Annotated in this window: 57 protein-coding genes, 1 tRNA gene, 1 pseudogene and 1 riboswitch; of the genes and pseudogenes, 16 read left to right on the top strand and 43 right to left on the bottom strand. The window is 72.8% G+C overall.

All coding sequences use genetic code 11. The features are described 5' to 3' along the window. Positions 1 to 134: 134 nt before the first annotated feature. The 10 genes from AC2YHB_RS00295 to dacB all read right to left on the bottom strand — a co-directional run bounded on the left by AC2YHB_RS00295 (position 135) and on the right by dacB (position 9698). A complete protein-coding gene (locus tag AC2YHB_RS00295; protein WP_308645560.1) occupies positions 135 to 644 on the bottom strand; it encodes a DUF3180 family protein in 510 nt (169 codons plus the stop codon). 18 nt (positions 645 to 662) lie between these two features. Next, on the bottom strand, positions 663 to 1232 hold the full coding sequence (gene folK / locus AC2YHB_RS00290) for a 2-amino-4-hydroxy-6-hydroxymethyldihydropteridine diphosphokinase (protein ID WP_036550036.1): 570 nt from the start codon (positions 1230 to 1232) through the stop codon (positions 663 to 665). Continuing rightward, on the bottom strand, positions 1229 to 1636 hold the full coding sequence (folB, locus tag AC2YHB_RS00285; protein WP_179649077.1) for a dihydroneopterin aldolase: 408 nt from the start codon (positions 1634 to 1636) through the stop codon (positions 1229 to 1231). Before folB ends, folK begins: the two co-directional genes overlap by 4 nt. Beyond that, the gene (gene folP / locus AC2YHB_RS00280; RefSeq protein ID WP_179652245.1) at positions 1633 to 2478 is read right to left on the bottom strand and encodes a dihydropteroate synthase; all 846 of its coding nucleotides are present in this window, start codon (positions 2476 to 2478) and stop codon (positions 1633 to 1635) included. The genes folB and folP overlap by 4 nt, the downstream gene beginning before the upstream one ends. 213 nt (positions 2479 to 2691) lie before the next feature. After that, entirely contained in the window at positions 2692 to 3270 is a 579-nt protein-coding gene (gene folE, locus AC2YHB_RS00275; RefSeq protein ID WP_308645707.1) for a GTP cyclohydrolase I FolE, read from the bottom strand. A 50-nt stretch (positions 3271 to 3320) separates the two neighbouring features. Next, positions 3321 to 5378: an ATP-dependent zinc metalloprotease FtsH gene (gene ftsH / locus AC2YHB_RS00270; RefSeq protein WP_179649076.1), complete on the bottom strand. Its 2058-nt coding sequence runs from the start codon at positions 5376 to 5378 to the stop codon at positions 3321 to 3323. Between the two features lie 176 nt (positions 5379 to 5554). Beyond that, positions 5555 to 6106 (bottom strand): hypoxanthine phosphoribosyltransferase, encoded by a 552-nt coding sequence (gene hpt / locus AC2YHB_RS00265; RefSeq protein ID WP_036550028.1) that lies wholly within the window; start codon positions 6104 to 6106, stop codon positions 5555 to 5557. A gap of 5 nt (positions 6107 to 6111) precedes the next feature. Next, positions 6112 to 7092, bottom strand: coding sequence for a tRNA lysidine(34) synthetase TilS (gene tilS / locus AC2YHB_RS00260; RefSeq protein ID WP_487353275.1), 981 nt, complete (start codon positions 7090 to 7092; stop codon positions 6112 to 6114). Between the two features lie 11 nt (positions 7093 to 7103). Then, entirely contained in the window at positions 7104 to 8171 is a 1068-nt protein-coding gene (locus tag AC2YHB_RS00255; protein ID WP_487353274.1) for a zinc-dependent metalloprotease, read from the bottom strand. A gap of 36 nt (positions 8172 to 8207) precedes the next feature. Beyond that, positions 8208 to 9698: a D-alanyl-D-alanine carboxypeptidase/D-alanyl-D-alanine endopeptidase gene (dacB, locus tag AC2YHB_RS00250; protein ID WP_487353273.1), complete on the bottom strand. Its 1491-nt coding sequence runs from the start codon at positions 9696 to 9698 to the stop codon at positions 8208 to 8210. 179 nt (positions 9699 to 9877) lie between these two features. Here dacB and AC2YHB_RS00245 point away from each other — a divergent pair, with 179 nt between their 5' ends. The 3 genes from AC2YHB_RS00245 to AC2YHB_RS00235 all read left to right on the top strand — a co-directional run bounded on the left by AC2YHB_RS00245 (position 9878) and on the right by AC2YHB_RS00235 (position 11680). After that, positions 9878 to 10369 carry an inorganic diphosphatase gene (locus AC2YHB_RS00245; protein WP_036550602.1) on the top strand — a complete coding sequence of 164 codons (492 nt, stop codon included), beginning with the start codon at positions 9878 to 9880 and terminating at the stop codon, positions 10367 to 10369. A gap of 112 nt (positions 10370 to 10481) precedes the next feature. After that, positions 10482 to 11273, top strand: coding sequence for a helix-turn-helix transcriptional regulator (locus AC2YHB_RS00240; RefSeq protein WP_487353272.1), 792 nt, complete (start codon positions 10482 to 10484; stop codon positions 11271 to 11273). 17 nt (positions 11274 to 11290) lie between these two features. Further along, a complete protein-coding gene (locus tag AC2YHB_RS00235; protein WP_487353271.1) occupies positions 11291 to 11680 on the top strand; it encodes a VOC family protein in 390 nt (129 codons plus the stop codon). Between the two features lie 14 nt (positions 11681 to 11694). On the opposite strand, the gene AC2YHB_RS00230 is transcribed toward AC2YHB_RS00235, so the two are convergent. The 12 genes from AC2YHB_RS00230 to AC2YHB_RS00175 form a co-directional block, all read right to left on the bottom strand. Further along, complete coding sequence (locus tag AC2YHB_RS00230) at positions 11695 to 12285, bottom strand: TetR/AcrR family transcriptional regulator (protein ID WP_487353270.1); 591 nt, start codon at positions 12283 to 12285, stop codon at positions 11695 to 11697. Continuing rightward, complete coding sequence (locus AC2YHB_RS00225; protein WP_179649070.1) at positions 12285 to 12974, bottom strand: class I SAM-dependent methyltransferase; 690 nt, start codon at positions 12972 to 12974, stop codon at positions 12285 to 12287. Before AC2YHB_RS00225 ends, AC2YHB_RS00230 begins: the two co-directional genes overlap by 1 nt. A 1-nt stretch (position 12975) precedes the next feature. Then, complete coding sequence (locus AC2YHB_RS00220) at positions 12976 to 14961, bottom strand: acyl-CoA dehydrogenase family protein (RefSeq protein WP_036550021.1); 1986 nt, start codon at positions 14959 to 14961, stop codon at positions 12976 to 12978. Between the two features lie 29 nt (positions 14962 to 14990). Then, the gene (locus AC2YHB_RS00215) at positions 14991 to 16259 is read right to left on the bottom strand and encodes a C40 family peptidase (RefSeq protein ID WP_487353269.1); all 1269 of its coding nucleotides are present in this window, start codon (positions 16257 to 16259) and stop codon (positions 14991 to 14993) included. A gap of 250 nt (positions 16260 to 16509) precedes the next feature. Then, on the bottom strand, positions 16510 to 17595 hold the full coding sequence (locus AC2YHB_RS00210) for a phosphatase PAP2 family protein (RefSeq protein WP_308645559.1): 1086 nt from the start codon (positions 17593 to 17595) through the stop codon (positions 16510 to 16512). Between the two features lie 10 nt (positions 17596 to 17605). Next, entirely contained in the window at positions 17606 to 18436 is an 831-nt protein-coding gene (locus tag AC2YHB_RS00205) for an ABC transporter ATP-binding protein (protein ID WP_179649067.1), read from the bottom strand. Continuing rightward, positions 18436 to 20100: an ABC transporter permease gene (locus AC2YHB_RS00200; RefSeq protein ID WP_179649066.1), complete on the bottom strand. Its 1665-nt coding sequence runs from the start codon at positions 20098 to 20100 to the stop codon at positions 18436 to 18438. The genes AC2YHB_RS00205 and AC2YHB_RS00200 overlap by 1 nt, the downstream gene beginning before the upstream one ends. 7 nt (positions 20101 to 20107) lie before the next feature. Continuing rightward, positions 20108 to 21169: a thiamine ABC transporter substrate-binding protein gene (locus tag AC2YHB_RS00195; protein ID WP_179649065.1), complete on the bottom strand. Its 1062-nt coding sequence runs from the start codon at positions 21167 to 21169 to the stop codon at positions 20108 to 20110. Further along, a riboswitch (TPP riboswitch) is annotated at positions 21161 to 21267 on the bottom strand. (Overlaps the previous gene by 9 nt.) 1 nt (position 21268) lies before the next feature. Then, positions 21269 to 22342: an MBL fold metallo-hydrolase gene (locus AC2YHB_RS00190; protein WP_179649064.1), complete on the bottom strand. Its 1074-nt coding sequence runs from the start codon at positions 22340 to 22342 to the stop codon at positions 21269 to 21271. A 10-nt stretch (positions 22343 to 22352) separates the two neighbouring features. Continuing rightward, on the bottom strand, positions 22353 to 23177 hold the full coding sequence (locus AC2YHB_RS00185) for an SDR family oxidoreductase (RefSeq protein WP_179649063.1): 825 nt from the start codon (positions 23175 to 23177) through the stop codon (positions 22353 to 22355). Continuing rightward, positions 23174 to 24286: an NAD(P)H-dependent amine dehydrogenase family protein gene (locus AC2YHB_RS00180; protein WP_179649062.1), complete on the bottom strand. Its 1113-nt coding sequence runs from the start codon at positions 24284 to 24286 to the stop codon at positions 23174 to 23176. The genes AC2YHB_RS00185 and AC2YHB_RS00180 overlap by 4 nt, the downstream gene beginning before the upstream one ends. A 160-nt stretch (positions 24287 to 24446) precedes the next feature. Then, positions 24447 to 25652 carry an oxidoreductase gene (locus AC2YHB_RS00175; RefSeq protein ID WP_308645558.1) on the bottom strand — a complete coding sequence of 402 codons (1206 nt, stop codon included), beginning with the start codon at positions 25650 to 25652 and terminating at the stop codon, positions 24447 to 24449. Between the two features lie 60 nt (positions 25653 to 25712). Between AC2YHB_RS00175 and AC2YHB_RS00170 the strand changes: the two genes are divergently transcribed. Next, positions 25713 to 26636, top strand: a complete 924-nt coding sequence (locus AC2YHB_RS00170) for an oxygenase MpaB family protein (RefSeq protein WP_487353268.1) — start codon at positions 25713 to 25715, stop codon at positions 26634 to 26636. On the opposite strand, the gene AC2YHB_RS00165 is transcribed toward AC2YHB_RS00170, so the two are convergent. The 7 genes from AC2YHB_RS00165 to nth all read right to left on the bottom strand — a co-directional run bounded on the left by AC2YHB_RS00165 (position 26617) and on the right by nth (position 32665). After that, positions 26617 to 27189 (bottom strand): hypothetical protein, encoded by a 573-nt coding sequence (locus AC2YHB_RS00165; protein WP_487353267.1) that lies wholly within the window; start codon positions 27187 to 27189, stop codon positions 26617 to 26619. The two genes, AC2YHB_RS00170 and AC2YHB_RS00165, sit on opposite strands and share 20 nt — an antisense overlap. Before the next feature lie 121 nt (positions 27190 to 27310). Then, the gene (locus AC2YHB_RS00160) at positions 27311 to 28081 is read right to left on the bottom strand and encodes an enoyl-CoA hydratase/isomerase family protein (protein ID WP_487353266.1); all 771 of its coding nucleotides are present in this window, start codon (positions 28079 to 28081) and stop codon (positions 27311 to 27313) included. Positions 28082 to 28105: 24 nt separating this feature from the next. Then, positions 28106 to 29368 carry an acyl-CoA dehydrogenase family protein gene (locus AC2YHB_RS00155; RefSeq protein WP_242530467.1) on the bottom strand — a complete coding sequence of 421 codons (1263 nt, stop codon included), beginning with the start codon at positions 29366 to 29368 and terminating at the stop codon, positions 28106 to 28108. A gap of 21 nt (positions 29369 to 29389) precedes the next feature. Further along, positions 29390 to 30574: a MarP family serine protease gene (locus AC2YHB_RS00150; RefSeq protein WP_179649057.1), complete on the bottom strand. Its 1185-nt coding sequence runs from the start codon at positions 30572 to 30574 to the stop codon at positions 29390 to 29392. Then, the gene (locus AC2YHB_RS00145; RefSeq protein WP_308645557.1) at positions 30574 to 31317 is read right to left on the bottom strand and encodes an NUDIX hydrolase; all 744 of its coding nucleotides are present in this window, start codon (positions 31315 to 31317) and stop codon (positions 30574 to 30576) included. The genes AC2YHB_RS00150 and AC2YHB_RS00145 overlap by 1 nt, the downstream gene beginning before the upstream one ends. Further along, on the bottom strand, positions 31314 to 31949 hold the full coding sequence (locus tag AC2YHB_RS00140; protein ID WP_179649056.1) for a TlpA family protein disulfide reductase: 636 nt from the start codon (positions 31947 to 31949) through the stop codon (positions 31314 to 31316). Before AC2YHB_RS00140 ends, AC2YHB_RS00145 begins: the two co-directional genes overlap by 4 nt. Continuing rightward, the gene (nth, locus tag AC2YHB_RS00135) at positions 31949 to 32665 is read right to left on the bottom strand and encodes an endonuclease III (protein ID WP_179649055.1); all 717 of its coding nucleotides are present in this window, start codon (positions 32663 to 32665) and stop codon (positions 31949 to 31951) included. The genes AC2YHB_RS00140 and nth overlap by 1 nt, the downstream gene beginning before the upstream one ends. A gap of 138 nt (positions 32666 to 32803) precedes the next feature. Here nth and AC2YHB_RS00130 point away from each other — a divergent pair, with 138 nt between their 5' ends. After that, entirely contained in the window at positions 32804 to 33481 is a 678-nt protein-coding gene (locus AC2YHB_RS00130) for a Crp/Fnr family transcriptional regulator (RefSeq protein ID WP_036549995.1), read from the top strand. A gap of 56 nt (positions 33482 to 33537) precedes the next feature. Here AC2YHB_RS00130 and AC2YHB_RS00125 read toward each other — a convergent pair whose 3' ends face one another. The 5 genes from AC2YHB_RS00125 to sp36 form a co-directional block, all read right to left on the bottom strand. Continuing rightward, a complete protein-coding gene (locus AC2YHB_RS00125) occupies positions 33538 to 34305 on the bottom strand; it encodes a helix-turn-helix domain-containing protein (RefSeq protein ID WP_242530465.1) in 768 nt (255 codons plus the stop codon). 61 nt (positions 34306 to 34366) lie between these two features. Continuing rightward, entirely contained in the window at positions 34367 to 35185 is an 819-nt protein-coding gene (locus tag AC2YHB_RS00120; RefSeq protein ID WP_487353265.1) for an MBL fold metallo-hydrolase, read from the bottom strand. Between the two features lies 1 nt (position 35186). Then, on the bottom strand, positions 35187 to 36044 hold the full coding sequence (locus AC2YHB_RS00115; protein ID WP_487353264.1) for an NUDIX hydrolase: 858 nt from the start codon (positions 36042 to 36044) through the stop codon (positions 35187 to 35189). Between the two features lie 65 nt (positions 36045 to 36109). Further along, positions 36110 to 36571: a RidA family protein gene (locus tag AC2YHB_RS00110; RefSeq protein WP_036549990.1), complete on the bottom strand. Its 462-nt coding sequence runs from the start codon at positions 36569 to 36571 to the stop codon at positions 36110 to 36112. A gap of 3 nt (positions 36572 to 36574) precedes the next feature. Beyond that, a complete protein-coding gene (sp36, locus tag AC2YHB_RS00105; protein WP_162851546.1) occupies positions 36575 to 36730 on the bottom strand; it encodes a Sp36 family protein in 156 nt (51 codons plus the stop codon). A 64-nt stretch (positions 36731 to 36794) separates the two neighbouring features. Between sp36 and AC2YHB_RS00100 the strand changes: the two genes are divergently transcribed. Then, positions 36795 to 37205 carry a hypothetical protein gene (locus AC2YHB_RS00100; protein WP_036550587.1) on the top strand — a complete coding sequence of 137 codons (411 nt, stop codon included), beginning with the start codon at positions 36795 to 36797 and terminating at the stop codon, positions 37203 to 37205. Between the two features lie 9 nt (positions 37206 to 37214). Here AC2YHB_RS00100 and AC2YHB_RS00095 read toward each other — a convergent pair whose 3' ends face one another. Beyond that, positions 37215 to 37367 (bottom strand): hypothetical protein, encoded by a 153-nt coding sequence (locus tag AC2YHB_RS00095; RefSeq protein ID WP_487353263.1) that lies wholly within the window; start codon positions 37365 to 37367, stop codon positions 37215 to 37217. A 113-nt stretch (positions 37368 to 37480) separates the two neighbouring features. Between AC2YHB_RS00095 and AC2YHB_RS00090 the strand changes: the two genes are divergently transcribed. From AC2YHB_RS00090 to bagB, 6 genes are all read left to right on the top strand, one after another. Beyond that, positions 37481 to 38641, top strand: coding sequence for a sensor histidine kinase (locus AC2YHB_RS00090; protein ID WP_179649052.1), 1161 nt, complete (start codon positions 37481 to 37483; stop codon positions 38639 to 38641). Then, on the top strand, positions 38638 to 39309 hold the full coding sequence (locus AC2YHB_RS00085; RefSeq protein ID WP_036549989.1) for a response regulator transcription factor: 672 nt from the start codon (positions 38638 to 38640) through the stop codon (positions 39307 to 39309). The genes AC2YHB_RS00090 and AC2YHB_RS00085 overlap by 4 nt, the downstream gene beginning before the upstream one ends. A 136-nt stretch (positions 39310 to 39445) precedes the next feature. After that, on the top strand, positions 39446 to 40228 hold the full coding sequence (locus AC2YHB_RS00080; RefSeq protein ID WP_179649051.1) for an ABC transporter ATP-binding protein: 783 nt from the start codon (positions 39446 to 39448) through the stop codon (positions 40226 to 40228). After that, on the top strand, positions 40228 to 42651 hold the full coding sequence (locus tag AC2YHB_RS00075) for an FtsX-like permease family protein (protein WP_179649050.1): 2424 nt from the start codon (positions 40228 to 40230) through the stop codon (positions 42649 to 42651). Before AC2YHB_RS00080 ends, AC2YHB_RS00075 begins: the two co-directional genes overlap by 1 nt. A 36-nt stretch (positions 42652 to 42687) precedes the next feature. Beyond that, a complete protein-coding gene (gene bagA, locus AC2YHB_RS00070; RefSeq protein ID WP_036549985.1) occupies positions 42688 to 43686 on the top strand; it encodes an ATPase BagA in 999 nt (332 codons plus the stop codon). Continuing rightward, on the top strand, positions 43686 to 44864 hold the full coding sequence (bagB, locus tag AC2YHB_RS00065) for an ArsA family ATPase (RefSeq protein WP_179649048.1): 1179 nt from the start codon (positions 43686 to 43688) through the stop codon (positions 44862 to 44864). Before bagA ends, bagB begins: the two co-directional genes overlap by 1 nt. Before the next feature lies 1 nt (position 44865). On the opposite strand, the gene AC2YHB_RS00060 is transcribed toward bagB, so the two are convergent. Then, positions 44866 to 45147: a WhiB family transcriptional regulator gene (locus tag AC2YHB_RS00060; protein ID WP_036549983.1), complete on the bottom strand. Its 282-nt coding sequence runs from the start codon at positions 45145 to 45147 to the stop codon at positions 44866 to 44868. Positions 45148 to 45396: 249 nt separating this feature from the next. Between AC2YHB_RS00060 and AC2YHB_RS00055 the strand changes: the two genes are divergently transcribed. Further along, the gene (locus AC2YHB_RS00055; RefSeq protein WP_487353262.1) at positions 45397 to 47739 is read left to right on the top strand and encodes a transglycosylase domain-containing protein; all 2343 of its coding nucleotides are present in this window, start codon (positions 45397 to 45399) and stop codon (positions 47737 to 47739) included. Between the two features lie 94 nt (positions 47740 to 47833). Here AC2YHB_RS00055 and AC2YHB_RS00050 read toward each other — a convergent pair whose 3' ends face one another. Next, positions 47834 to 48292, bottom strand: coding sequence for a GatB/YqeY domain-containing protein (locus AC2YHB_RS00050; protein ID WP_487353261.1), 459 nt, complete (start codon positions 48290 to 48292; stop codon positions 47834 to 47836). Between the two features lie 36 nt (positions 48293 to 48328). On the opposite strand from AC2YHB_RS00050, the gene AC2YHB_RS00045 reads away from it, so the two are divergent. From AC2YHB_RS00045 to AC2YHB_RS00035, 3 genes are all read left to right on the top strand, one after another. After that, a complete protein-coding gene (locus tag AC2YHB_RS00045) occupies positions 48329 to 49261 on the top strand; it encodes a metallophosphoesterase (RefSeq protein ID WP_487353260.1) in 933 nt (310 codons plus the stop codon). Between the two features lie 98 nt (positions 49262 to 49359). Next, a tRNA-Pro gene (locus AC2YHB_RS00040) sits at positions 49360 to 49433 on the top strand. A gap of 94 nt (positions 49434 to 49527) precedes the next feature. Continuing rightward, entirely contained in the window at positions 49528 to 50565 is a 1038-nt protein-coding gene (locus AC2YHB_RS00035) for a hypothetical protein (protein WP_487353259.1), read from the top strand. A gap of 111 nt (positions 50566 to 50676) precedes the next feature. On the opposite strand, the gene AC2YHB_RS00030 is transcribed toward AC2YHB_RS00035, so the two are convergent. The 6 genes and pseudogenes from AC2YHB_RS00030 to AC2YHB_RS00005 form a co-directional block, all read right to left on the bottom strand. Continuing rightward, positions 50677 to 51720, bottom strand: a complete 1044-nt coding sequence (locus AC2YHB_RS00030; RefSeq protein WP_036549971.1) for an aspartate-semialdehyde dehydrogenase — start codon at positions 51718 to 51720, stop codon at positions 50677 to 50679. Then, positions 51717 to 52997 (bottom strand): aspartate kinase, encoded by a 1281-nt coding sequence (locus AC2YHB_RS00025; RefSeq protein ID WP_179649043.1) that lies wholly within the window; start codon positions 52995 to 52997, stop codon positions 51717 to 51719. The genes AC2YHB_RS00030 and AC2YHB_RS00025 overlap by 4 nt, the downstream gene beginning before the upstream one ends. 102 nt (positions 52998 to 53099) lie before the next feature. Next, positions 53100 to 53744, bottom strand: a complete 645-nt coding sequence (locus AC2YHB_RS00020) for a DUF5063 domain-containing protein (RefSeq protein WP_179649042.1) — start codon at positions 53742 to 53744, stop codon at positions 53100 to 53102. Positions 53745 to 53761: 17 nt separating this feature from the next. Then, a complete protein-coding gene (gene recR / locus AC2YHB_RS00015) occupies positions 53762 to 54358 on the bottom strand; it encodes a recombination mediator RecR (protein ID WP_036549966.1) in 597 nt (198 codons plus the stop codon). Positions 54359 to 54371: 13 nt separating this feature from the next. After that, on the bottom strand, positions 54372 to 54779 hold the full coding sequence (locus AC2YHB_RS00010; RefSeq protein WP_036549964.1) for a YbaB/EbfC family nucleoid-associated protein: 408 nt from the start codon (positions 54777 to 54779) through the stop codon (positions 54372 to 54374). 53 nt (positions 54780 to 54832) lie between these two features. Further along, positions 54833 to 55096: pseudogene (locus AC2YHB_RS00005) on the bottom strand (hypothetical protein); the annotation flags it as partial.

Genomic DNA, 55096 nt, shown 5'->3' with positions numbered 1-55096 from the left:
CTCCTGGGACCGACGACACGCTCGTCACACCTGTCACAGTGGTTACATCCGCACGATAGTCCCGGGCCAAAAGCACCGGGACGCGGGCGTTTTCGGTGCTTTTGACCCGGGACTACCGCAGCGGGGCAGGAGGGTCAGGGCGTCGGGTCGTCGTCGCGGACCCGGCAGGCCCGCTCGAGCAGCACCGCCGCGACCACCGCCAGCACGGCACAGCCGCCGGCCGCGACCGAGCCGATGATCCGCTCGTCGGCCTGCTCGGCGGGGTCGCCGATCCAGCTCAGCGCGTAGCCCGCGTAGCCACCCGCGACGAGCGCCGCGACCAGCGCGCTGGCGCGCGCGAGGACGAGCCGGTTGACCGCCTGGTGGGCCTCGAGCCGCTCGTGGCGGACGTGGACCGCGCGATGGGTCACCCAGGCGACGTACCCGAGGATCGCGGCCAGCAGCAGCAGGGCGAGCGGCTGGCCGAGGCTGACCAGCGGCGGGACGAAGCCCATCCGGTCGGCCAGCGGCTTCACGGCCCAGCCGCCGACCAGGCCCACGGCCGCCCAGCCGACCAGGGTCAGCGGCGGCGTGGGGCGCAGCGAGCCGGACGGAGGCTCTGCGGGGTCCCGGTCGGGCTCCCTGCCGTCGCCCTCCCGGCTCACCGTGCGGTCACCGTGGGGTCACTCGATCTCGAGGACGAGGTCGGGGCGCGGGGTCAGGCCGTCGGTGCCGACCTTGGCCAGCAGCTCCGCGACGGGGCCCCGGTCGAGGAACTCGGCGTCGGGCTCCAGGTCGAGCCACGGCTGCAGCACGAAGGCGCGCTCGTGGGCCTGCGGGTGCGGGAGCCTCAGCTCCTCCTTGTCGCTGCGGCGGTCGCCGACGACGATCAGGTCGACGTCGAGGGTGCGCGGGGCGTTCTTGACGTCGCTGCGCAGGCGGTCGAAGGCGTCCTCGATCGCGAGCGCGCGGTCGAGCAGGCGGTGCGCCGACAGCGTGGTGTCGGCGAGGACGACGGCGTTGAAGAAGGTCTGCGAGTCCGGCGGGCAGTCGACCGGCGTGGTCTCGTAGACCGGCGAGACGCCCGTGACCCACACGTTCGGGGTGTCGGCGAGGGCGTCGACACCGCCCTGGAGGTTGGCGAACCTCTCGCCGAGGTTGGAGCCGAGCGCGATCACGACCCGACGGATCGGGCGCATCTCCCCAGTGAGGGTGTCCGCGTCGATGATGTTCGGGTTGGGGGTCTCGGTCATGCTGGGGCCTCTTCCTTGCCGGTTCGGTTTCCCGCTGTTTCTCCCGCTCGGCGGCGAGTGATGGTCAGGCGCACGTCAGCGAACGTCGCCTGGATGGGCGCGTCCGGCTTGTGCACCGTCACACGCGTCCATTCAACACGACTGTCCAACAGAGCGACATCGGCTATCCGCTGGGCGAGGGTCTCGATGAGGTCCACCGGGTCCCGCTCCACGGCCGCGACGACCCGGTCCACCAGACCGCCGTAGTCCACCGTCTCGGCCAGGTCGTCGCTCGCGGCGGCCGGCCGGGTGTCGACACCCAGCACCAGGTCGATCCTGAAGACCTGTCCGTCGCGGCGCTCGTGGTCGAAGACGCCATGGTGTGCGAAGCACTCGATGCCGAGGATGCTCAGCTCGTCGGTCACGCGTCGCGCTCCTCTCGCCCCGCTGCCCGATCAGCGGTGTGTCCGGTCCACTGTGCCGCAACGGCCAAGGCGTCGCGGTGGGCGCGCACATCGTGGACCCGCAGGCACCACACGTCCGCACCGCCCAGCCCGGCCGCGAGCAGCGCGGTCAGGGCCACGCCCGCCGCCTCCCGCTCCCCCACCGGCCGCGGCTCGCCGTGCGCGTCCGCGAGCAGCCGGCCGAGGAAGGTCTTGCGGCTCGCACCGACCAGCAGCGGGAACCCCAGGCCGACCTCGCCGAGGTGGCGCAGCAGCTCCCAGTTGTGCTCCGCGAGCTTCGCGAACCCGAGCCCGGGATCCAGCACGATCCGGTCGTCCGCCACCCCCGCGGCGCGGATCGCCGCGACCCGCTGCGCGAGCTCCGCGGCCACGACGGGGACCACGCCGCCGTCGTACTCGGTGAACTGCTGCATCGTCGCGCTGTGCGCCCGCCAGTGCATCGCGACGTACGTCGCCCCGGTCTGCGCCGCGACGTCGAGGATCGCGGGGTCGGCGAGCCCGCCGGAGACGTCGTTGACGATGCTCGCGCCGGCCTCGACGGCCCGCGCCGCGACCTCGGCGCGCATGGTGTCGACCGAGACCCTCGCCCCGTCCGCGGCCAGCGCCTCGATGACGGGTACGACGCGGTCGAGCTCCTCCTCGAGCAGCGGCCGGGTCGCCCCGGGCCGGGTCGACTCACCGCCGACGTCGAGGATGTCGGCCCCGTCGGCCAGCAGCTGGCGCCCGTGCGCGATCGCGCGCTCGGGGTCGTCGTACCGCCCGCCGTCGGAGAACGAGTCGGGCGTGACGTTGACGACCCCCATCACGAGCGGCAGTGCAGTCACGCGGGTGACCCTATCGACTCCTCCGACCGTCTGGCCCCTCGGCCGAGTTGCCGCTTTTCCGGGTCGAGTTGCCAGTTCGCCCGATCGAGTTGCCGTTTCGGTGGCGGCGCCGCCACCGAAACGGCAAGTCGACGCGGCAAAGTGGCAAGTCGACCCGAAAAGACGGCAAGCCGGCGGACGGCGGGGGGTGGGTCAGCCGCGGGGGCCGCTGTGGATCAGCGCCATCGCCTCGGCGCGGGTGGCGGGGTTGTGCATGATCCCGCGCACGGCCGAGGTGATGGTGCGGGCGCCGGCCTTGCGCACGCCGCGCATCGTCATGCAGAGGTGCTCGGCCTCGATCACGACGATCACGCCGCGGGCCTCGAGGATCTCCATGAGCGAGTCGGCGACCTGGGTGGTCAGCCGCTCCTGCACCTGCGGACGCTTGGAGTAGACGTCGACCAGGCGGGCCAGCTTGGACAGGCCGGTGATCTTGCCGCTCTCGGCGGGGATGTAGCCGACGTGGGCGACCCCCGTGAACGGGACGAGGTGGTGCTCGCACATCGACCACAGCTCGATGTCGCGGACCAGGACCATCTCGTCGTGGCCGATGTCGAAGGTCGTGGTCAGCACGTCCTCGGCCGACATCCGCAGGCCGGCCGTCAGCTCGGCGTAGGCCCGGGCGACGCGGGCCGGCGTCTCCAGGAGTCCCTCGCGCTCGGGATCCTCGCCGATGGCGATGAGCAGCTCGCGGACGGCCGCCTCGGCGCGCGCCTGGTCGAAGGCGGGCACGTCCTCGGGACCCCGCGCGGGGACGGTGATCGGGTCAGCCACGACCGACCTCAGGCACCCGGGTTCGGCGGCTGCGGGTCCGTCGACGGGGACGGCGAGCCGCCGTACACGTCGCCACCCGGGCCGGGCGGGGTCAGGATCGCTCCGCCCTCCTTGCCCAGGTCGACCTGCTGGCCGTTCTGCTCGGCGCGACGGCGGATCTCCTCGGGGATCTCCACCGGCGGGATGTCCGAGGGGATGCGGGTCGGGGAGCCGGTCCACGCGGGACGGACGGGGCGCAGGCGGAGGGCGGTGAAGATCTCCGCGACCTCCTCCTTGTCGAGCGTCTCCTTGTCGAGCAGCGCGAGCACGAGCGCGTCGAGCACGTCGCGGTTCTCGACCAGGATGTCGAAGGCCTCCTGGTGCGCGGCGGCGAGGAAGTTCTTCGTCTCCTCGTCGACGATCGCGGCGACGTCCTCGGAGTAGTTGCGCGAGTGGCCCAGGTCGCGGCCCAGGAAGGGCTCCGAGTTGGACTCACCGAGCTTGATCGCGCCCAGCCGCTCGGTCATGCCGTACTGCGTGACCATCGCGCGGGCCAGCGAGGTGGCCTTCTCGATGTCGTTGCCGGCACCCGTGGTCGGGTCGTGGAAGATCAGCTCCTCGGCCGCCCGGCCGCCCAGCATGTAGGCGAGCTTGTCGAGCATCTCGGAGCGGGTCTGGGAGTACTTGTCCTCGTCGGGCAGCACCATCGTGTAGCCCAGCGCCCGGCCGCGCGGCAGGATCGTGATCTTGTGGACCGGGTCCGTGCCCGGCAGCGCCGCCGCGACGAGGGCGTGGCCGCCCTCGTGGTAGGCGGTGATCAGCTTCTCCTTCTCCGTCATGAGGCGGGTACGACGCTGCGGACCCGCGATCACACGGTCGATCGCCTCGTCGAGGATCTCGGCGGTGATGACCTTCTTGCCGTTGCGGGCGGTCAGCAGCGCGGCCTCGTTGAGGACGTTGGCCAGGTCGGCGCCGGAGAAGCCGGGGGTACGACGGGCGACGGCCAGCAGGTCGACGTCCTCGTAGAGCGGCTTGCCCCGCGAGTGGACGTCGAGGATCCGCTTGCGGCCGGCGAGGTCGGGCGCGTCGACCTGGATCTGGCGGTCGAAGCGGCCCGGGCGCAGCAGGGCCGGGTCGAGCACGTCGGGACGGTTGGTGGCCGCGATCAGGATGACCCCGCCGCGGACGTCGAAGCCGTCCATCTCGACGAGGAGCTGGTTGAGGGTCTGCTCGCGCTCGTCGTGACCGCCGCCCATGCCGGCGCCGCGGTGGCGGCCGACGGCGTCGATCTCGTCGATGAACACGATCGCGGGAGCGTTCTCCTTGGCCTGCTCGAACAGGTCGCGCACGCGGGAGGCACCGACGCCGACGAACATCTCGACGAAGTCGGAGCCCGAGATCGAGTAGAAGGGGACGCCCGCCTCACCGGCGACGGCGCGCGCGAGCAGGGTCTTGCCGGTGCCCGGCGGGCCGTAGAGCAGCACGCCCTTGGGGATCTTGGCGCCGACGGCCTGGAACTTGCCGGGCTCCTGGAGGAACTCCTTGATCTCCCCGAGCTCCTCGATCGCCTCGTCGCACCCGGCGACGTCGGCGAAGGTGGTCTTCGGCATGTCCTTGCTGATCATCTTGGCCTTGGACTTGCCGAACTGCATGACGCCCCGGCCACCGCCCTGGACGTTGTTCATGAGGAAGACGAACAGCAGGATGATCAGCGCGAAGGGCAGCAGCGTCGCGAGCAGCGACCCGAGCAGGCTGGGCTGCGGGTTCTTGGAGTTGGACTCCTTGATCGTGCCCTTGTCGACCTGCTCCTTCACCGCGGCGAGGAGCGTCTCCTGCTCGCCCTGGATGTAGTGCGAGAGCACCTTGTCGCCCGAGTCACGGGTGCCGTCGTCGAGGGTGGCCTCGATGGACTGGTCACCGTCGATGAAGGTGATGTCCTTGACCTGGCCCTCGGCGATGTACTTCTCGAGCCGGGAGGTGGGGATCTCGTCGTACCCGCCTCCGGGCGCGAGGAACTCGAGGGCGAGGACGACGGTCACGACCGCCACCACGATCCAGAGCCAGGGGCCCCTGAACACGCGCTTCACGTACTTACCCGCTCCCCATATTCCACGACAGGATCAGACGACGGTACACGCCGCCACGATCCCCATTCTGTCCGGTCCATGGTGACCGGATCCAGCGGAGGCGCCTGTACGCCCCGGGGAGCCCAACGGGCGGGGCGGGGTCCGGGTTCCCGGAGGGCCGGAATCGCGCTCGGGAATCAGGAGTAGACGGAGGGGGAGAGGGTGCCGATGTCGCGCAGGTTGCGGTAGCGCTCGCGGTAGTCGAGGCCGTAGCCGACGACGAACTCGTTGGGGATGTCCCAGCCGACGTACTTGGGCGTGACGGGCATCTGGAGCGCCTCCGGCTTGCGCAGGAGGGTGGCGATCTCGACGCTGGCCGGGCCACGCGAGCCGAGGTTGGAGGTCAGCCACGACAGGGTGAGGCCGGTGTCGATGATCTCGTCGACGATCAGCACGTGCCGGCCCGCGATGTCGGCGTCGAGGTCCTTGAGGATCCGCACCACGCCGGACGACTTGGTGCCGGAGCCGTAGGACGACACCGCCATCCAGTCCATCTCCACGTGCTTGTTCAGCGAGCGTGCGAGGTCGGCCATGATCATCACGGCCCCGCGCAGGACGCCGACCAGGACGAGGTCCTTGCCCTCGTAGTCCCGCTCGATGTCGGCCGCCAGCTCCGCGACCCGGTCCTGGATCTGCTTCTCGGTGAAGAGGACCTCGACCAGGTCGTCCGCGACGTCGCTTGCCTGCATGGGCGTCAGCCTGCCACAGCCGTGGGCCTGAAAAGCAGCCGGGAGCCGTCGCAGTATGCCGTGACGTGGCCCGGAAGCTGGACCTCGCCGCTTGTCGCCCCCAGCGCGAGCCGGTGGAGGGCCGTGACGTGGACGTGGAAGAGCTCGCTGTCGCGGGCACCAGCGGCCAGCGCGGCCAGCCGCAGCACCCGGGTCGCGACCGCCCGGGGCAGCTCCTCCAGCTCCTCCCGGTCCAGCCCCTCCGGCCCGCCGATCCGCTCGTACGACGCCAGCGCGATCCCGTCCAGCGCCTCGACGTCGTCGCGGACCTGGTCGGCGGTGCGGGCCAGCGTCGCCGCGACACCCGGCCCCAGCTCGTCCTCCAGCACGGGCAGGACGCGCTGGCGGACCCGGACCCGCGCGAAGCCGGGGTCGCTGTTGTGGGGGTCGTCCCAGAACTCGATGCCCTCGGCCAGGCAGGCGGCGACGGTGTCGGCGCGGGCGACGTCGAGCAGCGGCCGGTCGTAGTGGTCGAAGCTGCGGCGCATCCCGGCGATGCTGCGGCCGCCGGAGCCGCGGGCCAGCCCGAGCAGCACGGTCTCGGCCTGGTCGTCGCGGGTGTGGCCGAGTAGCACGCTCCGCGCGTCGAAGTGCACGCGCATCTGCTCGAGCACGTCGTACCGGGCGCGACGGGCCGCCGCCTCGATGCCGAGACCGGCCGGGTCGATGTGCACCCGCGCCGTGGCGGTCTCGTCGGCGCCGAGGGCCGCCATCTGGTCCACGACGCGGGCGGCGTGCGCCGCGGAGCCGTCCTGCAGGCCGTGGTCGACGGTCACGCCGATCACCCGGACGCCGGGCCTGCGCGCCTCGAACACCGTCGCGCTGAGCAGGGCGAGCGAGTCGGCGCCGCCCGAGCAGGCCACCAGGACGGCGTGGTCACGCTCGAGGCCGGCGAGCGCCCGTCGTACACCGTGACGGACGGCGGCGACGGCGGGGTGGAGGCCCATGACCCGGCGCCTCAGGCGAGGACGCGGCGGATCCAGCCCTCCGGGTCGGCCAGCTCGGCCTTGCCGGGGAGGTTCTCCGGGCCCGCCCACACGGCGTTGAACTCCTCCATGCCGACCTTGTCGACGACGGCCCGGACGAACTGGGCGCCGTCGCGGTACTGCGCCATCTTCGCCTCGAGGCCCAGCAGCCGCCGCAGGACGCGGTCGAGCGCACCGACGCCCTGGCGGCGCTTGGTGAACTTCTTGCGGATCTCGGCGACGCTGGGGATCACGGTCGGGCCGACGTCGTCCATCACCACGTCGGCGTGGCCCTCGAGCAGCGACATCATCCCGGTGACGCGGTCGAGGACGTCGCGCTGCTCGGGGGTGCTGAACATGTCGACGATGCTGCCGCCGCCGCGGGCCGCCTTGAGCGCCTCGGCGATCCGCTCGACGCCGCCGTCGAGCAGGCCGCCGGGGTCGACGGTGTCGCTGAGCGCCTCGATCTCGGAGAAGAGGTGGTCGCGCATCCACGGCACCGCCGTGAACTGGACCCGGTGGGTCTCCTCGTGCAGGCACACCCACAGCCGGAAGTCGTGGGGGTCGACGTCGAGCTCACGCTCCACGTGGACGATATTGGGGGCGACCAGCAGCAGCCGGCCGTGCGGCGCGTGGAACGGGTCGAACTGGCCCAGCACCTTGCCGGCCAGGAAGCCCAGCAGGCCGCCGACCTCGGCGCCGGTCACCTTCGAGCCCACCTTGAGCGCCAGCCCGGACGGCGGCTTGTGCGCGACCAGCTTCTCCACCGTCGGCCGGGTGGCGACCGCGAAGCCCTCCGCGTTGGCCTGCACCCAGCCGGGCCGGTCGACGACGAGGATCGGCGCGGTGCCGTCGGGGGCGTCGAGGCCGGTGAACTCCCGGACCAGGCCCGTCGAGCGGTTGGCGCCCGCCCGCAGCTCGGCCACGGCCTCGTCGGCCTCCGCGCGGCTGACCACGGGCCCCTCGCCCGCCAGGCGGCTGCCCAGCGCGACGGCGAGCCGCCAGTCGATCATCTGGGGGAGCTCGGCGCCGGACGCGCTGGAGTGGCTCGATGCGGGCATGGGGGAAGCGTAGGCCGTGGCCCCAGCGCTGCCGCGTCAGCGACCGCAGCTGCAGGCACCCAGCCCGGCGGCGGCGTCGTCCATCGCCGTGCGGGCCAGCCCGCTCCGGTCCGGTCGCACCCGGTCCGCCATCAGCGCGAAGACCATCAGGTTGCCCTCGCGGTCGACGGCGATGCCGGCGAGCGCAGACACCCCGGTGAGGGTGCCGGTCTTCGCGCGCACCCGGCCGCGCCCGGCGGCGGGGCCGTGGTCCATCCGGTTGGCGAGGGAGCCCGTGTAGCCCGCGACCGGCAGCGCGGCCAGCAACGGGCGCAGCTGCGGGTGGTCGTCCGACGCGGCCCAGCGGAGCACCTCGACGAGCACGTCGGGCGAGAGCCGGTTGTCGCGCGAGAGCCCGCTGCCGTCGTACAGGACCGAGGAGCCGAGGTCGATGCCGTTGGCCGCCAGGACCCGCTCGACGGCCGCCTGGCCCGCCTCGAAGGAGCCGGTGCCCTGGTCGGCGAGGCCGATCTGGCGCAGCAGCACCTCGGCGGCGTTGTTGTCGCTGACCTCGATCAGGCGCTGCACGATCTGCGCGACGGTGGGGCTGGTGACCTCCGCGACCGGCGTGCTCGTCGCCGCGGCGCGGCCGTGGAGGGTGCCGCCGGCGACCCGGATGCCGGCGCGGACCAGCTCCTTGCGGAACTCCGCGGCCGCGGTCGGAGCCGGGTTGGTGACCTTCGTGCTGCCGTCCGGCGTGCGCGCCTCGTCGACCCAGAGCGCGCTGATCGGCGCCACCTCCGAGGGGAAGTAGTCCGGCCGCCAGCGCGGGCTGAAGTCCGGGCCGGAGAAGAGGGAGTCGTCGTAGCCGAGCTGCACGGTGCGGACGCCGTCGGTGCGCAGCGCGCGGGCGGTGCTGCGGGCGAGGGTGCGGATGTCGGCGCGGTGGGGCTCGTAGGTCGGGCTCGACGCGTCGCCGGCTGCGGCGGGGGTGCGGGTCAGGAAGGGGTCGCCGCCGCCCACGAGGACGAGCCGCGGCGTGGGCCCCGACGTGTCGAGCACTGTGGTGGTGTCGAAGGTCCGGTCCGGTCCGAGCAGGAAGAGCGCGACGGCGGAGGTCACCAGCTTGGTGGTCGAGGCGGGCATCGCCACGCTCGCACCCTCGGTCGCCCGGTAGGAGATGGCGGTGCCGTCGAGCGGGCCGACCGCCGCGAGGACGTGCTTGCCGAGGTCCTTGTCGGCCAGCGGCCGCAGCGCGGCGGCGATCGCCGCGCGGTCCAGCGCACCCGCCCCGGCTGCCGGTCGCGCCAGCGCCTTCGGACGTACGACGTCCGGTACGTCGACCTCCGGCGGCGGGGCGACCGCGGCGGGATCGGCGGGCTGCTCCGCGCCGTCGCCGCGCAGGTCGTGCCACCACTCCTCCGCGGTGCCCGTCCGCCAGGCGACGCCGCCGCCCGCGAGCAGGGCCACCCCGAGGAGGCCGGCGACCACCTTCCGGGCGCGCCGCGGACGGGCGTCGTCCTCCCGGACGGCCTCACGCTTGCCCACTGGCCTCCCTCTCCGAACGGACAGGACCGGTCCACGACTGGCTCCCGACTGCGCGTTCGGGGACATTGTGCGGGACAATGCTGCGGACAACGGCGCGGGGCGGGTCCTCCAACGGATCACCAGCGCCCGGCCGGCCCGCCGCCGCGGGCGAACGAATGAGTGTGTGGAGGAAGCCAGTGCTGGAGTTCGACGTCCTCGTGGAGATCCCCAAGGGGAGCCGCAACAAGTACGAGGTCGACCACGAGACCGGTCGGATGCGCCTCGACCGCTTCCTGTTCACCTCGACGATGTACCCCGCCGACTACGGCTACATCGAGGACACCCTGGGTCAGGACGGCGACCCGCTGGACGCCCTCGTCCTGCTGCAGGAGCCGACCTTCCCGGGCTGCCTCATCAAGTGCCGCGCGATCGGCATGTTCCGCATGACCGACGAGGCCGGCGGCGACGACAAGGTCCTGTGCGTCCCCGCGGGCGACCCGCGCATGGAGCACATCCGCGACATCAACCACGTCGCGAAGTTCGACCGCCTCGAGATCCAGCACTTCTTCGAGGTCTACAAGGACCTCGAGCCCGGCAAGTCCGTCGAGGGCGCCGACTGGGTCGGCCGCGGCGACGCCGAGCTGGAGATCCAGGCCTCCTTCGAGCGGTTCAAGTCCGACGGCGGCCACTGAGCCCCCACCCGCCTCGCGGGAGCAACGACATCCGGGAGCCCGGTCGCGTGAGCGGCCGGGCTCTCGTCGTACCCGGGCGGCACTGTCCGTGGTGGCGCCTAGGGTCGCGGCCATGAACCGCACCGACCGGCTCTACGCGCTCGTCGAGGAGCTGCGCGCCGCCGGGCCGCGGGGCCGCACCGCGAGCTGGCTCGCCGCCCGCTTCGAGGTCAGCGTGCGGACCGTCGAGCGCGACCTGAGCGCGCTCGGCCAGGCCGGCGTCCCGCTGGCGACGCGGCAGGGCCGCAACGGCGGCTACAGCCTCGACCGGTCGATGACCCTGCCGCCGCTGAACTTCACGCCCGGCGAGGCGACCGCGGTGGCGGTCGCGCTCACCAGCACCGTGCACCCGCTGTTCGCGCGCGACGCCCGGAGCGCGCTGCACAAGATCCTCGCCGCCATGCCGGAGCACGCGATCGCCGAGGCTCGGGCGGCGGCCGCCAAGGTCCGGCTGGTCGTGCCCGAGGTCCCCGACCCGGACGTCGCGGTCGCCGAGACCATCTGGCGGGCGGTGCGGGACAACCACGTGCTCCGGATCGGGTACGTCGACGGCGACGGCGTCGAGACCGAGCGGCTGGTCGAGCCGCAGCAGGTCGTCGTCGGCCCGCGCGGCTCCTACCTCACCGCCTGGTGCCGGCTGCGCCGTGACGACCGCGTGTTCCGGATGGACCGGGTCACCCGGGCGGAGCGGGACCCGTCGCCGCCGGGCAAGCCCGGGCCGCCCGGCGTCCCGGTGGGGAGCGGTCGCGGCAGGCGGATGCCGGACGCGGTCCGCCACCCGGAGGAATTCTTCGCAAACACCGACACAGGGTTGTCGCGAACCGGCGCGACGGTGGTTCCGACGACCCGCCACCAGGGCGGGTGAGGACGAAGGAGACCCCCATGACCGCCACCGCACCCGCCCCCGGCAGCCTCGCCTGGTTCGAGGTCGCGACCGACGACCCGGAGCGTGCCGAGAAGTTCTACGGCGGGCTGTTCGACTGGAGCTTCGCCGACGACGGCCCGGTGTCGGAGAGCATGGACTACCGGCGGATCACCGCGGCCGAGAGCTCCGCCCCGATGGGCGGGCTGTTCGCGACCGGCGGCCGGCTGCCCGGGCACGCCGTGTTCTCGATCGTCGTCGCCGACGTCGCGGAGACCTGCGCGCAGGCCGAGGCGCTGGGCGGCAGCGTGGTCAGCCGGCACCTCGACGTCGCCCCCGGCGTGCCGAAGTTCGCCTACCTGCGCGACCCGGACGGCCAGCTCTTCGGGATCTTCGCGCCACCGGCCTGAGGCCCGGCCCGGGCTCAGTCGATCGTCGGCGCGAGCAGCGCGGCGAGCCCGGCGGCCAGCGCGGCCGGCGGGTCGTCGTGCTCGGGCGGCATGGTGACATAGCTGACCGCGATCCGGGCGAGCGTGCGCGCCAGCACCTGCGCACGCTCGGCCGGGACGACCGGCCACGTGCTGCGGACGACCTCCTCGAAGCGCTCCGCGACCCGCCCCAGCAACGGCGCCGCATCGGTCGTGACCACCCGGACCAGGTCATGGTGGGCGTCGCCGGAGCGCACCCGCTGGATCAGCGGGTCCTGCACGGACGTCTCGAGGTACAGCGTCAGCGCGGCCTCCAGGCCCGCCCGCGGGTCGTCGGCGTGCTCGGCGATGGTCACCGCGATCAGGTCGCACAGCGCGTCGGCGAGGGCCAGCGCGTAGGCCTGGGCCAGCCCGTAGCGCGAGCCGAACGCGTTGTAGAGGGTCTGCCGGCTCACGCCCGCGTCACGGGCGACGGCCTCGAGGGTGACGTCGCCCCAGGGGTGCTCGAGCAGCAGGTTGCGCAGGGCGTCGAAGACCGCCGCGCTCCGCTCGGAGGCCGACCTGCGTCGCGCCCGGGGCACCTGCATCAGCGCTTGACCCCGCGGAAGTAGCCGATCGCGCCGCTCTTCTCGATCACGACGTCGGCGATGCCCTGGCCGGCCAGCCACCCCTCGAGGTCGTCGCTGGTGCAGCCCGGTCCGAGCAGGCCGGCGATCCGGCCGGCCTTGCGCAGCGGCGCGTAGCGCACCGAGTCGTTGAGCAGCGCGCTGCCCGTGAGTACGCCGCCCGGCCGGAGCACGCGCGCCATCTCGATGACGGCCCGGGCCGGGTCGGGGAAGCAGTGCAGGCCGGTGAAGGTGACCACGAGGTCGAAGGACGCGTCCGCGAACGGCAGGTCGCCGACGTCGGCGATGCGGGGCTCGACCTGGTCGGCGACGCCGCGCTCCTGCGCAGCCTCCATCGTGCGGTCCAGCATGGCCTGCGCGATGTCGGCGGCGACGTACTCGACGCCCTGGCCGGGCTTCAGCCCGCGCAGGGCGACACCACCACCGCACGGGATGTCGAGGATGCGCGCGCCGGCGGGCTGGCGACCGATCTCGGCCGCCGCGCGGTAGAGGAGGCGCAGGTCGCTCTGGATGCCGACGCGCCAGATCGCGCCGCCCGCACGCGGGTGCTCGACCGTCCAGTCGTAGAAGGACGCCCACAGCGGGTCGTCGGACCAGCCGCCGAGGCCGGGGACCTTCGACACGGCAGCGCGCACGAGGTGGGTGGGCATCTCAGGCACCTCCCTCGACCAGGGCCGGGGCTCGGAGCAGCGGCTCGGGGACGGCGAAGGCGTCGACCAGCTCGCGCGCGACGGGGCGGAGCCGGCGGCACAGGTCGCCGACCTCGCGGGTGATCGCCTTCGACCGTTGGGTGGACAGGCGGTCGTGCTCGATGAACCACGCGGCGTCGGCCTCGATGCCGGAGAGCGCGTGGAGGTCGCACAGCGCGTTGAGGGCGAGCTTGAGGTCGCCGTCCTCCATCGCGGCGACCTGCTCGACGAAGGCCTCCAGCACGATGCGCTCGACGTGGGCTCGGGCCGCGGCGATCACGTGGTCCTGGACGCGGGAGAAGACCTCGCCGGGGTTCATGCCGGAGTCGACACCGCGCTTGAGGCGCCGGGCGACACCGCCGATCCGGTGCTCCTCGCGGAAGCGGTACATCGCGAGGTGGTACTCCGGGTCGCGCAGTCCCGCGTCGGTCGACCAGCTGTCGTTGCCGCCCGACGGCAGCGCGTCGCGGATGCTCTGCAGCAGGCGGTGGGCGCGGGTCTTCTCGAGGACCGTGTCGACCGCGAGGCCGGCGACGAAACGCACCATGCCGAGCTGGTCGAGGTCGGAGAAGTCGCTCGCGAAGTCCGTGAGCAGGCCCTTGCCGACCAGCTGCAGCAGGACGTGGTTGTCGCCCTCGAAGGTCGTGAAGACATCGGTGTCGGCCTTGAGCGCGGCGAACCGGTTGACCGACAGGTAGCCGGCCCCGCCGCACGCCTCGCGGCACTCCTGGATCACGTCGGTGGCCAGCCAGGTCGACAGCGCCTTCGTCCCGGCGGCCCGCGACTCCAGCAGCCGCCGCGACTCCTCGTCGGTCGTGATGCCCGAGAACACGTCGTGGAGGCGCGCGGCGAGCACCTCCTGCGCGAAGTGCAGCGCGTAGGTGCGCGCCAGCCGCGGGAGCAGGCGGCGCTGGTGCAGGCCGTAGTCGAGCAGCAGCTGCTCCTTCTCGCCGTCCGCGCCCTCGCCGGCACCGGTCTCGAACTGGCGTCGCTGCAGGGCGTAGCGGACCGCGATCGTCAGGGCGACCTTCGCGGCGCTGACCCCGGCCGCGCCGACCGAGACCCGGCCCTGGACGAGCGTCCCGAGCATCGTGAAGAAGCGACGACCCGCGCTCTCGATCTCGCTGACGTACGTGCCGTCCTCGGTGACGTCGGCGAACCGGTTGAGCAACGCCTCCCGCGGCACCCGCACCCCGTCGAACCAGATCCGGCCGTTGTCGACGCCGTTGAGGCCCATCTTGTGGCCGTCGTCCTCGATCCGGATGCCCGGCAGCGTGGCGCCCGCCTCGTCGCGCAGGGGTACGACGAGCGCGTGCACGCCGTGCTCCTCCCCCGCCACCTCGAGTTGCGCGAACACCACCGCGACCCGGGCGTGCTTCGCGGCGTTGCCGATGTAGTCCTTGCCGGCCTCGGGCGTCGTCGTCGTGATGACGAACTCCCCCGCCTCCGGGTCGTAGGAGGCGACCGTGCCGAGGGCCTGCACGTTGCTGCCGTGGCCGGTCTCGGTCATCGCGAAGCAGCCGAGCAGGCGCCCGGCGATCAGGTCGGCCAGGTACGCGTCGTGGTGCCGCTTCGTGCCGAGCTGCAGGATCGCGCCACCGAACAGGCCGAACTGCACGCCGACCTTCACCAGCACCGAGAGGTCGCCGTAGGCGAGGGTGCCGAAGGCCGCGATCGAGGCGCCGATGTCGCCACCTCCGCCGTACTCCTCGGGGAAGCCCATGCCGACCGCGCCGGTGCTCGCGATCTCGAGGACGACCTCTTTGACCCGCTCGCGGAACTCCTCGCGCGGCATCGTCTCGGCATCCTCGAGCACGGAGGCGTACGTCGGAAGCAGCGCCCGCACGGTGCGGCGGACGTCGGCGTACCGGCCGTCCAGCAGTTCGGTGAGCGCGGGGACGTCGACGGTGAGGACCGGCGGCGCGCTGGTGGTGGACTCCTCGGCCATGGGCCGAACCTAGTGGATCGGCGGGCGGATCAGGGCCGCGCGTAGAAGTCGGGCGTCCGCCAGTAGTACATCGACTCCTCGGTCACCGGGCGTCCGGTGCGCGGGGCGTGGATGATCCGGCCGCCGCCGACGTAGAGCGCGACGTGGTAGATCGACGACGGGCTGCCGCTGTCGCCCCAGAACACGAGGTCGCCCGGGCGGAGCTGGCCGGCCGCGATCGGCGTCGAGACGTCGTACTGGGCGACGGAGTAGTGCGGCAGGCTCTTGCCGCCGGCGGCCCACGCCTTCGAGGTCAGGCCCGAGCAGTCCCACGAGCCGGGTCCGGCCGCGCCCCACTGGTACGGCTCGCCGAGCTGCGCGCGGGCGAAGGCGATCGCGGCCTGGGCGCCCCCGGAGGGAGCAGGCGGGTCCGCGGGCGCGGGGTTTGCGGGCTCGGGGTCGGCGGGCGCGGGGTCGGGAGCGGGGCCGTCGTCGGCGGGCTGGGGCTGCGGGTCCGGCCGGGGCTCCGGGTCGGGGGTCGCGGCCGCCCGTGCCCGGCGGGTCTCCGACTCGAGCGCGTCCTGGCGTCGCTGGGCGACCGCGACGCTCACGCCCTGCAGCCGGGCCAGGGTCGCGACCAGGCGCACCTTCTGGCGACCGACTCGGCGGGCCGTCGCCGCCGCGGCGTCGGCCTCCGCCTGCGCCGCGTCGCGTGCCGTCCGGGCCTTCGCCAGGGCCTGCTCGGCCTCGTCGGCCGCGGCCGTGGCCGACTCCTCCGCCTTCGCGGCGGCGCCGGCCGCGGCGTCGTACTCGGCGCGCTGCTGGTCGAGCAGGTCGTCGACCCGGTCCTTGCTCGCGGTCTCCTCCAGCAGCGCCTGCATGTCGTCCGCGGCGAGGATCGCGTTGGCGGCGGCGAGGTCGGTGCCCGCGCCGCTGGTCGTGATCAGGACGTCGCGGTACGCCGCCTTCTGCGCCCGCAGCGCCTTGTCGGCGCGGGCCGACGCGGCCGTCGCCGTCCGCTCCCGGACCCGCGCCTGCTGCGCCTCCCAGCGGGCGCCGTTCCACGCCTCGGCCGCCTTCGCGGCCCGGACGGACGCGGCGTCGAGGGCGTCGTCGGCGGCCGCGAGGCGCTCCTGGATCCCGTCGACGTCGGTCCGCGCGTCGGCCGCTCGCTCCTTGGCCGCGCGGACGTCGGCGGCGCTGGGGGTGCTGCTCCCCGAGCCGCCGCCGGCCCCGTCCGGGTCGGCGATCGCCGGCGCGACCACCCCCGCGGTCAGCACGAGCGCGAGCAGTCCGGTCCCGAGAGTTGGCGTACGCACTCGCGTCACCGTAGTGCGATTTCGTCACATTGGAAACAAAAATCCCAAGATTCTCAGGAGTTGTCGGCGTGTCGGCTTGACGAACTACATCGTTGTAATTCCTAGAAGTCGCCGCCAGTTTCACCGGCCGGCCGGTGAAACTGGCGCGCTTGAACGACGAAACTCACGCTTGGACGATGAAGTTTCGTCGTCCAAGCGTGAGTTTCACCGGCCGGCCGGTGAAACTCCCAGACGGCAGCAGTCAGCGACGTCAGTCGACGTCGACCGGCACCTTCGACGTGGTCGTCGTCGGGTGCGAGTGCCCGTGCCTGTCGAACTTCTGCCCGCTCGCCACGCCGCCCACGTAGAAGGACACGATGGCGATCGCGATGCCGGCGAGGTCGTCGGCGACATAGTGCCAGCCGAAGTAGAGGGTCGCGATGACGGTGAGGCCGAAGTTGACCCAGAAGATCCACTTCAGGATCTTCGAGCGCAGCGTGTACTGCACCATCAGCGCGAACAGCAGGGTGATCGCGCAGTGCAGGCTGGCGAAGCCGGCGATCGAGTTCACGGACCCGGTCGCGCCGCCGTACAGCACGTTGCCGCGGGCCCGGACGATCGAGTTCATCAGGTCGGTCGTGCCGGTGTGGGTGAGGCCGTCGACGCCGTAGTACAGCGAGGCGTAGGCGATGCCGGGTCCCAGGGTCGGCAGCAGGTAGTACGACAGGGTGCCCAGCGACCAGGCGAGGCACTGCGCCGTGACGAACCAGTAGCCGAAGGACATGTTGCGCGACCAGACCAGCCACGCCGTGACGCCGAGCGGCACGAGCGGCAGGAACATGAGGTAGATCGGCGACAGGATCTCGGCGGTGAACGTCGTGCCGAAGATCCCGTGGAGGACCTCGCTCGGGTCGTGGCCGAAGAAGATGACCTTGTCGAGCAGGTGCAGCTCGCGGTCGTACGACAGCGCCCTCGGCTTGTCCGCCGTCGCGTCCGGCGCGGAGCGCACGAAGGGCAGGAACGACTTGAGGTTCCGGTAGCTGACGTAGGTCAGGTAGAAGCTGATGACGCCGATGCCGACGAGCGTCGCCCGTTCCTTGGTCCAGTGCGTCTTCAGCCGGTGCTTCGCGATCGGCAGCACCCGGTTCGGACGCCCCCGCGCGCGCCACAGCGTCAGCGGCAGCAGGTCGAGGAGCAGGGCCCCGACCAGGAGCAGCGGGAGGCGGATGTACGACGGCCCGAGGAAGCTGCCCTCCGGGTCGAGCAGCCGCCGGTCGAGCTTGACGGCGGCGAACACTGCGAGGCCCAGCATGAGCGCGGCCGTGCCGATGAGGAGGGTATAGGCGCGGCGGTACACCCGACGGAGTCTAGGAGACGGTGCCAGTTCCACTGTCACTTCCGCTGCCCGAAGGCCGTACGACGATCGTCACACCGTCCTCGTCGGGCAGCCCGGCGGCCGCCAGGATCCGCGCGGCGTCGGGCCCGCCGAAGCTGCGCCGGGCGCCCAGGAAGTCCCGCGCCTCGTCGTCCACCGGCTGCGCCCACACCTCGGCGACGGGCCCCTCCTGCACGATCCGGCCGGCGCGCATGAGGGCCACCCGGTCGGCCACGGCGAAGGCCTCGTCCTGGTCGTGGGTGACCAGCAGGGCCGTCGTACCGGCTTCGACGAGGATCCGGCGCAGGTCGGCGCCGAGGCGGACCCGCAGGCCCGCGTCGAGCGCGCTGAGCGGCTCGTCGAGCAGGATCAGCCGGGGGCGGGCGGCGAGCGAGCGGGCGAGGGCGACGCGCTGGCGCTCCCCGCCGGACAGCGTGCGGGGCAGGCGCTCGCCGTAGCCCGCCAGGCCGACGAGCGCGAGCAGGTCGTCGACCTCGGCGCGGACGGCGCGGCGGTCGGCGCCGCGCAGCCGCTGCGCGTAGCCGACGTTGCGGGCGACGGTGAGGTGGTCGAAGAGCTGGCCGTCCTGGAACATCAGCGCGAAGCCGCGCCGGTGGGTCGGTGTGCCGGCGAGGTCGGCGCCGTCCCAGGCGACCCGACCGACGGCGGGCTCGAGGCCGGCGATCGCACGCAGCAGCGTGGACTTGCCGCACCCGGAGGGGCCCAGGACGGCCAGCACGTCGCCGTCGGCGACGGTGAGGTCCACCCCGTCGACGGCGACGGTGCCGTCGAAGGCGACGGTCAGGTCGGAGAGCTCGAGCATCACCAGGCTCCTGTTCCGGGCACCCGCAGGCGCTCGACGACGAGGATCACGGCCGCGGTGACCGCGGCCAGCACCACGGAGGCGGCCAGTGCGGTCCCGTGGTTGAGCGGCCCGGGGTGGCCGAGCAGCCGGTAGATCACGACCGGCAGGGTCGGCTCGGCGGGCCGCACGATGAAGGACGTGGCGCCGAACTCCCCCAGCGACACGGCGAACGCGAAGCCCGCAGCGGCGAGGACCGGGCGCCACACCACCGCGAGGTCGACGGTCAGCAGCGTGCGCAGCGGACCGGCGCCCAGCGACGCGGCGGCCTGCCGCTGCCGGTCGTCGATGCCGGCCAGCACCGGCACGAGGGTCCGTACGACGATCGGCAGGGCCACCAGCGCCTGCGCGATCGGGACGAGGAGCGGGCTCGAGCGCAGGTCGAGCGGAGGCTCGTCGAGCGCGATGAGGAAGCCGAAGCCGAGGGTCACCGCGGAGACGCCCAGGGGCAGCATGAAGAAGCCGTCGAGGGCGGCCCGGGCCCGGCGGCCGGCACGCGAGCGCACCCGCCGGGTCACCACGAAGGCGACCACCAGGCCGAGCAGCAGCGACATCCACGTGGCGTCGACGGCGATCCGCAGCGAGGCACCGAGCGCCTCCGCGACCGAGACCGGGAACAGTCCGTCGGCCGACCCGCCGAGGGCGCGGTAGTGGTCGAGGGACCAGCCGCCGTCGCGACGGAACGACCCGGCGACGAGGGCGAGGACCGGCAGGGCGACGGCCGCGAGCGTCGCGACGGTCACCACGATCGCGGGGGCGTCGCGCCACTGCGGGCGCGCGGCGGGGGCGACCGACCGTCGTACGGTCGGGTCCGGGACGGCCCGCAGCCGGCCGACCACGACGAGCAGGAGGACCACCGCGAGCATCTGCACCAGCGACAGCGCGGCAGCCGCCGGCAGGTCGAGCAGGTCGGCGGTCAGCAGGTAGATCTCGGTCTCCACCGAGGAGTAGCGCACCCCGCCGAGGATCAGTACCACGCCGAACGCGGTCGCGCAGAAGAGGAACACCACGCTCGCGGCGGACACGACGGCCGGCCGCAGCGCCGGGAAGGTGACGGTCCGGAAGACCTGCCACGGCGTCGCTCCGAGCGCCGCGGCCGCCTCGGCGGGTCGACGGTCGAGCGACTCCCAGGCGACGCCGACGGTGCGGATCACGACGGCGACGTTGAAGAAGACCAGCCCGATGATGATCGCGACCGCTGTGCCGTCGAGTCCGAGGAAGCCGAGCACGCCCGCCGGGGCGATCAGCTCGCGCACCGCGAGCCCGACGACGACGGTCGGCAGCACGAAGGGCACCAGCAGCGCGGCACGGACCACCGAGCGGCCCGGGAAGCGCAGCCGGTGCAGGACGTACGCCGCCGGCAGGCCGAGGGCGACCGCGACCGTGGTGGCCACGGTGCTGGTCCAGACGGTGAACCACACCACCCGGCCGGTCCGTGGTCGCCGCAGCACGTCGAGGACGGCGCCCGGATCGAAGCGGCCCTCGGGCCACAGCCCGCGGTGCAGCATGGCGCCGACGGGCAGCACGAAGAAGACGGTCACCACCGCGACGGGGACCAGGGCCAGGACGACGTACGCGATGCGTCCCGTCGTCCGCCCCCTCGCCCCGCCGACGGCCGTGCTCATCTCCAGCTCACTTCGAGACGATGTCCGTCCACTCCTCCAGCCACGACTGCCGCTGCTCGGCGATCTCGGCCGGGTCGACGGTCTCGGTCTCCTCGGGGCGCTTCGCGAACTTCGCCCAGTCGGCGGGCAGCTCGACGCCGTCGGCGACCGGGAAGACGTACATCGACGGCGGCAGCGCGGCCTGCACCTCCGGCGACAGCAGCCAGTCGATGACCGCGTGCGCGCCCTCGGTGTTGGTGTCCTCGCCCTTCAGCACGCCGGTGTACTCGACCTGCTGGAAGCAGCCGTCGAGCAGCGCCTTCGTCGTCGTCCGGGTCTTGGCCTTGTTGAGCGTGAAGGCCGGCGACGAGTCGTAGGAGACGACGATCGGGCGGTCACCGCCGGAGAAGGTGAAGTCCTCGAAGTAGGCCTCGGTCCAGCCCTTGACGACCTTGGCGCCGTTGGCGGCGAGGTCCTTCCAGTAGCCCTGCCACCCGTCGCCGTAGCGGCCGATCGTGGCCAGAAGGAAGGCCAGGCCCGGCGAGCTGGTGCTCGCGGCCGGGACGACGAGCAGGTCCTTGTAGGCGGGCTCGGTCAGGTCAGCGAGGGTCTGCGGCTCGGCGATCCCCTTGCTGCGGAACCACGCCGAGTCGACGTTGACGCAGACCGCGCCGGTGTCGACGGGCGTGAGCGCGTCGTCGTCGTCGCCCGGCAGCTCGTAGGCCTCGGCACCGTCCGGGAGCTCGGGGGCGTAGGCGTCGAAGACGCCCTCGTCCACGGCCCGGGTCGCGAAGGTGTTGTCGACGCCGAAGACGACGTCGCCGATCGGGTCGTCCTTCGTGAGCACCAGCTGGTTGGTCAGCGCGCCCGCGTCGGCGAGCTTGCTGATCGTCAGCTGGTAGCCGGTGTCCTTCTCGAACTGCTCGACCAGCTCCTCGGGGATCGCGAAGGACTCGTGGGTCACCAGGGTGACCTCGGTGTTCCGCACCCCCGCCTTGTCGTCGTCCTCCTGCCCGACGAGCGAGCAGCCGCCCGCCAGGAGGGTCGCCGCCGTGAGACCGGTGATCGTGGTGAGTGCGCGCGCACGCATGGGTGGACTCCCTTCGCCGGTGCTAACCGGATCAGGTTCGGAGGGTCTGCGGCGTACCGCACTCTCAGCCCGTGGCGCGGGCTCCCCTGTCTGACCGCCCTAGTTTACGGCGGTGTACTCCACCCCGTCGGCCCGGTCCGCCGACGTCGCCTGGCCGCGCGCGACGAGCAGGTCGAGGTGGGCCTTCGTCTCCATCGCAGCCATTCCCTGGCTGAAGACGTCGAGCTCGTCGTAGGCCCGCTCGTGGCGGGTCCAGCCGAGGTCTTTCGCGACCACGAGCGAGGTGACCGTGCCGCGCGCCCGCAGCGAGGCGAGGCACAGCTCGAGACGCTCCTCGTGGTGGGCGAGCAGCTCGTCGACACGCTCGTACGACGACGGGGCGACCGGCCCGTGGGCCGGGAGGATCCGCAGGTCGGGCAGCTGGCGCACCCGCGCCAGCGAGGCCATGAACTGCCCCAGCGGCTGCTCGACGGCCGGCACGGTGAAGCCGATCGACGGGGTGATCGTCGGGAGCACGTGGTCGCCGGCGAAGAGCACGCCCTCGGCCCGGTCGGCGTAGACGTAGTGGCCCGGCGTGTGACCGGGGGTGTGCACCGCGTCGATGACGCGGTGGCCGACCTCGAAGCTGCGGTCGCCCTCCAGCCAGAGGTCGGGGAAGGCCCAGTCCGCCGCGTCGGGCAGCTCGCCGTCGTGGCCGGCCTCCCACAGGTCCGCGATGTCCGCGGCGCCGGCGGTGCGCAGCACCTCGAGGAACGGGCTGCCCTTGATCTCGCCGAGGGAGGCCCGGTGGAGCAGCTCGAGCGCGGGCTTCTCGTCGACGCCGAGGGCCACCTCGGCGCCGTACTCGTGGCCGAGGACGGTGGCCATCGTGAAGTGGTCGCGGTGGACGTGGGTCACGAGGAAGCGCTTGATGTCGCCGAAGCCGGAGTCGATCGAGCGCAGGCTCTTGTCGAGCAGCTCGCGGGCGACCGGGATGGACCAGCCGCCGTCGATGAGGGTGAGCCCGTCGTCCCCCTCGACGACGTACACGTTGATCGCCTTGAGGGCGTCCATCGGCAGCGGCAGCGGGATGCGGTGGATGCCGTCCGCGACCTTCCAGGCGCCCTCGTTGGCCCAGTGCTCGCCGGAGTCCGGCGAGATGGCATGACCGGTCGCGACGCCCTTGGTGCTCATGACCCCGACCTTAGAGAGGGGCCGTCTCGGGTTGGAGGTCGGGGAGGCCGAGGTCGAGGTTGGGCTGCTGGATCCCGCCGTCGACCTCGAGCAGCTTGCCCGTCACGAACTGGCCCGCGCGCGAGGACAGGTAGACCACCGCGGCGGCGATGTCCTCCGCCTCGCCGATCCGGCCGAGGGGTGTCGCCTCCTCCATCTGCTGCTTCATGGCGGGTACGCCGGCGACGAACTCCAGCGCGCTGGTCATCACCGATCCGACGTACACGCCGTTGACGCGGACGGACGGGGCCAGGTCGGTCGCCGCGAGCCGCGTCCAGTGGGCGAGGGCGGCCTTGGCGACGCCGTACGCGAGGTAGCCGCGGGCAGCGGTCCGACCCATCATCGAGCTGATGGAGGTGATCGACTTCTGCCGGCCCTCGCCCGCCGACGCGAGCATCAGCGGGACGGCCGCGCGGCTCAGCGCGTGCGCGGTCGCGACGTTGAAGTGGAAGGACTCCTCGAGATAGGCCACGTCGGTGTCGAGGAAGGCGTTCGGGATGGTGCCGCCGACGTTGTTGACGACGACGTCGAGGCGGCCGAAGGCGTCGTACGCCGCCTGCGCCAGCGCGGCGACCTCGTCGGTGTGCGCGAGGTTCGCCGGTACGACGACCGCTCGCCTGCCGGTCGCCTCGACCCGCTCCTTGACCTCCAGCAGCTGGGCCTCGGTGCGCGAGGAGATCAGCACGTCGGCGCCAGCCTCGGCCAGCGCGACGGCGGTCGCGGCGCCGATGCCGCGACCCGCGCCGGTGACGACGGCGACGTGGTCGGTGAGGGTGAAGCGGTCGAGGATGCTCATCGCTCCGCCTTCGTGCCGGTCACGAGGCCGCGACCGGTGACCAGTCCGAGGTCGAGCGCGGAGCGCAGACCGGGCTGGGCCGCGACCACCGCGGGGACAGCGTTGATGAGCCGCTGCGCGGTGACGATCATCCCGGAGACGTTGTGGTCGCCGTTCTCGCCGTGGTGGGTGAACTCCACCTTCATGCACGGCTCGCCGGTGATCTCGATCCGGTAGCAGCCGTCGCCCTCGTTGGGCGTCGGCCAGTCCGGCTCGGCGGTCGCGTCGGTGCGGGTGACGTGCTCGAGGGTGACCCGCGGGACGCCGTCGACGGTGCCGACGACCCGGAACATCACCGAGCCCATCGTCCCCTCCTCGACGTCGACGGAGACCGTGCTGACGCTGCGCGGGGCGGGGCGGCGGTCGACCTCCTCGACGAGCGGCTCGTCGAGCGTCACGCCGAGGCCGTCGGCGATGATCCGCACGACCGGGCCCCAGGCGGTGGTCAGGATGCCGGGCTCCCACAGCAGCGGCTTCGCGTCGAGCGGCTGGCCGAAGCCGAACAGGTCGCGCATCACGACAGGCTGGTAGTAGGTCGAGTAGTCCGCGATCTCGCTGACCTTCACGTGGTCGATCCGCTGGGACAGCGAGGTCATCACGAGCGGCAGGACGTCGTTGGCGAAGCCCGGGTCGATGCCGTTGACGTGCAGGCTGGCGCCGCCCTGCCGGCCCGCCTCGTCGATCGCCTCGATCATCTCGGGCGGCAGCGTCCCGTCGCGGTGCAGCAGGATCACCGGTCCCGACGACACCACGTTGACGCCGTCGCGGATGAACCCGGTCAGGTCCTCGATCGACTCGAAGACCCGGTCGTCGGTCATCGCCCCGTGCACGATGCAGTCGGGCCGGAGCGCGATCAGCTCGTCGCGGTCCGTGGTCGCCCTGACGCCGAGCTCGCGGCCGAGCCCCGCCAGCTCGCCGGCGTCCTTGCCGTGCTTGTCCGGGGTGGAGGTCCACACGCCGACGAGCTCGAGGTTGGGATGGGCGTCGACGCCGACGATGGCGTGCCGGCCGATGGTCCCGGTCGACCAGACGACGACACGCAGCGGCTTCTCGGGGATGACCTGTGACATGGGAGGAGACTAGAACGAGTTCTAGTTTTGGGGAAGGGTTGCGGGCGCGGGAGATTCACCGGCCGGCCGGTGAAACTCATGGTTGGACGACGAAGTTTCGTCGTCCAACCATGAGTTTCGTCGTCCAAGCGCGAGAGTTTCACCGGCCGGCCGGTGAAACTCACTCCCCCCGCCGCACCACCGGGATGATCTCCCCCGCCGCCCACTCCGGACACCGCGTCCCCGAGTAGATCGTCGGCATGCACCGGTTGCAGTGGATGCAGATCCCCTTCCGGGCGACCCCCGCCTGCAGCCGGTTGACCAGGTCCGGCTCCCGCAGCAGCGCCCGCCCCATCACCACGAAGTCGAAGCCGTCCGCCATCGCCTGCTGCATGGTGTCGAGCCGGTTGATCCCGCCGAGCAGCATGAGCGGCATCGCGAGCTCGCGGCGGAACTCCATCGCCTTCTCGCGGAAGTACGCCTCCTCGAACGGGTACTCCTTCAGGAAGCTCCGCCCCACGGGCGTCCTCATCCCCCAGCGCACCAGCGGCGGCATGGTGTCGGCGAACTCCGACACCGGCGCGGCACCACGGAAGAGGTACATCGGGTTCATCAGCGACGAGCCACCCGAGAGCTGGAGCGCGTCGAGGTGGCCGTCGCCCTGCAGGAGCCGGGCCAGGTCGAGGCCGATCTCGGTCGTGACCCCGCCGGCGAAGCCGTCGGACACCGAGATCTTCGCGGTCACCGCGACGGCGTCCCCGACCTCCTCCCGTACGACGCGGGCCACCTGCCGCGCGAGCCGGGCGCGCCGCTCGAGGGGCCCACCCCAGCGGTCGCGGCGGCGGTTGAGCGCGGGCGCGAGGAAGGACGAGATCAGGTACGAGTGCGCCATGTGCAGCTCGAGCACGTCGAAGCCGGCGCGCACCAGGAGGCGGGCCGTGTCGACGTACGCCTTCGTCACCCGGGTCAGGTCCCGCTCCGACGCCGAGCGGATCATCTGCATCGAGAGCGGGCTGGGCATCCGGCTGGCCGCGATCGCGGGGACGCCGTTGGAGCGGCCGTTGGCGACCGGGCCGGCGTGGCCGACCTGGCCGGCGATCGCGGCGCCGGTCGCGTGGATCTCGTCGGCGAGCCGGGCCAGTCCGGGCAGGGTGCGCTCGGAGACCACGATCTGCTCCGCGTGCGTGCGCCCGTCGGGCGCGACCGCGAGGTAGGCGACGGTCGTCAGCCCGACCCCGCCCTCGGCGGGCGCCCGGTGGTAGGCGATCAGCTCGTCGGTCACCTCGCCGTGCGGGGTGCGTCCTTCGAAGGTCGCGGCCTTCACCGTCCGGTTGCGCAGCCGCACCGGGCCGAGGTCGACGGGGGCGAAGACGTCAGGGGCGCTCACGCATCGCACTGTAGGGCCAAACTGAAACGCGTTCTAGTCACCGGGTCGTATCGTTCGACCATGGCCAAGTCGCTGTGGCGGGACCGGAACGACGCACTCGACCCGGAGACCGACTACGTCGAGATCTACCAGAACCTCGCGCTCTACGAGTTCACCTGGGACCTCACCCAGTCGCTCAGCTTCGCCCTGTTCCGCACCTACGCGGTGCCCAGCATCGGCCGGCTGCTCGACCAGACCGGCGCCTTCACCGGCCAGGTCCAGAAGCGGTACGACGACACCGCGCTCCTGCTCGAGGCGCCCTTCGTGCACGGCTTCGACAGCGCGGCGGGCAAGACCGCACTGCGCCGGATCAACCAGATGCACAAGGCCTACGACATCTCCAACGACGACATGCGCTACGTCCTGTCGACCTTCGTCGTCGTACCGAAGCGCTGGCTCGACGACTACGGCTGGCGCCCGCTCACCGACACCGAGCTGCGCGCCAGCGTCAACTACTACCGCGCGCTCGGCCGCCACATGGGCATCAAGGACGTCCCGGAGACCTACGACGGCTTCATGCACCTGATGGACGACTACGAGCGCGCCCACTTCGACTTCGACGCGGGTGGGCGCCGCGTCGCCGACGCGACCCTGCGCCTGATGACGACCTTCTACCCGCGCCCCGTGCGCGGGCCGGTCGAGGTCTTCAGCCGCGCCCTCATGGACGAGCCGCTGCTCGACGCCTTCGCGTACGTCGACCCGGGCCCGCTCGCCCGTCGGCTCAGCCGCGCCGCGATGAGGGCCCGTGCGAGGCTGCTGCGGCTCACCCCGTCCAACCGCGTCCCGACCTTCACCGCGGACCTGCCGCGGATCAAGAGCTACCCGGGCGGCTACGCCCTCGGCGAGCTCGGGACCTTCCCGGTGCCCGGCGTCGCGGGCTGCCCGGTGCGGCACGCGGAGGCCACGACCCCGGCGGACCCGACCGTCAGCCGAAGCGGCGGTTGAGCTTCTCCCGCGCCGCGGCCGCCTTGGCCTCACGGGCGGCCTGACCGCCCGGGTCCCGGCGGTTCAGCACGTGGATCGCGAACCCAGACCCGACCGTGATCAGGACGAGCAGCACCGAGATGCCCACGTGGCCGAGCGGGGGCAGGCCGAACACGCCCCCCAGCCCGGCCTTGGCCCAGCGGCGGCCGTCCTCTCCTTGGACGCCGATGATGTGGCCGTCGTGGTAGATCCCTTGCACGTCGCCGTCCACGCTCGGGCCCCACTCCAGCCGCAGCCCGTCGCGCTCGCCGTCCGCGGCCTCGAAGGTGGCCTTGCCCTTCTTCCGCTCCTTCCGGCTCCTCGTGGACTTGAACTCCACGGTGCCCGGACGCAGCTCGAGGCAGTCGCTGCTCACCGTGGCCCCGCAGTCCGGCAGGTCCCGCAGGTCCGTGCGCTCCTGGTCCAACCCGACGAGCCAGACCACCGGCGCCGCGATCATGGCGACGAGGAAGACCAGGGCGAGGACCTGGCGGGCGACGGTAGCGGCCTTGAGCTCGTTGCTCTGCGATGACATGCACTACCCCCGAGACGGGCCGACCCGAGCGTCGGCGACCGCGGGATCATGCCACGGACGCCGGCGAGCGACCCCTCCCGGATGACCGCATCTGACGACGCTCCCGCGACTCGGCCAGGGATCAGCCGCCGAACTTCGGCGCCCGCTTCTCCACGAACGCGGCCACGCCCTCGCGCCCGTCGGGCGACCCGGCCAGGGCGCGGATCGAGAGGGACTCCTTGCGCAGCGCGGTCTCCGGGGCGGGCGCGACGACCTCGCGCAGCAACCGCTTGGCGGAGGCGTTGGCGGAGGCGGAGCCGGCGGCGAGGGTCGCGACGACCTGCTCGGCGGTGGCCGCCAGCTCGTCGGCGGGGACGACGCGGGCGACCAGGCCGGCGTCGTACGCCTCCTGCGCGGTGAGCAGGTCGCCCAGGATCGCCAGGCGCAGGGTGCGGTGGAGCCCGAGGCTGTGCACGAGCAGCGAGCTGCCGCCGTCGGGCGACAGGCCGACCTTGGTGTAGGCGAGGCTGAACTTCGCGGAGTCCGCGGCGAGCACGATGTCGCCGACGGCGGCGAGCGGGAAGCCGGCGCCGGCGGCGGTGCCCTGCACGACGGTCACGACGATGGCCTCGGAGCGGACCAGCTCGCTGACCACGCGGTGCAGCGCCTCGGCGAGGTCGTCGATGAAGGCCTGGACGTCGTCGGCGCCGGCGAAGGCCCCGAGGTCGCCGCCGACCGAGAAGAAGCGGCCCTCGGCGGCCAGCACGACCACCCGGGCGCCGTCACGCTGCGCGCTGCGCACGGCGGCGTGGAGCTCGGCGACGGAGTCGAGGTGGACGGGGTTGCCGTTGCCGCCGTCGGCGAGGGTGATCCGGGCGACGCCGTCGGCGTGCTCGTAGCGGACGAAAGTCATGAGTGGGTCCTTCGGTCGATCGGTTCAGCGGAACTGGTCGTGCAGGGCGGCGGGGAGCTCGAAGAGCGGGTCCCGCATCAGCTCGGCGCGGCCGAGCGTGGTCAGGTGGGCCTCGTCGGGGCCGTCGAAGATCCGCATCGCGCGGTGCCAGCCCCACAGGGCGGCCAAGGGTGTCGCGTCGCTGATGCCGGCCGCACCGTGCAGCTGGATCGCGCGGTCGATGACGGAGAGCACCGCACGCGGCACGGCCACCTTGGCGGCGGCGATCAGGTGGCGCGCGGCCTTGTTGCCCTCCGCGTCGACCGTGTACGCCGCCAGGTGGCACAGCGCCCGCGCCTGGTCGAGCTCGATGCGGGACTCCGCGATCTTCTCGCGGACGGCCGACTGCTCGGCCAGCAGGCCACCGAACGCCGTACGGGACTTCGAGCGCGCCACCATCATGGCCAGCGCCCGCTCGCCGGCGCCGAGCGCGCGCATCACGTGGTGGATCCGGCCCGGGCCGAGCCGCATCTGGGCGGCCGCGAAGCCCCCGCCCTCCTCGCCGAGCAGGTTGGTCACCGGGACGCGGGCCTCGGCGAACTCGATGACGCAGTGGCCGTGCTGGTCCTGGTGGCCGAAGACCGGGTAGGAGCGCTTGATCTCCACGCCGGGGGTGTCGACCGGGACGATCACCATCGACTGCTGGCGGTGCGTGGGCGCCGTCGGGTCCGTCTTGCCCATGACGATGAGGACCTTGCAGCGCGGGTCGGCGGCGCCGGTGATCCACCACTTGCGGCCGGTGATGACGTACTCGTCGCCGTCACGCACGATCGACGTCTCGATGTTGGTGGCATCGGACGACGCGACGGCGGGCTCGGTCATCGCGAACGCCGAGCGGATCTCGCCGTCGAGCAGCGGCTGCAGCCACCGCGCCTGCTGCTCGGGCGTGCCGACGAGGTGCAGCAGCTCCATGTTGCCCGTGTCGGGCGCCTGGCAGTTGATGGCCTCGGGCGCGAGCTCCAGGCTCCAGCCGGAGAGCTCGGCGATGGTGGCGTACTCGAGCTGGGTCAGCCCGGACTCGCTCGGCAGGAAGAGGTTCCACAGGCCCCGCTCGCGCGCGCGGACCTTCAGCTCCTCCACGACCGGCGGCACGGTGTGGTCGTCGGGGCCCTTCTCCTCGCGGTACCGGGCGTAGGACTCCTCGGCGGGGAACACGTCCTCGGCGAGGAAGGCCTTCATCTCCGCGAAGGCCCGCAGGGCCTGGTCGCTGGGCGCCGGGAACGCGGGGTACATCGCCGTGCCGGTCATGGGCCCACTATGGCCCACGGCTCACGCGGCGCAGTTGCCGGTGTCCGCCTCGCGATCGTCGGTCCCGGGCGCCGTCCCGGCCTCGGCGCTGTCCTCGACCTGCTTGGCCGTCAGCGCGTAGCCGGTCTCGGGGTCGGTGACGGACGCGGCGAACACCACGCCCGCGACCTTGCCCCGCGGCGTCACGATCGGGCCGCCGGAGTTGCCCGGCCGGACCAGGCCGCGCAGCGAGAACACCTCGCGGACCACCGTGCCGGAGCCGTAGATGTCGGGCGAGCGGAGGTTCTGCATCGCGCGGATGCGGCCGGTCTGCGCGTCGAACGGCCCGTCCTGCGGGTAGCCGATGATCGCGACCGGGTCCTCGGCCTGGGCGGTGTCGTCGAAGTCCAGCACCGGGGCGTCGCCCGTGTCGAGCGCCAGGACGGCGATGTCGAGCTCGCGGTCGTAGAGCACCACCCGGGCCAACTCCTCCCCGTCGCCGATGCTGACCGTGGGGTCCTCGACGCCGGCGACGACGTGGGCGTTGGTCATCACCCGGTTGCGGGCGAAGACGAAGCCGGTGCCCTCGACGCCGCGTCCGCACTTGTTGGCCCCGCGGATCTTCACCACGCTGGGGCGTACGGCGCGGACGGCGGCCGACTTCGGCAGGTTGGCCGGTCCGGGCTGGACCTCCACGATCCGCTCGGGCGCGAAGGGCTCGAGGTAGCGCGGGAAGAAGCCCGTGCCGACGACGTTGTTGAAGGCCTGCAGCGCGTTCGGGGCCGACTTGGGCAGGACGTCGTTGACCTTGCCGAGCACCACGGAGCTGCGGACCATCGTCGTGACCGAACCGATCCGGGTGCCGCTGATCGCGACGCCCAGCGCCCAGGCCACGAGCAGCACCGCGAGCGCGCTCAGCAGCGCGCCGCCGACCGCGTCGAGGGCGCGCGCGGGCTGCCAGGTGATCCGCTCGCGGACCCGCGCGCCGGCGTACTGCAGGAGGGCCTGGCCCAGCGAGGCGCACAGGATGACGATGAAGAGCGCGCCCAGCGAGACCGCCAGCGACGGCTCGAGCCGGCTCAGCAGCAGTGGCGCCAGGAAGATCCCGGCGAGGCCACCGGCCAGCAGGCCGATCGTCGCGAAGGCGCCGGTGACGAAGCCCTGCCAGTAGCCGGAGAGGGCGTAGGCGAGGACCAGGAGGACCAGGAGCCAGTCGAGGACGTTCATCAGCGCTCGGGCTCCAGGATGTCCATGCCGTCGTCCCCGTCCGCGCTCGGCGCGGACGTCCGGCGGACGTACTCGGCGAGCATGTAGTCGGGGAGATCATGCACCGGCGGGTCCGCCACTGGTGGGAGCCACCCGAGGAAGTCGAAGAACCGGGTCAGGATGCCGCCGGTGAACCCCCACAGGATCACGTCCTTGTCGGGGCCGATCAGGAAGCCCGGACCGGTCCAGCCGCCCGGGTGCCGGACCTGGATCCGGTGCTCGGGGTCGAAGAGCTCGGTCAGCGGCACCCGGTGGATGGCGTGCACCTCCTCCGGGGAGGCGACGCGGATCGGCCCGGGCTCGCGCCACCAGCCGAGGATCGGCGTCACGGCGAAGTTGGACGGCGGCAGCCACAGCTCGGGCAGCTTGCCGAAGACGGCCACGCCCGACGGGTCGACGCCGATCTCCTCGTCGGCCTCGCGCAGCGCCGCCTCCACCGGGGTCTCCCCCGGGTCGATGCTGCCACCCGGGAAGGACACCTGACCCGGGTGGGAGCGCATGTCGTGGGCGCGCTCGGTGAGCAGCACGTCGCGGTCACCGAACAGCATGAGCACCGCGCCGCGACGGACCTCGCGGCCCGGCGGCGGGAGGAAGGCGGTCAGGTCGCTGCCCTCGATCGACCGCGCGCCCTCGGCGACCGGCAGCAGCCAGTCGGGGAGGTCGGCGGGCAGCTCGGCCGGCACGTCGGTCGGGAGCCCGGTCACGACGCCCTCCCCGCTGCGGTGAGCTCGATGCCGAGGTTGTCCTCGGCCATCGTGACGATCTCCGCGAGCGAGTCGATGCCGCCGGCCCTCTGCTCGAACGAGCCGTCGGCCCTGACGAACACGAACTGCGGCAGGACCTGCAGCACGAGGTCGCTCTCCTGCAGGTCGCCGCACGGGTCGGCCGCCGACGGGTAGGTGACGCCCTTGATCCGGGCGAAGTCGATCGCGGCGCCGGGGTAGGTGTCGAGGAAGTTCACGCCCAGCAGGGGCACCTGGTCGCCGTACTTCTCGTGGAACTGCTGCAGGACCGGCATCTCCTCGCGGCAGGGGCCGCAGGTCGTCGACCAGAAGTTGATGATCGCCGGGCCCTTCACGTCGGCCAGCGACATCGAGGCGGTGCTGCCCAGGCAGTGCAGCGAGATGTCGGGGAGGTCGGAGGCGCCCGCCGCGGTGGGCAGCTCGGTGCAGTCGGCGATCCCCGCTGCCTCGCGGTCGCTGACCAGGTCGGGGGTGTCGACGTCGACCTTGCAGGCCAGCGCCGCCGGCCCGCTGCCGTCGCAGGAGGTCAGCAGCACGGCGACCGCCGCCAGCCCGACCACCCGGGCCGCCCGGGCCGCCCGCGCACCCCGCATCAGTTGGGGCCTTCGGTGCGGACGAGCTTCTCCGCCTCGACCGGGTCCGTCGGACCGGTGCCGTACGACGGGCACCACCGCGCGACGGGACAGGCACCGCAGGCGGGCTTCTTGGCGTGGCAGCGGCGCCGGCCGTGCCAGATCAGGTGGTGCGACAGCATCGTCCAGTCGCGCTTGGGGAAGAGCGCGCCGATGGCGTGCTCGACCTTCACCGGGTCGGTCTCGTCGGTCCAGCCGAGGCGGCGCGCGAGCCGGCCGAAGTGCGTGTCGACGGTGATCCCGGGGATGTCGAAGGCGTTGCCGAGCACGACATTGGCGGTCTTGCGGCCCACGCCCGGCAGCGTCACCAGGTCCTCGAGCCGGGCGGGCACCTGGCCGTCGTAGCGCTCGACGAGGGCCGCGCTCAGCTTGAGCAGCGACTCGGTCTTGGCCCGGAAGAAGCCCAGCGGACCGACGATCTGCTCCAGGTGGGCGCGGTCGGCGGCCGCCATCGACGCCGGGTCGGGGTAGGCCGCGAAGAGGATCGGCCGCACCAGGTTGACCCGCTTGTCGGTCGTCTGCGCGGACAGCACGGTGACGACGAGGCACTGGAACGGGTTGTCGAAGTCGAGCTCCGCCTTGGCGTCCGGGTAGGTCTCGCCGAGGACCCGGTCGATCTTGCGGGCCCGCCGCACCAACTGGGTCGACGTCTCCTCGGTGGTGTCGATCGGCCGCACGGGAGCCACCCTACGGGGCGCTGCCGACAGCCGGATCCGCGCCAGTCGCAAGGGGACATGCCGGACGCGGCGCTAGGTGTGACATGCCGCACTGGCTAGGATGCCGCCGACCGGGATTTATGTGACTTTGGAGGAAGCGTGGACAACGACGTACTCCGTCAGGCGCCACTGTTCAGTGCCCTCGACGACGAGGCCATGGCAGCGCTGCGCACGTCGCTGGCCACGACGCGGCTGCGCCGCGGTGAGGTTCTGTTCCACGAGGGAGACAGCGGCGACAAGCTGTACGTCGTCCTCGAGGGCAAGGTGAAGCTCGGGCGTACGTCGTCCGACGGCCGCGAGAACCTCCTGGCGATCATGGGCCCCGGCCAGATGTTCGGGGAGCTCTCGCTCTTCGACCCCGGCCCGCGGTCCGCGACCGTCACGGCCGTCACCGACGCCGAGTTCGCCTCGCTCTCGCACGAGGACCTGCTCCGCTGGCTCGAGGGCCGTCCGGTCGTCGCCCGCGGCCTGCTCGCCCAGCTCGCCGGCCGCCTGCGCAAGGCCAACGACGTCGTCGCCGACCTCGTCTTCTCCGACGTGCCCGGCCGCGTCGCCAAGGCGCTGCTCGACCTCGCCGACCGCTTCGGCCGCACCGCCGACGACGGTGTGCACGTCCACCACGACCTCACCCAGGAGGAGCTCGCCCAGCTGGTCGGCGCCTCCCGCGAGACGGTCAACAAGGCGCTCGCCGACTTCGCCTCGCGCGGCTGGCTGCGCCTGGAGCCCCGCTCCGTGGTGATCCTCGACATGGAGCGGATGTCGCGCCGCGCGCGCTGACCCCGCTCGACCCGAACGCCGCCGGAGCCCACGGGGTCCGGCGGCGTTCGCCGTCCTCAGGCCAGCGGCCGGCTCTGCAGGTACGCCCGCGTCGCCTCGTCGGCCGGGTAGAACGCCTCGATCGCCAGCTCGCTCAGGGTGACCTCCCGCGGCGTCCCGAAGACCGTCGTGGTCGAGATGAACGACAGCACGTTGCCGTCCGGCATCCGCAGGTCCATGGGTACGACGAGCGCCGACGACGTCACGGGCTCGACTCCCCCCTCGCTGACCTCCGCGAGGAGCGCGCCCAGCTCCGGGTCGCCGCTGGCGTCGTACTCGTGGCGGAGGCGCTCGGCGAGGTGGGCCCGCCACTCCTGCAGGTTGGCCAGCCGACCGCCCAGGCCACGGGGGTGGACGGAGAGGCGGACGACGTTGATCGGCGGCTCGAGGAGGTCGGCGTCGATGCCGTCGAGGAAGGCGTAGGCCGCGTCGTTGGCGGCGACCAGCTCCCAGTGCCGGTCGACGACGAGCGCCGGGTAGGGCAGGTGGCCGCGCAGGATCGTCTCCAGCGCGGCGTTGGCCTCGGCCATCGGCGGGTCGGAGAGCTGCAGCTCGGGGTGGGCGGGCGCGTGGCCGGCCGCCAGCAGCACCTGGTTCTGCTCGCGCAACGGAACCTCCAGGAAGTCGCACAGCCGCATCACCATCGCGCTCGTCGGGCGGGAGCGGCCGGTCTCGATGTAGCTGAGGTGGCGGGTCGAGACGTCGGCGCGGCTGGCCAGCTCGAGCTGGGAGAGGTGGCGGCGCTGCCGCCACTCACGGATGAGGGTTCCGGCGGGGGCGTTCACGCTCGCCAAACTAGCCAGCGCGCTGCGGGCTGGCCATGACCTCCGGGGTCATGGGGGTGGGTCAGCGGGCGGCCAGGTAGGCCAGCTGCGCGCGGACCGACCACTCGGCCGCGCCCCACAAGGACTCGTCGACGTCGGCGTACACGACCTCGACGACCTGGCGCGGCAGCGTCGGGTCCTCCGCGACGTCGGGCGGCAGGGTCGCGCGGGACAGCCCGAGCCGCGCCAGCGCGCCCTCGACCTGCGCGAGCCGCTCGCGGCGGTGGACGACGTAGTGGTCGAGGACGGCAGCGCCATCGGGCAGCACCGGACCGTGGGCCGGCCACAGTGACGCCGCGCGGCCGTCGGCGACGAGGGCGCGCATCCGGGCGATGGAGTCGAAGTAGGAGCCGAGGTCGCCGTCGGGGTGCACGATCACGGTCGTCCCGCGGCCCAGCACCATGTCACCGGTCAGCAGCGCCTTGTCGGCCTCGACGAGCAGCGAGATCGAGTCCGTCGTGTGGCCCGGCGTGGTCAGCACCTCCACGTCGAGGCCGCCGACGGAGATCACCTCGCCGTCACGCAGCGGGTCGGCCCGCCAGCACTGCTGGGCGTCGAGGCCGCGCACGCCGCAGCCCATCCGCTCGGCGAACGAGCGCGCCGCCTCGGTGTGGTCGAGGTGGTGGTGCGTCACGACGACCTGGTCGACGGTGCCGGCCACCTCCGCGACCGCGTCGAGGTGCTCGTCCATCAAGGGGCCGGGATCGACCACGATCGAGCGCTCGGAGCCGGGCTCGCGCAGGATCCAGGTGTTGGTGCCGTCGAGGGTCATCAGCCCCGGGTTGGGGGCGAGCACGCAGCGGCCGCGGTCGCCGTACTCACCGCCGTGCCAGGGCTCCACGTCACGCCCTCCGCGCCGCCACCAGCGGGCGCAGCTCGTCCGGCATCGACAGCGTGAACCCGTCGCCCAGCGGCTCGACCTCGGGCATGAACATCGTGACGCTGCGATCCGCGCTGGCCGCGAGCACCCCGTCGACGCCGTCGACGGCACCGAGGGTGCCGATCTCCAGGCAGGTGAGGTACGTCGGCGGCAGCATCGCGAGCTCGCCGCGGTCCGCCTGGTCGGCGGCCTCGGCGGCCGGCAGCCAGACGACCTCCGACGACTCCGTCGAGACGTCGCGCGTCACCTGACCCTCGGGCAGCTGGGCCACGAAGAACCACGTGCGGTAGCGCTTGGGCTCGAAGACCGGGGTGAGCCAGCCGCTCCAGATGCCGAGCAGGTCGGTGCGCAGGACGAGCCCGCGCCGGGTGAGGAAGTCGGTCAACGAGAGCTCGCGCGACTCGAGCGCGACCCGGTCGGCCTCCCAGTCGTCGCCGGTGGTGTCGGCGACGACGTCGTCGGCGGAGGTGCCGGCCAGCAGCACGCCGGACTCCTCGAAGGTCTCCCGCACGGCCGCGCACACCAGCGCCCGCGCGACGTCCTCGGTCGTGCCGAGCCGGGCCGCCCACTCGGCGGGCGTCGGGCCGGCCCAGGCGACCTCGTGGTCGTAGTCGCGCGGGTCCACGCCGCCGCCGGGGAAGACGCACATCCCGCCGGCGAAGTCCATCGTCACGTGCCGGCGCAGGAGGTAGACCTCCGGTGCGCCGTCGGGCCCCGGCCGCTGCAGGACGACCGTCGCGGCGTCACGGGGCTCGGCTGCCTGGCGCGTGCCGGCGGCGTACTCCCGCGCGACGGAGGCGAGCTGCTCCGGAAGCGGCACCGGCGGCAGCGGAATCCGCCGATTGATCGGCCCGAGCGCGTCTCCGCCAGCGCCGCCGGGCGAGGTCACCCCAGCACCTCGGCGACGACCTCGACCTCGACGGTCGCGTCGAGGGGCAGGGCAGCCACGCCGACGGCGGAGCGGGCGTGCACGCCGAGGTCGCCGAAGACCTGGCCGAGCAGCTCGGAGGCACCGTTGGCGACCGCCGGCTGGCCGGTGAAGTCGGGCGTGGAGGCGACGAACACGACGACCTTCACGATCCGGATGCCCTCGAGCGTGCCGGTCACCGAGCGGATCGCCGCGAGCGCGTTGAGCGCGCACTGCTGCGCCGCCTCGGTCGCCTGCTCGGGCGTCGCGGTGTCGCCGACCTTGCCGGTCGCGACGAGCGCGCCCTCACGCATCGGGATCTGGCCGGCCGTGAACACGTGGGCTCCGCTGCGGACCGCCGGGACGTACGCCGCCACGGGCGGGACGACCTCCGGGACGCTCAGGCCGAGCTCGGCGAGCCGCTCCTCGGGGGAGGCCACCGCTCAGCCCTCGGCCGGGCGCTTGAAGTACGCGATGTCGTTGCCGCCCTGGCCCGGGACGAGGGTGACGAGCTCCCAGCCGTCCTGGCCGAAGTTGTTGAGGATCTGCGCCGCGACATGGTTGAGGACGGGCGCCACCTGGTACTCCCACTTGGTCATGCCGAGCACGATACTCAGGCACGATGCTGTGGTCGCCGTCACATCGTGTGCGACGATGCGGCCCGTGAGCCTCGACAACGCCGTGTGGTTGCTGACCGGGCTGGCCGCGGTCGTCGTACTCCTCACCAGGATGCGGCTGGCCTCGGAGCAGTCCCAGGCCGGGCACGCCCTGGTGCCGAAGTCCGTGGTCAACGCCCACACGCTGGTCGGCGTCGTCGCGCTGGCGGTCTGGATCGCCTACCTGTCCTCGCCCGGCGGCGCGCTCGGCGCGGTGGCCCTGGTCGTGTGGTGGATCGAGGTGCTCATCGGGATCCTGATCCTCGCCCGCTGGATGTCCGGCTCCGGCAAGCACGCGACGGCGACGACCGGCGACAGCTGGGGCGAGGGCCCGGCGCTGTCGATCCTCGGGCACGTCGGGATGCTGCTCGGCATCAGCTTCTTCACCTGGGTCGTGCTGGCCGACAAGCTGGGCTGACCCGTCGGCTCAGCCGTAGCGGTTCACGACCCACAGCAGCTCGCGGTAGGTGTCGTCCTCCTCGGGCGGCGGCGGGTCGACGTCCTGCGTCGTGCGCAGGGTCGCCGGGTCCACGGGCGGCGGCAGGTGCCTGAAGCGCTGGGCGCTCGGGTGCTCGGCCATGACGACTCCTTCCGACGCCTCGAGCGTACGTCGGCGCCGGTCCGCCCGGAAGGTGATCGAGGATCATCCCGTGGTCTGACGTGACGCCGGGCCCGCCCCTCTACGGTGGTGCGGTGGCGCGTCAGGAGAGGCAGCCGCTGCGGCTCGGCCCGCGCGGCGAGCGGTGGTTCGACCTCGGGCTGACCCTGTTCCTGCTGCTGCCGGTCCCGGTCGTGCTGCTCGCGGTCTCGCCGCTCGACGCCGGGCTGATGACTGCGCAGATCGTGCCGCTGCTGTGGCGCCGACGCCACGCGGTCGTCGTCTTCGCCGTGGTCGCGAGCGGCAGCGCGCTGCAGTGGCTGCTGACCGACTACCCGCTGTGGAGCCAGCTGGCGTTCCCCGTCGCGACCTACTCCGTCGCCCGGTACGCGCCACCCACGCGGGCCGCGGCAGCGCTCGCGGTCGGCCTCGCCGGCGCGGTCGTCGCGGCACTCGACTGGCTGCGCGGGTACGGCGCCGACCAGCTCACCGCGCAGAACGTCACCGCCTACGCCGTCACCATCGCGCTCTTCGTCGTCGTCGCATGGACGCTCGGCACCCTGGGCCGCACCCGCCAGGCGTACGTCGACGCGCTGGTCGAGCGCGGCGAACGGCTCGAGCGCGAAGCCGCCCAGCAGGCGGCCCTCGCGGCGATGGAGGAGCGGCACCGGATCGCCCGCGAGATGCACGACGTCGTCGCCCACAGCCTGACCACGATCGTGGTGCAGGCCGACGGCGCGGGGGCGGCGGCGCAGCAGGACCCGGCGGTTGCCGTACCCGCGCTGGAGACGATCGCCGGCACCGGCCGCGAGGCGATCGCCGAGCTGCGGCGGATGCTCGGCCTGCTGCGCTCGGAGGAGGCCGGCGTGCCCGCGCCGCAGCCGCGGCTGACCGACCTGCCGGGCCTGCTGGAGGAGGTCCGCGCGGCCGGCACCCCCGTCGACTGGGAACTCGCGGAGCCGCCGGCGGTGTCCGACGGCGTGGCGCTCACCGTCTTCCGGATCGTCCAGGAGGCGCTCAGCAACGTGCGCAGGCACGCCGGCCCCGGCGCCGCCGCGACCGTGGCCGTGCGCGCCGAGGGTGCCGACATGGTGGTCGAGGTCCGTGACGACGGTCGCGGCGCCGGTGCGTACGACGACGGCCGCGGCCTGGGCCTGACCGGCATGCGCGAGCGGGTGGCCGCGCACGGCGGGACGCTGGCCGCCGGACCCGCGCCGGGAGGCGGCTTCGCCGTGTGCGCGAGGATCCCCCGGTGACTGCCTCCGAGCCGATCCGGGTGTTCCTCGTCGACGACCAGGAGCTGGTGCGCGCGGGCTTCCGGATGCTGATCGACAGCCAGCCGGACCTCACCGTGGTGGGCGAGGCCGGCGACGGCGGTGAGGCCCTCGAGCGCCTGGCCGTCACCGGCTGCGACGTGGTGCTGATGGACGTGCGGATGCCCCGTCTCGACGGGGTGGAGGCCACGCGGCTGCTGGCCGAGCGGCCCGGGGCACCGCAGGTGATCGTGCTGACGACCTTCGACCTCGACGAGTACGCCTTCGCCGCGATCCGCGCCGGCGCGGCCGCCTTCCTGCTCAAGGACGCCACGCCGGCGACCCTGCTGGGCGCGATCCGCACCGTGCACGCGGGCGACTCCGTGGTCGCGCCGAGCACCACCCGGCGCCTGCTCGAGCACTTCGCCACCGCACTGCCCGACCCGGCCGTCCCCTCCCCCGACGAGCGGCTCGCCACCCTCACCGAGCGCGAGCAGGAGACCCTCGTGCTCGTGGGCCGTGGGCTGTCCAACGGCGAGATCGCGGCCGAGTTCGTCGTCTCGGAGGCGACGGTGAAGACGCACGTCAGCCGCCTGCTCGCCAAGACCGGCTCCCGCGACCGGGTGCAGCTCGTGGTGCTGGCCTACGAGACCGGGCTCGTCACGCCCTGACGTCGCGCCACCGCCCGGTCGTCGACCTCCTCGACCACCTCGACCACCGTCGTCCTCCCGGGTCAGCCCGGCGTCGTACACGGGGATCAACCCGTGGCCTGACGATCGGGGCCGCGATCCCGACGAGGCTCGGGGCATGTCCTCGACGCAGACCACGCCCCCTCCCGCCCCCGCTCCCCGGAACGCCCCCGCCCTCGCCGCGACGGCCCGCGGCCTGGCCCGCACCTACGGACGCGGCGACACCCTCGTCCACGCGCTGCGCGGAGTCGACCTCGACCTGCCCGCCGGCCGGTTCACCGCGATCATGGGGCCGTCGGGCTCCGGCAAGTCCACGCTCATGCACTGCCTCGCCGGGCTCGACCAGCCCACCGGCGGCACGGTCAGCGTGGCCGGGCAGGCGCTCGACGGCCTGTCGGACGACGCGCTCACCCGCTTCCGCCGCGACCACGTCGGCTTCGTCTTCCAGGCGTTCAACCTGCTGCCGATGCTGAGCGCCGAGCAGAACATCTGGCTGCCGACCGAGCTCGCCGGCCGCTCGCGCACGGACCTGCGCGACCGCTTCGAGCGGATCGTGACGACCCTCGGGATCGCCGACCGGCTCAGCCACCGGCCTGCCGAGCTCTCCGGCGGCCAGCAGCAACGGGTCGCCATCGCGCGTGCGCTCGTCGGCAGTCCGGCGATCGTGTTCGCCGACGAGCCGACCGGCAACCTCGACTCGACCGCGTCCGCCGAGGTGCTGTCCTTCCTGCGCGGCTCCGTGCGCGAGCTCGGCCAGACCGTCGTGATGGTCACCCACGAGCTCGAGGCCGCGGCGTACGCCGACGACGTCGTCGTGCTCGCCGACGGCCGGATCACCCACCGGCTCGTCGAGCCCACCGCCGCCGACCTGGTCGCCGCGCTGAACCCGGCAGCCGCCTGATGCGCACCGTCCTGCTCGCCTCCCTGCGCACCCACACCCGGCGCTACGGCGCCGCCCTGCTGGCGGTCGTGGTCGGCGTCGTCCTCGTCGTGGTGACCGCCGCCCTCTCCTCGGCCGTCCGCGACGGGCTGACCTCCGGCCTCGACCAGCCGTACGACGGCGCGGACGCCGTACTCGACCGGCCGGCCACCGACGACGCGGTCCGGCTGCTGGAGGCCGCTCCGGAGCGGGGAGCCGACGCGTGGCTGATCGGCTGGACCCTGCAGCAGCTCAGCCACGACGGCTCCGTCGTCGCGACCGACGCCGACATCGGCCAGGTCCCCGACCGGCCCGACCGGCGCTGGCAGGAGCTGGTCGACGGCCGCTTCCCGGCCTCCCCCGGCGAGGCGCTCGTCGACACCAACGCCGCCAAGGCGGACGACATCGCGGTCGGCGACCGGCTGCGGATCGGCACCGGCGCCGACGCCCTCGACGTCACCGTGGTCGGCCTCGCGGACTCTCCGTCGACCTTCTCCATCGCCTCGGTCTACGTGCTGTGGGCGGACCTGTCGCGGTGGCAGGACCAGCTCTACGCCAGCAGCGTCGCATGGGCCGGCGGGGACGGGTTCGGTCCGGCGCGGGAGGCGATCCGCGACGTCGTACCGGGTGCGGAGCCGGAGGCCGTCGACGCCTTCGTCCAGGACCTGCAGGCCGAGATCAACAGCGGCGTCGACGTCATCGCGATCATCGCGCTGCTCTTCGCGGCCGTCGCGCTGCTGGTCGCGGTCCTCGTCATCAACAACACCTTCGCGATCCTCTTCGCCCAGCGCAGCCGGGACTTCGCGCTGCTGCGCTGCGTCGGCGCCACGCGCCGCCAGGTCGTCCGGTCGGTCCGCACGGAGTCGCTGGTCCTCGGCGTCGTCGCGGCGGTGGTCGGCACCGCCGCCGGCCTCGCTGCGGGCCACGGGCTGGTCGCCCTCATCCACGACCGCTGGCCGGGCGCCCGCCTGGGCGACGCGGACATCGGCGCCTCGTGGCTCCTCGTCGCGGCCGCGCTGGCCGTCGGCGTCCCCCTCGTCGCGGCGTGGCTGCCCACCCGCCGCGTGGTGCAGGTCAGCCCGCTCGCGGCCCTGCGGCCCGACGACAGCACCCGGCTGCGTACGACGACCGGCCGGGCCCGCGTCGGCCTCGGCATCCTGCTCGTGCTCGCCGGCTGCGCCGCCTTCGTCGTCGCGGTGGGCTCGGCCGTGCCGGCTGCGCTGGTGGCCGGCGGGACCGCGACCTTCCTCGGCGTGGTGCTGCTCGGCCCGGTGGTCGTCCCGGCGCTGGTCCGCGCCCTCACCCGCGTGGCCGGCCGGGCGATGGGACCCGCCGGCCGGCTGGCAGCGGGCAACGCGGTCCGCAACCCGCGGCGTACCGCTGCGACGACCGCGTCCCTCCTCGTCGGCGTCACGCTCACCACTGCGGTCCTCACCGGCCTCGCCAGCTCGCGCTCGGCGCTGGCGGCGGAGATGGACGAGCAGCACCCGATCGACATCGCCCTCACCGGCGCCGACCCGCTGCCGGACGACGTGGCGGAGCGGGCGGCCACCGTCGACGGGGTGGCGGCCACGGTGACCGTCCCCGGCGCGCCGGCCACGGTCGCGGGCGAGCAGCTGCCCCTGCTCGCGCCCGGCCACGACGCGGGACCGGTCCTGCACGGGAGGCTGCCGCACGCGCGGCCGCGCGAGGTGCTGGTCCCGTGGGACCTGCTCGGCGACGACGTCGAGGAGGGCGACCGGGTCGCGGTCGTCGTCGGCGACCGTTCGCTCACCCTGCGGGTGCGCGCCGGCGAGGGCTGGGGCGACGCCGCGCTCGTGCAGCCGTCGACGCTCGCCCGGCTGGCCCCCGACGCCGGCGCCCAGGCGGTCTGGGTGCGGGCCGATCGCGACGCGGATCCCGAGGACCTCGCCGGCTCGATGGAGGCGATCGCCGGGCCGCTCGACGCCGGGATCGAGAACGGCCTGGCCCGCCGCGCGTACGTCGACCTCCAGCTCGACGTGCTCGGCGGCGGCGTCGTCGGCCTGCTGGCGATCGCGGTCGTCATCGCCCTGGTCGGCATCGCCAACACCCTCGGCCTGTCGGTGCTCGAGCGCGGCCGGGAGCACGCCCTGCTGCGCGCGCTCGGCCTGACCCGCCGGCAGGTGCGCCGGATGCTCGCCACCGAGGCGGTCCTGCTCGCCCTCGTCGCGACCGTCCTCGGCACCGCGCTCGGCGTCACCTTCGCGTGGCTCGGCGTGCGGTCCCTCGTGGATCCGGTCGTGTCCGGGGCCGGGTTGGTCCTGCCGTGGACCCAGCTGGGCCTGGTCGTGGCGCTGGCCGCGGCCGCCGGCCTCCTGGCGGCGGTCCTGCCCGCGCGGCGCGCGTCGCGGACGGCCCCGGCAGCGGGCCTGGCGATGGAGTGACCCACCCTCCCCCCGGTCGCTCGCTACGCTGCGCACGTGAGTGACTGGGGGAAGGTCCGCCTGCACGTGGTCACGGGCAAGGGAGGCACCGGCAAGTCGACGGTCGCCTCCGCGCTCGCCCTCGCGCTGGCGACCCGCGGCAAGAACGTGCTGCTCTGCGAGGTCGAGGGACGCCAGGGCATCGCCCGGATGTTCGACGTGGACCCGCTGCCCTACCAGGAGCGGCGGCTCACCACCGGCCTCCCCGACGCCGACGGCGGTCGCGGGGTCGTCCACGCGCTGCACATCGACGCGGAGTCCGCGCTGCTGGAGTACCTCGCGATGTACTACCGGCTCGGCCGCGCCGGCAAGGCGCTCGACCGGTTCGGCGTCATCGAGTTCGCCACGACCATCGCCCCCGGCGTCCGCGACGTGCTGCTGACCGGCAAGGTCTACGAGGCAGTCCAGCGCAACAGCCGCAACAAGAACGCCATCGAGTACGACGCCGTCGTGCTCGACGCCCCGCCGACCGGCCGGATCACCCAGTTCCTCAACGTCAGCAACGAGCTCGCCGGGCTGGCCAAGGTCGGGCCGATCAAGTCCCAGTCGGACACGATGATGACCCTGTTCCGCTCCCCGCGGACCGCCGTGCACCTGGTCACCGTGCTCGAGGAGATGCCCGTCCAGGAGACCGCCGACGGCATCGCCGAGCTGCGCGCCGCCCAGCTGCCGGTCGGCGGCGTCGTGGTCAACCTGGTCCGTCCGCGCGACCTGTCCGCCGAGCAGCTCGCCGCGGCCCGGTCCGGCACCCTCGACCGCGCCGCCCTGGAGGCCGACCTGGCCGCCGGCGGGATCGAGGTCACTCCCGAGCTGGTCGACGGCCTGCTCCACGAGGCCGCCGACCACGCCGAGCGGCGCGCCCTGGAGGACTCCCAGCGGACGCTGGTCGCCGAGCTCGGCGTCCCCTCCTACGAGCTGCCCCGGATGGCCGGTGGCATCGACCTCGGCGGGCTCTACGAGCTCGCCGCACTCCTCCGAGAGCAGGGGATGGCCTGATGGCGCGCAGCAACACCCAGCGGCCCACCCGGGTCGGCCCCGCCAGCACCCAGCGGGCCGGCGCCCTCGACGTGGACGCCCTGCTCGACGACCCGACCACGGGGATCATCGTGTGCTGCGGCTCCGGCGGGGTCGGGAAGACCACGACGAGTGCCGCGCTCGCGCTGCGCGCGGCGGAGCGGGGCCGGAAGGTCGTCGTACTGACCATCGACCCGGCGCGGCGGCTGGCTCAGTCGATGGGGATCGAGCAGCTCGACAACACCCCCCGCCCGGTGACCGGCGTCGAGGGCGACGGGGCGCTGGACGCGATGATGCTCGACATGAAGCGCACCTTCGACGAGGTGGTGCTCTCGCAGGCCAGCCCGGAGAAGGCGAAGCAGATCCTGGCCAACCCGTTCTACATCGCGCTGTCGAGCTCCTTCGCGGGGACGCAGGAGTACATGGCGATGGAGAAGCTGGGCCAGATCCACCGGGACGCGCAGGCCGCCGGCACCTACGACCTCATCGTCGTGGACACCCCGCCGTCGCGCTCGGCGCTGGACTTCCTCGACGCCCCGGAGCGGCTCTCGAGCTTCCTCGACGGGCGGTTCGTGCGGCTGCTGCTCGCGCCGGCCAAGGGCCCGGCGAAGCTGATGACGGCCGGGTTCAGCCTGATCACCAACGCGCTGACCCGGATCCTGGGCGCGCAGTTCCTCAAGGACCTGCAGACCTTCGTGACCGCGCTCGACACCGTCTTCGGCGGCTTCCGCCAGCGCGCGCAGCAGACCTACTCGCTGCTCAAGGCCGACGGTACGGCGTTCCTCGTGGTGGCCGCCCCGGAGCCGGACGCCCTGCGGGAGGCGGAGTACTTCGTCGAGCGGCTCAGCGAGGACGGCATGCCCCTGGCCGGGCTGGTGATCAACCGGGCCAGCCCGGAGCCCGCCGGCGACCTGTCCGCGGACGAGGCGATGACGGCCGTCGAGCGGCTGCGGCGCGCCGACGGCACGTCGGTCGCCGCGGGGCTGCTGCGCCTGCACGCCGACCGGGTGCGCATGGTCGAGCGCGAGCGCACGCTGAGGGACCGGTTCGCGACCGCCCACCCGCAGGTGGAGACGGTCGTCGTACCGGCCCTCGCTGGCGACGTGCACGACCTCGACGGCCTGCGCAGGGTCGGAACCCTGCTCGCCGAAGGCGTCTAGCTCAGACGGTCGCGGTGCCCTGGCGGTCGCGCGCGTCCTCCAGGACCTTGCGCCACGACGCGCTCGGGCGGCGGCGCAGCAGCGCGCGGCGCTCCCGCTCCGTCATGCCACCCCAGACACCCCACTCGATCTGGTTGTCGAGCGCCTCGGCGAGGCACTCCGTGCGGACGGCGCAACCCGCGCACACCTGCTTCGCCTTGTTCTGTTCTGCGCCCCTCACGAAGAGCTGGTCCGGCTGGCCTTCACGGCAAGCGGCACGAGGCGCCCAATCATCAACCCACATGTTGTCCCCTTGTGGTTCCCACTCGGGAAGCCAGCACCCCCACAGCGCTTGGTCTTCCCGTCCCGATCAAAGTAAAGGAAAGCGACGCCCACGACCACGGCTCATTGGGCCCAACCTGTCTAGTCACATCGGACTAGACCGGAGGCTCCCGACCCGGTCGCGCCCGCCCCGGGCGGCACCTGTGCGCTCCCCGTCCCGGTCCCGGCCGACGAATCAGGTGGGCACAGGGGTGTCACGTACCCTGACCGCATGTCCAAGACGCGGTTCGACGGCTTGCCGCCCGGCAAGGTGCTCTCCCACCTCGGTGTGATGCTGCTGGTGTCCGCCGTGCTCGGCGTGGTCGTCTCCGGGCTCGCGATCCCCTTCGCCGGCGTCGCCGGCTTCAGCGCGCGCAACGTGGCCGAGTCGGTCGACGAGCTGCCGCAGGAGCTCGAGACCGAGCAGCTGCCGCAGCGCACCGAGATCCAGGACAAGTCGGGCAAGGTCATCGCGACCCTCTACGACCAGAACCGCGTCAACGTCCCGCTCCGGCAGATCTCGCGGACCATGGTCGAGGCGATCGTCGCGATCGAGGACTACCGCTTCTACCAGCACGGCGCGCTCGACCTGAAGGGCACGCTGCGGGCGCTCTTCACCAACCAGGCCGCGGGCGGCGTGACCCAGGGTGGCTCCTCGATCACCCAGCAGCTGGTCAAGCTGACCCTCATCACCCAGGCCAACGGTGACGAGGAGGCGATCAAGGCCGCCAAGGAGGACAGCTACGGCCGCAAGCTCAAGGAGCTGCGCTACGCCATCGCCCTCGAGAAGCGCCACAGCAAGGACTGGATCCTCGAGCGCTACCTCAACACCGCCTACTTCGGCGACGGCGCGTACGGCGTCCAGGCGGCCGCGCAGCACTACTTCAGCACCAACGCCAAGGACCTGAACCTCCGCCAGTCCGCCCTGCTCGCGGGTCTCGTGCAGAGCCCCGAGGCCTACAACCCGACCCGCAACGCCGCCCAGGCCAAGGTCCGCCGCAATGTCGTCCTCCAGCGGATGGCCCAGCTGAGCGTGATCACCGACGCCGAGGCCGACAAGACCGTCGCGATGAAGCTGGGCCTCAAGGTCCAGGACCAGCCCAACGGCTGCGTGAACTCCCGCGCCCAGTTCTTCTGCGACTACGTCGTGCGCTGGCTGATGACCGACCCCGCCCTCGGCGAGACGGCCGACGAGCGCGAGCGGCTGATCTTCAACGGCGGCCTCACCATCAAGACGACCGTCGACATGGGCTTCCAGCGCGCGGCGCAGGACTCCGTCAGCTCCCACGTCTTCAAGGGCGACGCCGCCATCGGCGGCCTGGCGCTGGTCGAGCCACGGACCGGCAACGTCCGGGCCCTCGCCCAGTCGCGGCCGATGGGCAAGGGCAAGGGCGAGACCTTCCTCAACTACACGGTGCCCAAGAGGTACGGCGACGCCTCGGGCTTCCAGCCGGGCTCGACCTTCAAGGCGTTCGTGCTGGCGGCCGCGGTCAACCAGGACATCCCGCTGACCCGCACCTTCCCAGCGCCGAGCGAGCGTGGCTTCGCCGAGAACAGCTTCGAGACCTGCGACGGCCCCTACCAGAGCGGCGCCACCTGGACCGTCCACAACTCGACCAGCGCGTCGGCCAACCCGAACCTCTACGAGGGCACGCAGAAGTCGGTCAACACCTTCTTCGCCGCGCTCGAGCAGGAGACCGGCATCTGCGAGCCGTGGAAGCTGGCCCGCGCGATGGGCATCGACCTCGCGAAGGAGTGGCAGAAGCCGGCGTTCACGCTCGGCATCGCCGACGTCAGCCCGCTGGACATGGCCCAGGCCTACGCGACATTCGCCGGCCGCGGCCTCCACTGCTCGCCCCGCCCGGTCACCCAGATCGAGGACACCGACGGCAACGTGCTCAAGGAGTACGAGAAGCAGTGCACGCAGGCGCTGCCGAGCCCGGTGGCCGATGCGGTCAACGACGTGCTCCGCGGCGTCATCGAGGGCGGCTTCGGATCCGCCCTCAACCCGGGCCAGCCGGCAGCCGGCAAGACCGGTACGACGACCGGCAACCAGGCGGTCTGGTTCTCCGGCTACACCCCGAACCTCGCCGGCGCCGCCGTCGTCGCCGGGGTCAACAAGGCCGGTCACCCGGAGTCCCTCGACTACAAGTCGGTCGGCGGCCAGACGCTCTACACCTCGTCCGGGTCGACCACGGCGGGCCCGATCTGGGGCGACACCTTCAAGGCGATCGCCCAGTGGCTGCCGGACGACGACTTCACCCGTCCGTCCTCCTCCGACGTGGCCGGGCTGCTGATCCCCGTGCCGTCGGTGAGCGGGCTCAGCTACGAGGACGCCAAGGACCGGGTCGAGGCGGCCGGGTTCACCGCCGTCCGCGGCCCGTCCCGCACCTCCGGCGTCGCCCGGGGCCTCGTCGCCTACGCCTACCCCGGCGACCGCGCCGGTGCCGGCGACACGATCACGCTCTACATCTCCAGCGGCCCGAAGAAGGAGCGCAAGCCCAAGGGCGGCGGTGGCGGCAAGCCCGGTGGCGGCAAGCCCGGCGACGGCAACAACGGCCGCGGCAACGGCTGACGCGAGCACCGACTGACGCGAGCACCGACTGACGCGAGCACCGACGCAACGAGGGGCTGACCGATCCGGTCAGCCCCTCGGGCGTTGGGGGCGCTCAGCCGAGCTGGCGGCGTACCTCCGCGGCGACGGCGGCACCGTCGGCCCGTCCCTTGACATGTGGCGTGACGATGCCCATCACCTGGCCCATCGCCTTCGGGCCGGCACCGGCGGCGCCGAGCTTCTCGACGGCGGCGGCGACGACCGCGGCGATCTCCTCGGGACCGAGCTGCTCGGGCAGGTAGTCCTGGATGACGGCGGCCTCGGCGCGCTCCTTCGCGGCGCTCTCGGGCCGGTTGCCCTCCTCGAAGGCGACCGCGGCCTCGCGGCGCTTCTTCGCCTCGCTGGACAGCACGGTCAGCACCTCGTCGTCGGTGAGCTCCTTGGCGACCTTGCCGGCGACCTCGGCGTTCGTCACCGCGGTGAGGATCATCCGCAGGGTCGAGGACCGGACGTCGTCACGAGCCTTCATGGCGGTGGTCAGGTCGGTGCGGAGGCGGTCCTTGAGGGTGCTCATGCCTCGATTCTGCCCGGTCTGCGGGAGAGTGGCCTCATGGGATTCGTGCGCGCGCTGCTCCGCACCGCCGCGCTGGGCGGGCTCGCCGGCGCCGGGGTGACGTCGTACGCCCTGTGGGAGGCGCGGCAGTACACCGTGCGGAGGTACGACGTCCGGGTGCTGCCCGCCGGCATGCAGCCGCTGCGCGTGCTGCACCTGACCGACATCCACATGACGCCCGGCCAGACCCGCAAGCAGGAGTGGCTGCGCTCGCTCGCGGCCCTCTCCCCCGACCTGGTCATCGACACCGGCGACAACCTCGCCCACCGGCGCGCGGTGCCCGTCGTCCTCGACAGCCTCGGGCCGCTGCTCGACGTCCCCGGGGTGTTCGTGCACGGCTCCAACGACTACTTCGAGCCCGGCCTGCGCAACCCGTTCGGCTACCTGCTGCCCGACGACGGCAAGCGCTACGACCACACGCCCCAGCTGCCCTGGCGCGAGCTCAGCGCCGGCCTCGCCGACGCCGGCTGGTTGGACCTGACCAACCGCCGCGCGGGCCTCACCGTCGGTGAGGCGACGCTCGCCTTCGCGGGCGTCGACGACCCGCACCTGTCCTACGACGACCTGCCCGCCGTCGCGGGCCCCGCCGACGCCACGGCCGACCTGCGGCTCGCGGTCGCCCACGCGCCGTACCTGCGGGTGCTGGACCAGTTCGCCGCCGACGGGTACGACGCCATCGTCGCCGGCCACACCCACGGCGGCCAGGTCCGGCTGCCCCTGCCCGGCGGCTCCCGCGCGTACGCCACCAACTGCGACCTCGAGCCCGCCCGGGCCCGCGGGCTGAGCCGCCACCCGGCCGACTCGCGTCCCGGCGACCCCGGGTCGTCGTGGCTGGAGGTGTCGGCGGGCATCGGCACGAACCCCTACAGCCGGGTCCGGATCGCCTGCCGGCCCGAGGCCGTGCTCCTGACGCTGCTGCCGGTGGGCTGAGGACGGGCGCCGGCACGGGGCCCCGATTCGGGCTGCGCCGGTCCGCTCCGCTATGCTCCCCTGCTGTTGAGTGGACCTCTTCGGAGGGCGCTGAACGGCGGGCTGTGGCGCAGCTTGGTAGCGCGCCTCGTTCGGGACGAGGAGGCCGCAGGTTCAAATCCTGTCAGCCCGACCGACCAGCAGGTGGATCCCCCGGGGTCCACCTGCTGTCATTTCGGAGAACGACCAGCCGCCGATCGGTGCTGCTGTCGTGACAGACTGCCCCCATGTCTGACGAGCAGGACAAGCTGAAGCTCAGCTTGGAGGCGCCCAAGCTGTTCGGGCGCAAGAAGAAGGCGGCCGAGCCGGCCGCGTCCTCCGAGCCTGCCCAGCCGGCCCGTCCTGCCGCTCGCAAGCCGGCCCCGAAGCCAGCGGAGAAGGCCGCCCCGAAGCCGGCGGAGAAGCCCGCGGCTGCTGCGCCTGAGCCCGAGGCAGAGGTCGAGGTCGAGGTCGAGGAGAGCGTCGCGACCCGGCTCGACGCGGAGCTGACGCCTGCGTCCGACCCGACCGCGGTGCTCGAGGCGGTCACCGAGCCCGAGCCGGTCGTGGAGCCCGAGCCCGAGCCGGAGCCGGTCGTGGAGCCCGAGCCGGAGCCCGAGCCGGAGCCGGAGCCGATCGTCGAGCCCGAGCCCGAGCCCGAGCCGGAGCCGGAGCCGATCGTCGAGCCCGAGCCCGAGCCGGAGCCCGAGCCGGTCGCCCCCGTGTCGACCGAGAAGCCCGCAGCCGCGCCGGTGGCCGAGAAGCCCGCGGCCGTGAAGCCGAAGCCGGCGTCCAAGCCTGCCTCCAAGCCGGCTCAGAAGCCGGTGATCGTCGAGCCCGAGCCGGTCAACGACGCGGACCTCGAGGACGCCGAGATCGCGGCCCTGAGCGCCCAGGGACCGCTCCTGACGTCGTACCGTGCCGCTGCTGTCACCGGTCTCGTCGTCGGCGCCGCGATGGTGGTGCTGACCTGGCTGTCGCTGCGCGGCTGCGAGGCCGTGCGTGGCACGTCGTCCTGCGGCGGCGGTCCCGGCTTCCTGCTGCTCGTGGCGACCTTCGCGCTGTGCGTGCTGCTGGGCAGCCAGCTGCTCAAGACCTTCCAGATCCCCGACCCGGGCAGCAGCAGCTTCCTCGCGGTCGGCCTGGTGGCCGTGGTGGCGCTGCTCTTCCTGATCGACTTCCTCGACAACTGGTCGATGCTGGTCGTGATCCCGGCGCTGAGCATCGGGGGCTACCTGGCGTCGGTCTGGGTCACCAAGACCTTCGTCGAGCCCGTCGACACCTGATCGGACCCTGGACGACGAAACTCACGCCTGGACGACGAAGCTTCATCGTCCAGGCGTGAGTTTTCTCGTCCAAGCGCGGGAGTTTCACCGGCCGGCCGGTGAAACTCCCGTTCAGCGCGACGCCGCGATCAGCTCCGCGATCTGCACCGTGTTGAGCGCGGCACCCTTGCGCAGGTTGTCGTTGGAGACGAACAGCGCGAGGCCCCGGTCGCCGTCCACGCCCGGGTCCTGGCGGATCCGGCCGACGTACGACGGGTCCTTGCCGGCGGCGGCGAGCGGGTTCGGGATCTCGGCGAGCTCGACACCCGGCGCGGTCGCGAGCAGCTCCTGCGCGCGGGCCGGGGTCAGCGGCCGCTCGAACTCGGCGTTGATCGCCAGCGAGTGGCCGGTGAAGACCGGGACGCGGACGCACAGGCCGGAGACCCGCAGGTCGGGGATGCCGAGGATCTTGCGGGACTCGTTGCGGAGCTTCTGCTCCTCGTCGGTCTCGTTGAGGCCGTCGTCGACGAGGTTGCCGGCGAACGGCAGCACGTTGTAGGCGATGGTCCTCTTGTAGACGCCCGGCTCGGGGAAGGCGACCGCCTCGCCGTCGTACGCGAGCTCGCGGGCCTTGTCACCCGCCGCCGCGACGCCGGTGGCCAGCTCCTCGACGCCGGCGATGCCGGAGCCGGAGACGGCCTGGTACGTCGACGCGATCAGCCGGACGAGGCCGGCCTCCTCGTGCAGCGGCTTCAGGACCGGCATCGCGGCCATGGTGGTGCAGTTGGGGTTGGCGATGATGCCGCGGCCGGCGGCGATCACCTCGGCGGCGGCCTCCGGGTTGACCTCGGAGACGACCAGCGGGATGGCGGGGTCCTTGCGGAAGGCCGAGGAGTTGTCGACGACGATCACGCCGGCGTCGACGAACCGGGGCACCAGGGCACGCGACGCGGTGGCGCCGGCGGAGAACAGCGCGACGTCGAGCCCGGTCGGGTCGGCGGTCTCGGCGTCCTCGACGACGACCTCGCGGTCGCCGAACTGCAGCACCTTGCCGGCCGAGCGGGCCGAGGAGAAGAAGCGGATCTCGCCGACCGGGAAGTTCCGCTCGAGGAGGATCTGGCGCATCGCGACGCCGACCTGGCCGGTCGCGCCGACGACGCCGATGTTGATGCTCATCGTCCGGTACCTCCGTAGACCACGGCCTCGATCTCGTCGGAGCCGAGGTCGAAGGCGGCGTGGGCGGCGTTGACGGCCGCCTCGACCTGGGTCTCGGCCACGACGACCGAGACGCGGATCTCCGAGGTGGAGATCATCTCGATGTTGACGCCCGCCTCGGACAGCGCCTCGAAGAAGCGCGCCGAGATGCCCGGCGAGGAGCTCATGCCGGCGCCCACGATGGACACCTTGCCGACGCTGTCGTCGTACTGGAGGCTGTCGAAGCCGACGGTCTCCTGGAGGCGGGAGAGCGCCGTCATGGCGGTCTGGCCCTCACCGCGCGGCAGCGTGAACGAGATGTCGGTGAGGCTGGTCGCCGCGGCCGACACGTTCTGCACGATCATGTCGATGTTGATCTGCGCCTCGGCGACGGCGCGGAAGATCGCGGCCGCCTCGCCCGGCTTGTCCGGGACCCCGACCACGGTGATCTTGGCCTGGCTGCGGTCGTGGGCGACCCCGGTGATGATTGCGGCTTCCATGGAGCCTTCCTCCTGAACAACATCCTCGGCCTTGACGACCCAGGTGCCCTCCTTCTCGGAGAAGGAGGACCGGACGTGGATGGGCATGCCGTAGCGGCGGGCGTACTCGACGCACCGCAGGTGCAGGATCTTGGCGCCCTGCGCGGCCATCTCGAGGGTCTCCTCGTAGGAGATCCGGGGCACCTTGCGGGCGCGCGGCTCGATGCGGGGGTCGGCGGTGAAGATGCCGTCGACGTCGGAGTAGATCTCGCACACGTCGGCCTCGAGCGCCACCGCGAGCGCGACGGCGGTCGTGTCGGAGCCGCCGCGGCCCAGCGTGGTGATGTCCTTGGTCGTCTGCGAGACGCCCTGGAAGCCGGCGACGATCGCGATCGCGCCCTCGCCGATCGCGGCCTCGATGCGGCCCGGCGTGACGTCGATGATCTTCGCGCGGCCGTGCTCGGCGTCGGTGATCACGCCGGCCTGCGAGCCCGTGAAGGAGCGCGCCTCGTGGCCGAGGTTCTGGATCGCCATGGCCAGCACGGCCATCGAGATCCGCTCGCCGGCCGTCAGCAGCATGTCGAGCTCACGGGCCGGCGGGAGCGGGGAGACCTCGTTGGCGAGGTCGATCAGCTCGTCCGTCGTGTCCCCCATCGCCGAGACCACGACGACGACCTGGTGGCCGGCCTTCTTGGTGTTGACGATGCGCTGCGCGACGCGCTTGATGCCGGCGGCATCGGCGACCGACGAGCCGCCGTACTTCTGCACGACAATGCCCACGGGGGCTCACTCCTGGCGGTTCGGGGGAAGGGACGAGGCCCCTCGCGACCACGGCCGCCGGGCCCCGGAGTCTTGCTCCGGGGCTGATTCTACCGAGCGACGCTAGGCGTTTTCGGCGCTGTCCAGCACCGCGGCCGCGGCCTCGACCAGGGCAAGCTCCTGGGTGGTGTCGAGGTCGACGTCGAGCCGGTCGTGGGCCACCACGGAGAGCAGCGCCTTCATGGCCGCGCCGGCGAGCGTGCCCCACGAGGAGACGTAGGAGAACTGCCACCACCACAGCGCCTCCTCCACGTCGCCCGCCTCGTAGTGGCGCACCCCGATCGCGAGGTCGGCGGCGATGCTGGTGAGGTCGTCGGAGAGCAGGCCCTCGACGATCTCGGGCTGGTAGGGGTCGAAGACGTAGCTGTAGGTGTCCAGGTCGCCGAGGAGCTCGGCCAGCTGGAGGCGGAGCTCGTCGACGTCCTCCGGGTCCGGTCCGTCGTCGGGCTGGAACTCGTCGCGCGGCGCGAAGTCGCGCTGCACGCCCAGCCGGGCGCCCGTGAGCGAGATCTGGCTGATCTGGAGCAGCAGCAGGGACACGGCCTGGCCGCCCGTCGCCTCCGCCGCCACGACCCGCAGGCCCTCGAGGAAGGAGGTGACCGACGCGGCGATGTCGTCCGCGAGGCGCACGGTCTCGGTCTCCACGGCGATCAGCGCCTCGAGGGCCGCCAGGCCCGGGAGCTGCTCGGTGCTGGTGTTGTCGCTCATGTTCCCGTTCGTCCCGCTCATGTCGCTGTCTGCCTTCCCACGAATGCCCGACCCAAGGTGACCTCGTCGGCGTACTCCAGGTCTCCTCCCACCGGAAGTCCACTGGCCAAACGTGTCACGCGCAAGCCCAGCGGTCCGAGCATGCGCGTGAGGTACGTCGCCGTGGCCTCGCCCTCGAGGTTGGGATCGGTCGCGAGGATCACCTCGGTGACGGCCCCGTCGCCGAGCCGGGTGAGCAGCTCGCGGATGTGCAGCTGCTCGGGGCCGATGCCGTCGATCGGCGAGATCGCGCCGCCGAGGACGTGGTAGCGCCCGCGGAACTCGCGCGTGCGCTCGATCGCGACGACGTCCTTGTACTCCTCGACGACGCACAGCACCGACGGGTCGCGCCGCGGGTCACGGCAGATCCGGCACTGGTCGTCCTCGGCCACGTTGAAGCAGATGCTGCAGAACTTGACCTTGTCCTTGACCTCGATCAGCACGTCCGCCAGGCGTCGTACGTCGACCGGGTCGGCCTGGAGCAGGTGGAACGCGATCCGCTGGGCGCTCTTCGGACCCACGCCCGGCAGGCGGCCGAGCTCGTCGATGAGGTCCTGGACGACGCCTTCGTACACCGGTGGACCCCGCTCAGAAGCCGAGCTGGCCGGGCGCGCCGCCCGGTCCGCCCAGGCCCGGCAGGCCGCCACCCAGGTCGGCGCCGAGCGCGCCGAACGGCCCGATCAGCTCCTCCGCCAGCTCGTCCGCCTTGGCGCGGGCGTCGCGGAAGGCGGCCACGACCAGGTCGCCGAGGTCGGCCAGCGCGTCGGCGTCGGTGCTGTCGAGGGCCTCGGGCTTGATCGTCACGGCGGTCAGCTCGCCGGCGCCGGTGATGGTGACGCTCACGGCGCCGCCGGCGACGGAGCCGTCGACCGTCGCCTCGGCGAGGCGCTGCTGCGCCTCGACCAGCTGCTGCTGCATCTGCTGCGCCTGCTGCATCAGCGCGCCCAGGTCGAGGCCGCCGCCTCCGCCCAGTGCGTCGAACGGGTTCTGGCTCATCTTCGTCTCTTCTCGGTGGGTGGCGTGGGTCGGTGGCGGGCGGTCCCGGCGGCTCAGCCGCCGCGCGGGATCTCCTCGATCATCTGGGCGCCGAGCTCGCGCGCGAGCAGCTCGGCGCTGGACTCGGCGTCGACGTCGGCGTCGTCGAAGCGGGCGTGCGCGTCGGGGTCCTCGGGCGGGGCGTCGGCGAGCTCGCCCTCGCGCGCCTGGATGTCGGCCATCCGGGGACGGCGCGGGGTCGGCTCCGACGGCGCGGCGTCCGCGGGCGGCGCCTGGTCGCCCGGAACGGCCCACGGCGGCGGGTCGTCGGACGGCGG

It is taken from the genome of Nocardioides sp. SRI_004 (assembly GCF_057586415.1).
The sequence above is the reverse complement of the archived record's forward strand: the minus strand, read 5'-3'. Positions and strand labels throughout refer to the sequence as shown.

Coding starts and splice junctions, on each gene's coding strand:
- folK (WP_036550036.1), bottom strand. CDS start 1,232: ATGACCGAGACCCCCAACCCGAACATCATCGACGCGGACACCCTCACT.
- folP (WP_179652245.1), bottom strand. CDS start 2,478: ATGGGGGTCGTCAACGTCACGCCCGACTCGTTCTCCGACGGCGGGCGG.
- hpt (WP_036550028.1), bottom strand. CDS start 6,106: ATGCAGGCAAGCGACGTCGCGGACGACCTGGTCGAGGTCCTCTTCACC.
- tilS (WP_487353275.1), bottom strand. CDS start 7,092: ATGGGCCTCCACCCCGCCGTCGCCGCCGTCCGTCACGGTGTACGACGG.
- AC2YHB_RS00255 (WP_487353274.1), bottom strand. CDS start 8,171: ATGCCCGCATCGAGCCACTCCAGCGCGTCCGGCGCCGAGCTCCCCCAG.
- AC2YHB_RS00240 (WP_487353272.1), top strand. CDS start 10,482: ATGAACCGCACCGACCGGCTCTACGCGCTCGTCGAGGAGCTGCGCGCC.
- AC2YHB_RS00235 (WP_487353271.1), top strand. CDS start 11,291: ATGACCGCCACCGCACCCGCCCCCGGCAGCCTCGCCTGGTTCGAGGTC.
- AC2YHB_RS00230 (WP_487353270.1), bottom strand. CDS start 12,285: ATGCAGGTGCCCCGGGCGCGACGCAGGTCGGCCTCCGAGCGGAGCGCG.
- AC2YHB_RS00225 (WP_179649070.1), bottom strand. CDS start 12,974: ATGCCCACCCACCTCGTGCGCGCTGCCGTGTCGAAGGTCCCCGGCCTC.
- AC2YHB_RS00220 (WP_036550021.1), bottom strand. CDS start 14,961: ATGGCCGAGGAGTCCACCACCAGCGCGCCGCCGGTCCTCACCGTCGAC.
- AC2YHB_RS00205 (WP_179649067.1), bottom strand. CDS start 18,436: ATGCTCGAGCTCTCCGACCTGACCGTCGCCTTCGACGGCACCGTCGCC.
- AC2YHB_RS00200 (WP_179649066.1), bottom strand. CDS start 20,100: ATGAGCACGGCCGTCGGCGGGGCGAGGGGGCGGACGACGGGACGCATC.
- AC2YHB_RS00195 (WP_179649065.1), bottom strand. CDS start 21,169: ATGCGTGCGCGCGCACTCACCACGATCACCGGTCTCACGGCGGCGACC.
- AC2YHB_RS00190 (WP_179649064.1), bottom strand. CDS start 22,342: ATGAGCACCAAGGGCGTCGCGACCGGTCATGCCATCTCGCCGGACTCC.
- AC2YHB_RS00185 (WP_179649063.1), bottom strand. CDS start 23,177: ATGAGCATCCTCGACCGCTTCACCCTCACCGACCACGTCGCCGTCGTC.
- AC2YHB_RS00180 (WP_179649062.1), bottom strand. CDS start 24,286: ATGTCACAGGTCATCCCCGAGAAGCCGCTGCGTGTCGTCGTCTGGTCG.
- AC2YHB_RS00170 (WP_487353268.1), top strand. CDS start 25,713: ATGGCCAAGTCGCTGTGGCGGGACCGGAACGACGCACTCGACCCGGAG.
- AC2YHB_RS00165 (WP_487353267.1), bottom strand. CDS start 27,189: ATGTCATCGCAGAGCAACGAGCTCAAGGCCGCTACCGTCGCCCGCCAG.
- AC2YHB_RS00160 (WP_487353266.1), bottom strand. CDS start 28,081: ATGACTTTCGTCCGCTACGAGCACGCCGACGGCGTCGCCCGGATCACC.
- AC2YHB_RS00155 (WP_242530467.1), bottom strand. CDS start 29,368: ATGACCGGCACGGCGATGTACCCCGCGTTCCCGGCGCCCAGCGACCAG.
- AC2YHB_RS00150 (WP_179649057.1), bottom strand. CDS start 30,574: ATGAACGTCCTCGACTGGCTCCTGGTCCTCCTGGTCCTCGCCTACGCC.
- AC2YHB_RS00140 (WP_179649056.1), bottom strand. CDS start 31,949: ATGCGGGGTGCGCGGGCGGCCCGGGCGGCCCGGGTGGTCGGGCTGGCG.
- sp36 (WP_162851546.1), bottom strand. CDS start 36,730: ATGACCAAGTGGGAGTACCAGGTGGCGCCCGTCCTCAACCATGTCGCG.
- AC2YHB_RS00095 (WP_487353263.1), bottom strand. CDS start 37,367: ATGGCCGAGCACCCGAGCGCCCAGCGCTTCAGGCACCTGCCGCCGCCC.
- AC2YHB_RS00080 (WP_179649051.1), top strand. CDS start 39,446: ATGTCCTCGACGCAGACCACGCCCCCTCCCGCCCCCGCTCCCCGGAAC.
- AC2YHB_RS00075 (WP_179649050.1), top strand. CDS start 40,228: ATGCGCACCGTCCTGCTCGCCTCCCTGCGCACCCACACCCGGCGCTAC.
- bagB (WP_179649048.1), top strand. CDS start 43,686: ATGGCGCGCAGCAACACCCAGCGGCCCACCCGGGTCGGCCCCGCCAGC.
- AC2YHB_RS00060 (WP_036549983.1), bottom strand. CDS start 45,147: ATGTGGGTTGATGATTGGGCGCCTCGTGCCGCTTGCCGTGAAGGCCAG.
- AC2YHB_RS00055 (WP_487353262.1), top strand. CDS start 45,397: ATGTCCAAGACGCGGTTCGACGGCTTGCCGCCCGGCAAGGTGCTCTCC.
- AC2YHB_RS00050 (WP_487353261.1), bottom strand. CDS start 48,292: ATGAGCACCCTCAAGGACCGCCTCCGCACCGACCTGACCACCGCCATG.
- AC2YHB_RS00045 (WP_487353260.1), top strand. CDS start 48,329: ATGGGATTCGTGCGCGCGCTGCTCCGCACCGCCGCGCTGGGCGGGCTC.
- AC2YHB_RS00035 (WP_487353259.1), top strand. CDS start 49,528: ATGTCTGACGAGCAGGACAAGCTGAAGCTCAGCTTGGAGGCGCCCAAG.
- AC2YHB_RS00030 (WP_036549971.1), bottom strand. CDS start 51,720: ATGAGCATCAACATCGGCGTCGTCGGCGCGACCGGCCAGGTCGGCGTC.
- AC2YHB_RS00020 (WP_179649042.1), bottom strand. CDS start 53,744: ATGAGCGACAACACCAGCACCGAGCAGCTCCCGGGCCTGGCGGCCCTC.
- AC2YHB_RS00010 (WP_036549964.1), bottom strand. CDS start 54,779: ATGAGCCAGAACCCGTTCGACGCACTGGGCGGAGGCGGCGGCCTCGAC.